Below are 57,671 nucleotides of genomic sequence, written 5' to 3'. Positions count from 1 at the left end.
TACTGTTAAAATTCATAATGCTTTATATTCAAATTCATCACTCTTAATTATATTTAGGTGAGTTTGTCCAATTTAGTTACAAAAATCCTTATTCACGAAAATGGCTCTTAAAAGGAAAAAGCGCATCCCTTATTCCCTGAATGCGCCAGATTCTGGAATATAAAATAGTGATTACTGTCTTTGCTTGTTCTACTAAAGCATTCATTACTTTAAGTATATTTCTTCACAATCTCACTTAAACTTTAACATAAACATCCATATATCTTATTTAGTGTTATGCCATAAAATGGCCCAATCGTATTATAAGGTCAGCCAGAGAAATCTGGTTGACTATTTTTTATTCAATTTATAGATTGATAGTAGCCGGGGTAGAACGTTCTGGCCCGTGGGACTTGATCCCGTCCACAAAACTGTTCGCCCTCTACTTGTTAACACATGATTAGGCTGGTTGGGACTATAGCGATCCCGTATAACAAGCGAAGATATGAATGACAAGATAGATGGAGGTTACCGGTCAATTCACTACATAAGGAGGAGATTTAAATGAATCCAGTTGTCGGTCTGGATGTCGCAAAAGGTGAAAGTCAGATTCAAATGTTCTTGGATAAAAAAATGCCCTATAAAAACAGTGTGAAGGTTGAACATACGGTAGAAGGATTAGAAGAGTTACACTCTTATTTACTAGATTTAGAGCGTCAAACAGGGATGAAACCACCTGTGGTTTTGGAATCAACTGGCCATTATCATGCCCCAGTTGTTCAGTTTTTAGAAGCAAGAGAGTATATTGTGATTATCGTAAATCCGTTGGTATCTTACCGAGCGAAAAGCTCTAGCTTACGGAAAACGAAAACAGATGCCATTGATGCTTATCACTTAGGTGAACTATATTACAAAGAGGATTTAGAACCTCAGAAGAAACGTGGTATTCAGTTATTAAACCTTCGGCATCTGACAAGGCAACATGAAAACATGACAGGAATTATGATTCAAACTAAGCTCCAATTCCAAGCAGTATTAGATCAAGTATTCCCTGAATACAAAGGAGTTTTTGGGAATTTATATGCCGAAATTTCATTAAAAACTTTACAAACCTTCCCTACCTCCGAGTCTGTCTTAAAAGCAGGTGTAGAAGAAATTGCCCAGTTTATTAATATGCATTGTAAAGCACGTTCATTTGATTGGGCGCATGAAAAAGCAGAGGAATTAATCGCTGCTGGAGAACGCAATCCATTTCAGTCAACCCTTTATCATAGTCTTCTTGTCAGTCTGAATATGTATATAGATTTACTTCAAGCGTACCACCAACAGCTTTCTACGTTAGAACGAGAGATTGATGATTTAGCGGTACAACTTGAAGAATATGAACTACTCCAAACAATTCCCGGTGTAGGTGAAAAAATCGCTGCAACGATTATTTCTGAAATCGGTGAAATTGATCGGTTTAGTCATCCAAAAAAGTTAGTTGCCTTTGCAGGACTTGATCCAAGTGTGTTTGAATCAGGACGCTTTAAAGGTACAAAAAATCATATTACCAAACGTGGCTCAGCTCGGCTTCGCCGTATGCTTTACACAGCGGTTCGCTGCTCTATTCGTGATAGCCGTAAAAAGAAAACAACTGACGAAACTATAGCACGAAATAAAAGATTACGAGCCTTCTACGACTTGAAACGCGAAGAAGGTAAACCATACAGAGTAGCTATTATCGCTTGCGCTAATAAGCTTTTACACTGGATTTATGCGATGTTAAAATCAAAAACACCATTCCAAGAAACTAATTAGTAACATTATTTGAAAATAAAACAAAAACCTTCCAAATTAGATTCGGAGGGTTACTTGAGTTGTGCATTTTTAGTATAGCATGAAGCGATTTTTAATTTAAAAGATTTTTATTGACAATCTATTAGCTGGTTTTGTTGAATAGAATGAATTACATTTTTCACCGTTTTAAATACTGAAATAAAATAATTACTTCAAGTTAGATTAAATAATGTTTAAGCCGCAAAAAAGGGGTTAGATGACTAGAAAACATCATCTACCCCCTTAATTTTCAGGCACTTTTTAATTTACCCAATAATAACACGCTCTTTAGGATATCGATATGGAGGTTTATCGGCTTTACCTCCGAGTGTATATAGAAATGAAATTAACCCAACACGTCCGATAAACATTAATGCCATTACAACAAATTTTCCTTCGGTAGATAAATCACTAGTAATTCCGAGAGACATTCCTGATGTTCCGAATGCGGAAGTAATTTCAAAAATAATTTGTGTAGTTGTGGCATATGGTTCAGTTATTAATAAAATCATTGTTGCAATCATGACCATAAAGAAAGCTAATATAATGACAACGTATGAACGAAAAATATCAATTAAGTATATTTCTCGACCAAACAATTGAATTTCCGTTCTTCCATTTGCGAAATTATATAAAAATAAAATAGCTAATGCAAATGTAGTCGTTCGTATACCGCCACCAACAGAACTAGGTGAAGAACCGATAAACATAAGAAAGCTTAAAAAGATATCTGTCGCTTCACTAAAAGAAGAAACATCATAGGTCGTTAAGCCTCCAGATCGTGCAGAAACAGAATGAAACATGGCAGTAAAAAGCTTTTCATGCCAAGGCATCCCGCGAAATGATTGAAAAGATTCTATTAGCAAAATGACAACCGTTCCAACTACCATTAAAATACCATAGGTTGAAGTTGTTATTTTAGTAAATAGGCTAAATCTAAATGCTTGATCTTTTCGAAGTAGAAAATTTTTTATTTCAATTAATACTGGGAAACCAATTGCCCCAAGCATGATAAGTATCATCGTGATAAATTGAACAAAATAATCACCATGAAACGGCTTCAAGCTTTCCCCCGTTATATCAAAGCCTCCATTTGTTGTAGCAGATATGGAAGCAAATACTCCATGTTCTATCGCTTTTCCCCATGTTTCGAAATATTGATGAAAATGAATTGAAAGAATAAGTGCACCAACAGCTTCAATCATAAATAGAATTTTAACAATTTCTTTTAATAATTGTACTACTCCAGATATGCTGTATTGATTATGATCAATCATTATTAGCTGTCTTTCTCGCATACCTATTTTTTTCCCGGTAATAATCCATAAAAAAGTTCCCAGTGACATAATTCCAATAGCACCAAGCTGTAAAATAACAAGTAATACAACAATGCCAAAAGGGGTAAACGTTGCATTAATATCAAATACCGTTAATCCAGTAACACTAACAGCACTTACTGCAGTAAATAAACTATCAACTAGTGATACTTCTTTCCCTTCTTGATATACAGCGGGAATTCTTAACAATAAAAAGGATGTAGCGATTGCTATAAAATAATAAGATACAAGAAGTTGAAATGGTGTTATTACTCTTTTCCCTCTTGTCTTGGTGGTAGTCATCTTCTCGCCTCTTTTATATAAAATATTGAACTTTTATTAGTATAAGGAAAATAGACATAAAAATAAAGAGGGCCAGTTTCCTGTCCCTCTTAGTTTATCTTTATTGTTCTGTAACATGTTTTTTCTTTTTCACAACACTAAAGAAATATCCACCTAGAGCGATTGCAAGTAATACTCCCCAGAAGATAATCTCCCAAGTAGTTGAATGTGGGAAATCATGCGGAAGAACGCCAACTCTATCATGAGATAATGTTAAAACGACTAACTTCACTCCTACCCATCCAACAATTAAAAATGCTGCTGTTTCTAATTCCGGGAAGTCGTTTAGTATTTTTACAAACCATTGTGCGGCAAAACGCATTAGAATCATTCCAATAATACCACCGAAGAACATAACACCAAACTGACCTGCATTAATTCCACCTATATGGAAATTTCCAATCTCAGGTAATGTAACAGCAATTGCAACCGCCGCTAACATTGAGTCAACAGCAAAGGCAATATCTGCAAGTTCTACTTTTAACACAGTCGCCCAAAATCCTTTGCCTTTTTGGGGCTGATCTTCAAGCGATTCATCATCTTCCTCAGTCTTTTTAAATTTCTGTTCATATATATTCTTAATCGAAATAAATAATAGGTATGCGGCACCGATCGCTTGAATTTGCCAATAATTCACTAAAACTGTAATTAAGAATAATGCAACAAAACGGAAAATAAATGCACCTACTAAGCCATAAAATAGTGCTTTCTTTTGTTTTTCATGTGGTAAATGCTTTACCATTACTGCCATTACTACCGCATTATCTGCAGCTAATAGGCCTTCTAATACAACGAGCACTACTAGTACCCAAGCGTATTCTAAAATAATTCCTTCCACAAAATTTTCCTCCTTACCTTCTGTATGCCCATTATAAGGACATTTTAAAAAACTAATTTTGTACAGAAACTCTTAGCTTTTAGACAAAAGAAAAGACCTCTGCCTATTTTTAGGCAAAGGTCTTGCTAAGCAATAATAATGGTGTTCAGAACAAAATTGTCTTGAACCCTCGACACCATGCTTCCACATCCGATGGCTATAACCATGTAATGACGAATGTGAAGTAAGTATTTTACAATACTTATAGCTACTCCCCTTTGACAATTGTCAAATGGTTATTCAATTTTCTGTGTTGTAATTATAACATAGAAAATGCCAAAAAAACAGTTTTATTTATAAACGAGTATAATATCCCCTGTTTTAAAACGCCTAAAGTCCTACTTTATTATTTTACAATAAACTATATAGTTTTATATGCTCATTTTTCTCTGCGAACCAACGCATTGCAAATTCATTTTCAAATAAAAATACAAGATTGTCAAAGCGGTCTTTCACTAACATAGATCGTGCTGAAGACATTGACTCCTTAACATCTTCTTCGTTTTCAATCCATCGAGCAATTTTTGATCCGATTGGCTGCATTTGCACTTCTACATTGTACTCATTTTTCATACGGTGCTCAAAAACTTCAAACTGTAATTGACCTACAGCACCGAGAATTACTTCCTCAGTATGCAATGTTTTATAATACTGGATTGCTCCTTCTTGAACTAATTGCAAAATACCTTTATGGAACTGCTTTGATTTCATGACGTTTTTTGCTGTTACTCGAACGAAAATTTCAGGTGTAAATTGGGGTAGTTTTTCAAATTGAAACGACTTCTTGCCGCCTATAACAGTATCTCCAATTTGATAAGTACCAGTGTCATAAAGTCCAATAATATCGCCCGCCACTGCTTCATCTACAGTTTCACGATCATCTGCTAAAAACTGCGTAGATTGTGAAACTTTGAATGATTTTCCTGTACGAGCTAAAGAAATGTTCATACCTCTTTCAAATTTACCAGAAACGATTCGAACAAAGGCAATACGATCTCGGTGTGCCGGGTTCATATTTGCCTGAATTTTAAAGATAAACCCAGAAAAATCATTATGTTCAACTGGATCAATAAACTGCTCATCCTCTGTAAGTCGAGGTTGTGGAGCAGGTGCGAATTGCAAATATGTTTCCAGGAATGTTTGGACGCCAAAGTTTGTTAATGCCGAACCAAAAAATACAGGTGTTAACGCTCCACGGCGAATTTTTTCTTCTGAGAAGTCATTGCCAGCTTCATTTAGAAGCATAATATCGTCCATTGCTTGAGTATAATAAGATGTTACTTTCATTGGATGGTCAATTGCTAGTTCACCATCCTCATCAATCGGTAAAAAGCGTTCAGTTTCATCAGTACGGAATTGTTCGATTCGTTTATTATAGCGGTCATAAATTCCTAAAAACTCTTTTCCCATACCAATAGGCCAGTTCATAGGATATGCATTAATACCAAGTACTTCTTCTAGCTCTTCAATTAATTCCAGCGGCTCTTTCCCTTGACGATCCAATTTATTAATAAAGGTGAAAATTGGGATACCGCGCATACGGCAAACTTTAAATAATTTTAAAGTTTGAGCCTCAATCCCTTTGGCAGCGTCGATTACCATGACTGCACTGTCTACAGCCATTAACGTACGATACGTATCTTCTGAGAAATCTTGGTGTCCAGGTGTATCAAGAATATTTACCCGGAATCCTTGATAATCAAATTGCATAACTGATGATGTTACAGAAATACCACGTTGTTTTTCAATTTCCATCCAGTCTGAAGTAGCAAATTTACCTGTTTTTTTCCCTTTGACAGTACCTGCATCTCGAATAGCACCGCCAAATAATAATAGCTTTTCAGTAATCGTCGTTTTACCAGCATCAGGGTGAGAGATAATGGCGAAAGTACGACGAGATAATATCTCTTTTTCTAAAGTTGATGTCATTTTTTCCGTCTCCTTTTTTCATACCTTTCCTATAATAAAAGAACTTGCGCTATTCACACAACCATTTTATAGAGGTTCATCAAAAATATGAATTGATGAAAAAGTAAATTATGTGTGTCTTACCGTGTTCAACATTTTAGTTAACAGTATAAGTTGAAATAATATTTCTTCTTTTGATACGACTTTTATTTGATAAATAAAGCTTTTCTTTTTTGGCATAGCCGCTAAACTATATGATTGAAATATTTCGCAATTAGACGATCTATTTTTCAATTATCCACTTTTATGAAAATCTATTCAAATAGCAAAAAGAATCCGCTGCACTCCAGTAAAATTGAGCGGATTCTTTTTCATTACCATGTATTTTCGCTATTTAAGCGAATTTTTATTAAACGAATTTTATACGCCCTGCTTCTACAGCGATTTCAGCATCACTATGTGGAAGTTTCTTATTGCCGATAATTTGGTAATCTTCATGTCCCTTACCAGCAAAAATAATAATATCGCCTGGTTCTGCAACAGAAATTGCATGGCGCACGGCTTCTGCACGATCACCAATACATGCATAATTTTCATGCTGCATTCCTTTTGCTAAGTCACCTGTGATACTATCATATTCCTCAAATCTTGGATCGTCTGTTGTTAATATAACATAATCTGCTCGGGAAGCCTTTTCCGCCATTGCTGGACGTTTGGATTTATCTCTGTTACCGCCCGTTCCTATTAAGAAAATTAGTTTATTTTCTGGTTTTTTATATGGCAATGCTGCATTAATTGCTTTTTCAATAGCATCTGGTGTATGTGCATAATCGATGAAAATCTGTAATGGTAAATCCGTTTTCACTCTCTCCATACGTCCTCTTATTGGTGCTAAATCTTCAATAAGCTCAATAATTACGTCTATTGCTATTCCTTTAGCGTAAAATACCGCAGCTGCCGCCAATACATTGTATACATTAAACTCGCCAAGCAATTTCATGGAAATCGGAAACTTTCCTTCTGGCGTTATCATATCAAATGTTGTCAAGCCGTCTTCATAACTGCAATTTTCAGCACGGAAGATTGCATCATTTTTTAATCCATATGTCCATACTGGGTAAGAAGTCATCTTTGCATATCGTTCAGACCAAGGATCATCAGCATTTAATACAACATATTTATTTTTTGTAAAGTCCTGTCCAAGTTGAGAGAATAATAATCCTTTTGCGTTCCCGTATTCTTCCATTGTTCCATGGAAATCGAGGTGATCATGGGTTAAATTAGTGAATACCGCAACGTCATAATCCACACCAGCTAATCGACCTAATGCTAAGCCATGTGAGGAAACCTCCATGACCATTGTACGACAGCCTTCCATTTTTGCACGGAAAATCATTTGTTGCGTACTTAGCGCATCATTTGTTGTATTAGCAGACTCATATAATACACCATTTAGTTCAAATCCAATTGTTCCTGATAAAGCCGATCTTTCACCCATTCCAACAAGCATATGATGAATAATCCCAGAAACACTCGTTTTTCCGTTCGTGCCTGTTACGCCAATCATTGTAAGATCATTTGAAGGGTAGTCAAAAAATTTAGCTGCAAGAAGTCCAAGTGCACGATCTGTATCATTAACTATAACTTGTGCTACTTCTCCATCTAATTGTAATTCATGATCAGCAACAACAACTGTTGCTCCAGCATCGACCGCTTTTTGTGCAAAATCGTGTCCATCTACAGTGTAACCTTTAATACAAATGAATAAGCTCTTTGGTTGAACACTTCTTGAATCAATTGAGATATCTTTTACTGTATTAGGTAACTGCCCAATAACCGTTTTTAATGGAATAACACTTAATAACTCTTCTGTATACATACTAAATTAATCCTCCGAATCCATTGGTGAAGTTACATAAACATATAACAAATGGGCTGTTGCCCTTAATGAGTCAACATGTGTCCGCTCATAAGCGTGTGAAGATTCAATTCCAGGTCCAAATAATGCATGCTTTACATCAAAACCTGCACGAATCGCAGCAGATGCATCTGAACCATAATAAGGATAAATATCAAGCTTATAATCGATATTGTTGCTTTTTGCCAATTCAACAATTTGACGTGTTAACTCATAATGGTAAGGCCCACTTGAGTCTTTTGCACAAATTGACACAGTGTATTCATCCGAGCTTTGACCGTCACCAATTGCCCCCATATCAACAGCTATATATTCTACAACTTGATTAGGTATATTCGAATTGCCGCCATAGCCAATTTCTTCATTGTTTGAAATATAAAAATGAGTTGTATAAGGAAGTTGTATATTCTCTTCTTTTAAATACTTCATTAATTGCAATAGAAGTGCAGTACTTGCTTTATCGTCTAAATGACGTGATTTAATAAATCCTGATTCAGTTTTCTCGAATCGTGGATCGAAGGATACAAAATCTCCTACCTCTATGCCAATTTTTCGAACTCCTTCGGCATTGTTAACTTTTTCATCAATCCGCACTTCGATATGATTTTCGTCTCTCTTCAGCTCTCCAGCTCCGCGATATACATGAACAGTTGTTTCATGCATTAAAATTGTACCGCGAATTTTTTTGCCATATGCCGTATGAACGGTGCAATATTCTCCCTCTACTGCATTCCAATTGAAGCCTCCAACCATCGTCAGCTTTAATCGACCGTTCGCCTTTATTTCTTTTACCATAGCACCCAGCGTATCTGTATGGGCTGTAAGAAGTCTGTGGACGTTGTTATTTTCACCTTGAAACGTGGCTATAATTGCGCCTTTATTAGTTTTTTTATACTCAATTCCTAGGTCATGTAAATAAGTCCCAATAAATTGCATAATTGATTTTGTAAATCCAGATGGACTTGGTATATTTACTATTTGGCCTAATAGATCAACTGTATCTTTTTCATTAAATACATTTTTCATCAGAAAGCCCCCTCAACCTTCTTAATAATATCAAAATTCGTCAATTATCGACAGCCAGTAATTTTTATGTACCATAAAAAATTTCAAACTATATTATCAAATATTTATAAATAATTATATATATTCATTATTATAGCACTCCCTATTAATGGGTTGTAAAAAAATTAAATACGTAAAAAGCCCCGAGCAATTCAAAAAAGAAATACTCGGGCATCTTATTATTTTAACATTTTTCGAACTAATTTCACCTTTTGTTTATAAGGTGGGAAGAGTAGATTATTTGCTAATTTTGAGGATCGCTTCATTATTGATTTTGCATGGGTAAAGTTTTCAAAACTCGCTTTACCGTGGTATGCATTTACTCCAGACGGTCCAACGCCTCCGAATGGTAAATAAGGATTTGCAACATGTGTAACTGTATCATTGATGCAACCTCCACCAAAAGGAAGTTCCTGTAAAAAGAAATCAATTGCTTTTTTATTTTCAGAGAAGAAGTAAGCAGCAAGCGGTTTTGGAAGTTTTCTAATTTGATGAATAGCCATATTTAAATCCTCATAAGAAATAATCGGTAGAATTGGTCCGAAAATTTCATCTTCCATAATAGGGCTATTCCAAGAGATGTTTTCTAAAATAGTTGGTTCAATATACAAATCCTTTTTATCTGTTCTACCGCCAAATGTGATTTGATTCTTTTCTGCTTCCAATAACTCTTGTAGTCGGTTAAATTGACGTTCGTTTATGACACGTCCATAATCCTTGCTTTTTTGGGCATCTTTCCCATAAAATTGTGTAATCGTTTTCTTCATGATTTTCATAAATTTGTTATAAACTGACGCATGTACAAGTACATAGTCAGGTGCTACACAAGTTTGGCCAGTGTTATTAAATTTCCCCCAAACAATGCGTTTTGCAGCTACTTCAAGATCAGCCGTTTGGTCAACAATCGTCGGGCTTTTTCCACCAAGCTCTAAAGTAATCGGCGTTAATTTTTCAGATGCTGCACGCATAATTACTTTCCCAACAGCGACACTACCTGTAAAGAAAATATAATCAAATGAAGCATGGATGAGTGCTGTTACCTCTTCTTTTTCACCTTCAACAACTCGCACATATGAAGTATCGAATGTCTCCTCAATAATTTTTTTGATAATTTTAGCTGTGTGAACTGCGGTTTCAGATGGTTTTACAATCGCTGTATTCCCACCAATTATGGCACCAATGAGAGGTTCCATTACTAATTGAAATGGGTAGTTAAAGGGACCAATAATTAAAGCAACACCATAAGGTTCACGCACAATAAAGCTTTTAGCAGGCTGAAAGTGAAGAGGAGTTTTTACTTCTATAGGTTTAGACCAATCCTCAATATTTTTAATCATATATTGAATGCTATCTAGTACAATACCAACTTCATTCGAATATGCCTCAAATTCACTTTTATGCAAATCCAGGTTTAATGCATGCAGTATTTCATCTTCATAATGTTTTATTTTTTGTTTTAGTTTTAATAGTTGCTTTTTTCGAAAATCAATTTCTCTCGTAAGTCCTGTAAAAAAAAATTTTTTTTGCTCTTCAATCATTGATTCTACTACTTCTACGGTAAAACTAGCCACATGATTCCCTTCTTTCTAATACATAAAATAATTTTATTTGTTAATAATAACTATGTACAATCTACTACAATTTGATCTTTTGTTCCTTCTTTTTAATTTAAAGTGTTTTACATAACACGAAATTGTATACGAAGAATGGAAGTAAGGTCAAAAATTTAAGGGGGCAATTTTTATGATTTCGACTCATACTTGGTGGGAAGCAATTTTTTCAGGACCATTGTCTATTGGATTAAATGAAGAAAAAGTGCATCAACTAGAAGACGAATCTTTTTTATTCTTAACGGAAGAAGAACAATTGCCACAAGAACTTGAAAATCAAAGTGAATAAAGAAAAGAAACTTTAGGAATTTAATATTTTCCTAATCAAAACAACACTCCTTCAAAAGGAGCGTAATGAAAAATTATTAAAAGGACTGTTTATCGAATAATTTCGAAAAACAGTCCTTCTGATTGTCAAAAAAGCAAAGGTTATTAATTTCATCTTCCTGAGATTATCTAAAAATTAAATATAGAATAACTGCCGAGATGATTACTCCACTTGTAATTAATGTTTTGATGTCTGATGGTTTCATAAATTTACCTCTTTTTAGTATTACTCCATTATATTATCACAAAATTAGTGGTCTATATGTTTTTATAGTGAAATCGATTCACTTTCCTCTTCTATATCTCTCATTTTATGAGCGATTCTTGATGCTGCACATGCTGCAATACTGCCAACTAAATCATCTAAAAATGTATGGACACCATTGCCAGCTTTTGAATCGAGCTTTTTAATAATGCCTATTTTTTTCTTATCTAAATGACCATATGTTGTTAAAGCAATACTTCCATATGTTAAAACAGAGCCCAGTGCTAATGTTTCATCCACTCCAAATAGACCTTCATCTGACTCTATAATGGATTGTAAAGGCTGTGACAACATTTTCTTTTCTGCAAGCTCATCTAATTCAATTCCCACTAATATAGAGTGCTGCACTTCCCGTTTTCGAAGCACTCTTTCAACTGAGTGCATACAATGCTCAATTTTTAATCCTTCATTATATGGGGCCTGCATTTCATAAACAATTTCGGCAATATCTTCTATCTTTACGCCACGTCTTTTTAATGCATCCTTTGTTGCTTGTGATACAGCTTCTGATGAAATTCGATTCTTTTTATTATCCATTATCTCAGCCTCTTTTCATCTCTATTATTAATAATAATTTTTTCAATACTACTTCCCATACTACATAGTACACGCTCGCATTTGATTATGATACAATTTCGTTACGTTATACTTAAAAGCGGAGGCGGCTCGTTTAGGCTCGACATGCGCTGGAGACTTCCGCCAAGCGTGTTTACACGCGCAGAAGGAAGTCGAAGCGACACGAGAGCCTAGCCGCCGCAGCTGGATATCTATAAAAGCTGAGAACGCCCGCTTAGCTCCGACCACAACTGATCGACAAAACAGTGGAATGTCGACGCTAGTACATCCATGTACGTCTAACCCTACGACAAAAAGCGGTCTTTACTTTTGTAAAAAAGGTAAGGTATCGAGAGCTGATGTTCCATAAATATATTTAAATAGAGGAGGTCCCTTTAGTGGATAAAGGAACTGTTAAGGATACGATATTTTACAGTAATGCACTACAAGAGGAGATTGAATTATTAATTTATGTGCCTGCAAACTATACTCCACTTAATAAATATAACATTTTAATCGCTTCTGACGGAAAAGATTATTTCCAGTTAGGTGGTATCCCACGTCTTGCTGATAAATTATTGGATGATTATGAAATTGACAATATCATAATTGTTGGGGTCCCATATAAAAGTGTGGAAGATAGAAGAAGAAAATACATTCCGACTGGTGAACAGCATGAAGCATATCTACGTTTCTTAGCTCACGAGCTTGTTCCTTATTTGGATAATGAATATTCAACCTTTCAATTAGGTACATCTAGAGGTCTTATTGGAGATTCGATGGCCGCAACAGCATCGCTACTCGCTGCTTTAAAATATCCAAATATATTTAGTAAAGCAATATTGCAGTCACCATATGTAGACGAACACGTATTAAACATTGTAGATAAATCAAATAATGCAAATTCAATTTCAATATATCACATCGTTGGAAAAGGCGAGGATCAAGTACTGACAACAGATAAAAAAATTAAAGATTTTTTAACACCAAATCGTAAATTGCATGAGTTATTCCTTACTAAAGGGTATAAAACATTCTATGAAGAATTTAATGGAAACCATACATGGAAATATTGGAAGCCTGATTTAAAAAGAGCTTTAATTGAAAATTTCAGTTAATTCCAGAGTGATAAAATGTCCAAATATTTAAAATCTGTTATAATTATTTTTGAAAATTAACAAATCTAGGGGGGCATGAACGATGAAGTACGGTATTGTGGTATTTCCATCAAAAAAATTGCAAGATCTTGCGAACACATATCGCAAACGATATGATTCACATTACTCAAAAATCACTCCACATATTACGTTAAAGGAAGCATTTGAAGCAGATGAAACAGAAATTAATAAAATTTCTGAAACAGTTGCCTCTATTGCAAAAAAATATGCTCCATTAAATATTCATGCATCACGTATTAGTTCGTTCTTCCCAACGACAAATGTTATATTTTTCCGAATTGAACCAACGGAACAATTAACAAGTCTTCATCAAGAACTGCAAAATCAAGTAAATATCGGTAAACCAAAGCATGTGTTTATTCCCCATATTACAATTGCACAAGACTTAACTGCAACTGAGCATGATGATATTTATGGCCAATTAAGAATGATTGGTGTAAATGAACAAGAAACAATTGACCGCATCCACTTAGTATATCAATTAGAAGATGGTTCGTGGACAACATATGAAACATACCGATTTACTGGAGCTGAATAATCGTGTATGAAGTAAAGATTGTTGAAACAGATAAAGAGCTTGAACTAGCGTTTGCAGTTAGAAAAAAAGTTTTTGTTGAAGAACAAGGAGTACCATTGCATCTTGAACTTGATGAACACGATGACAATGCTATTCATTTTATTGTAAAAGATGGTGAACAAACTATTGGAGCAGCCCGTCTTCGCGAATATGAAAGTAAAATTGGGAAAGTTGAGCGCGTTTGTGTGCTGAAGCAGTACCGAGGAAAAAAGCTTGGTTTTTTAATTATGCAAAAGGTTGAAGAGTATGCAAAAGAGCATGGATTTAAAAAATTAAAATTAAATGCTCAAAGCTATGCAATTCCATTTTATGAAAAATTGCAATTTATCGTAACTTCTCCTGAATTTATGGACGCAGGTATTCCTCACCGCTCGATGGAGAAAGAAATTTAACAATTACGCCTTAGTGTAATTTTGACAAATGAAGAACAAGAGCTGACTTGATCAATATCAAGCCAGCTCTTTTAATTTTTTATCCTAACATTTTTTGAATTTTGCCTAAATCTAAGGATTGGCCTTCTTGCAGAATAGAATTTACGATTTGATCTTCTAATTCTTTTGTAACCGGTTTGTTCGCTATTCTGCTTACTTTTTTTACAATTTTCCGTACTTGTTTTTCATTTGTAAAATCAGCATATTGTATCGCATTCGCAAGTGCAAAGATTTCTTCCATATCTACACCAGTTTTGCTTTCTATTTGCTTAAAAAAAGGGTTTTGCATTTATCTCCCTCCTTAAAAATGAGCCTTACCTACGATAATTAATAGGATGAATAATACTACAATTAATACAAAAGTAGAACCTTTAGAATCTCCTCCATTGTAGTACCCCATATCGTATGCAGGGCTTACTTGACTGCCACAATAATCTCCCATATCGTAAGCAGGGCTCACTTGGTTTCCACAGCCACAACTCCCCATATCATATGCAGGACTAACATTATTGTGACCATAATCGTAATAAGGACTTACTTGATTACATTTTTTCCACATTAAAAATCCCCTCCTTTCTACTTTGTATACTATGCAGTAATAAAAAGTAAAAGAGGGGTATTAGTCTAGTTTGCTTTTCCTTTTGGTTTAAAAATTAATGCTGCTATAAAACCAAATACAATGGCAGCACTTATCCCAGAACTAGTTACTTCAAACATTCCTGTTAACACACCAACCCAACCATGCTTCTCTGCTTCAGCTAATGCTCCATGTGTTAGTGAGTTTCCAAAAGAAGTAATCGGGATTGTTGCACCTGCTCCTGCGAAATCAATAAGTGGTTCATAAAAACCTAATCCATCAAGAATTGCACCAGCTACAACTAAAATTGATAGTGTATGTCCTGGTGTCATTTTCCCAACATCCATAATTAACTGCCCTATTACACAAATAAGGCCACCGACAATAAAAGCAATTAAAAAATTTAAAAAAAGCATTCTTCCGCCTCACTCCATTGTAATTTCAATCGCATGTGCAGTACAAGGAATCGTCTCCCCTTGTTGAAAAGACAGTGGAGAGAGAAGAGCACCTGTTGCAACAAGAAGTACTCTGTTAAACCGACCAGTTTTTAGTTGCTGTTCGATATAGCTAAAAAATACCGCAGCCGAGCAACCCGCACCACTTGCACCTGCTTGGAAACTTTCATCCTCTCCATAAAATTCAGCACCTGCATCTCTTAAAAGCTGCAACTCATCCTGCTTTACACCACTTTGAGCAAGCATTGCCTTTAAAATTTTTAAACCGATTTTTCCTAAATCACCTGTCATAATCAAATCGTAATCGCTAATCTTTTGCTTACGTTTTTTTAGGTGAGAGGTAATAGTATCGAATGCAGCTGGTGCCATAGCGCCTCCCATATGAAAAGGGTTTACTTCTCCATAATCTACAACTTTGCCGATTGTTCCAGCTATTACTGATGGATGATCAGGTTTATGCTTCCCTATTAATGCATATCCTGCAGCCGTCACTGTCCATTGAGATGTCGCTGGTTTTTGTGCACCATAATTTATCGGATAACGAAATTGTCGTTCAATTGCATTATGTTGACTTGATGCACCAGCAATTGCAAGCTGTGATGCTCCTAAATCAGTAAGTAAACTTGCTATAATAACTGAGGATACGGAAGTAGCACAGGCAGAAAACAACCCAATAAATGAGCAAGCAAGCTCTCTAGCAGCAAAATTAGTTGGGGTCATTTGATTTACTAAGTCGCCACTTAAAAAGAAATCAATATCTAAATTTTTTATGTTTGCTTTTTTTATAACGATATCACATGCTTCTGAAATCATTTTTGAATGCCCTTGCTCATTCGTCGTCTGATTCCATCTTTCATCTTCTACAATTGAGTCAAAATAAGAATTAAATACACTTTTCCGTTCCAGTGGTCCCGCTACTGCCCCACAAGCAATAATTGAAGGTTTAGATTGAAATAAAATTACCATTCTAACACGCCCACTGACACTAAAATAAGTTTAATTAATGCAATAAAAAATGCGGAACCAACACCAAATAAAATAACGGATCCAGCTAGTTTAAACATATTGCTTCCGACACCAAGAACAAGCCCCTCTGTTCTGTACTCAATCGCAGCAGAAATAACCGCATTCCCAAAACCTGTTACTGGAACGGCGCTACCTGCTCCAGCAAATTGACCAAGTTTTCGATATAATCCAAAACCTGTTAAAAGCATTGAAATAAATACCATTGTTGCGACAGTAGCATTTCCTGCTGTTTTGTCAGTAAAATCAAAAAAAATGATAAAAAAATAAGTTATGGCTTGTCCAATTGTACAAATAATTCCTCCAACTAGGAATGCTTTCAAGACGTTTTTTACATATGGTGTAGGAGGAGTTATTTGTTGTTCTAATTGTTGATATTCTTGTGGATCCAATTTACGTTTCCTCCTTAGCTAATTTTTTTAGTTTATCTACTTTTTCACTAACCTTTTTTTGATCTTCTTCCTCTAAAAGCTTTTGAGTCTCCCAGTGCATTTTATAGTCTGTCGATACAACTACATTTAAATCTGGGTATTTTTCTTCAATTTCTTTTTGCAGTCTTTTTTCAACCTTTCGTTCTTTAAAGCCTAGCCAAGGCTTTACTTGAATTGCTACTAACAATTCATCCTCGACAAAAATGGCTGTTCCTGTATACACTTCCTCTGTATTTTTTATCATCTCTTCGACTTCTGCACGTTTTTCTTCATCTCCACTTTCATTTAATATTTGGATTGTCTGTTCGTTCGAGCATCCTATTAAAAAAAATGGGATGAGGAAAAGAGTAAATGCCATTTTTTTCAAAATTCAACCCCCTTTTCCACCATTATGGTCATCAGAAAGTTAATCTATTCAATTCTGTCACCTTGCTTAGTTTGGGTATTTTTCTCAAAAAAAATGCACCTAAATTAAGCGCCTATAAACTATCGCCCGGTTTTCGATTGCAATTTTACATATTGTAGATTGAAGCTATGATAAAGTGAGGTGAAATGATAATGGGTTGTGGAAGAAAAGATAATATCGGTGGCACATCACATCGTCATGAAGGTTGTGTAAGTGATGTTGTAAAAACAATTTTAGATATACAAAATCAAGCAGTAGATGATGACTGCGACAACTGTGGAACAAGCTGTTACTTAGAGCCACTTGGAGGCCTTGTTAGTCCTACTAGAAGAAATGCAGATACAAGAGTATTCATGCTACTTAATGCAAATGGTTTACCGTTCTTTGCCTTCTTTTCGACTCCTGAAGGAGCAGTATTACCATCAGTATTCTTCCGTGTAGAAGATGTATTTGATAGTTGCGCAACATTACGTGTAGTGGCTCCATGGGATGAAGAAGAACCAGTTAACTTATTAAACGACGATGAAACTGGAATTTCAATGGGACTATTATCTGAAGTTATTTCATTCAGAAAAACTGATACATGTCTAACAGTTGACCTCTCATGCTTCTGCGGTGTGCAATGCGTAAAAGATGTAAACTTACACATCTGCGACTAATCAACGGCAAAATAGAGGGTGATCCAAAATGAATATTTTGGATCACCCTTTTTAATTTGAATACTTTTTTAAAATGTTTTGTTCACTGTTAAAATTGATAGGATATCATTTCCATTGACTTTTTCAACCGCTTGAGAAGTTTTAATTTTTACATTAAAGCCATCAAATTCTTCAATAACACCCATTATTCTCTCGTTATTTTTTAAGTTAAATAATAATGAACGGCCTGCCTTTTTTCTAGCAGGTTGTGAAAAATAGTTTAGTTGTTTTGCTATAACGGGGTTGATTCTCTCTGCTCTTGAAATTTCGTAAACCGAAGTACTTTCTTCTAAAAACGGTTCTTCTTGCTCAGCTTCCACCTCAATATAATATATTGGTGGTGTTGGAATAAAAAGTAATGGCTCTTCCACTTTACACATCCTTTTTTCATATAAATATGCAAAATGAAATATTTCGTGAATCCGAACTTTAAACTTCCAACACTGTCTGCTAAAAGCAAATAATAATGTTTAGCTAAGCTGACCCAAAAATGTCGTAGCTAAGCCTAAATATATTAGAATACTTGTAACATCATTTAATGTTGTAATAAATGGACCTGATGCAACAGCCGGGTCTACCCCAAGTTTATGAATTAGTAAAGGAATAAAAGAGCCTGCAATTGTTGCCACTAGGATGGAACAACAAATTGCTGCACCTACTAATAAACCAACAATAAGAGTATGCTTCCAGAAGAAAATAATCCCGATAACGAAAATACCACAAACAATTCCTGTTATTAAGCCCGTCATAATTTCTCGAAGAATCATCTTCGCTTTGCTTTTTTCATCAATTTCCCCTGTAGCAATACCTCGCACTGCAACAGCAAGCGCCTGTGTCCCACTATTGCCTGAAGTACCTGATATTAACGGGATAAACAATGCAAGCATCGCAACTTTATCTAAAGTAGCTTCAAATTGTGCCATTAAAGATGCAGTTAACATTCCTAAAAATAACAGCATAATAAGCCAAGGTAAACGCTTTTTCGCAGCTTTAAACGGCCCAGCATCAATATCATCAATATCTGAAACCCCGGCAAGTTTTGAATAATCATCTGATGCTTCTTCATCAATTACATCGATAATATCATCGACTGTTATAATACCATGCATTTCACGATTTTGACCGACAACTGGAATAGCTAAGAAATTATAATCCTTCATAATTTGTGCAACTTCTTCTTGATCGTCAGTAACTTTTACTGACACGACACGTTCATTCATAATGTCATGAATTAACGTATCTTCATCCGACACAATTAAATCACGCAGCGAAATAACTCCTGTTAAACGATGATTATCATCAACAACGAAAACATAATAAATCGTTTCTGCATTTGGTGCTTCATTGCGAAGGACTGTCATAGCAGAACGAACTGTCGAATTTTCTAGAATCGACACATACTCAGTTGTCATAATGGCCCCAGCAGTGTATTCTTCATACGCTAACAGCTCATTTATTTCTTCAACTGTTTCACTATCCATCATTTCAAGATAGCTTTCACGATGTTCCTCATCCAGTTCATTTAAAACGTCAACAACATCATCGGTATACATATAAGAAAGCATTTCTGCACCATATGCTGTATCCATTTCATATAAAAACTTCTCGTATTCTTCGTCTTCTAATTCAATTGCTTCAAAGATTAAAGCCATTTCCTGAGGAGACAAGAATTGATAGATTGTTTTCCTTATATCAGGTCCAACCTTCTCATAAAATTGTGCCTGATCATATGGATGAAGTTCTAGGAAGATTTCACGAAATGAATCGATATTTTCATCTATTAAGAGTTGTCGCAAATCATCTTCGTTATACATTACTTCTTTATTATTATTTTGTTCTACCATGCATGTCCCCTCCTCTCAATCTACATCATAAGTTGATTTACAATGCACGTAAATACCTTTTTAAAACTTCATAATACTTTAATAAATGAAAAAATGTTCGAAAAGCTATCTATTCGAACATCTCATCATTATTCATTATTTTTTTCATCGGTTCAAGTATTTTACTTGTAAAGCGCAACTTTACTTTGGTCAATGGATGCTCCATCTCAAGAAGCACACAGTGAAGAGCCTGTCTTTCAAATAATTCACGACTTCCACCATATAGCTCATCGCCAACAAGCGGATGGCCGATATAAGCCATATGTACTCGAATTTGATGTGTTCTTCCAGTATGAAGCTTTAATCGAACATGGGAAACTGGCTCGCCATTTTTCGCATACCCTATTTTCAAGACCTTAACATCTGTATGTGAGAATTGCCCATCGCTTCGTACCTCACGTTCGATAATGCTCGTCTCTTTACGTCCAATCGGAGCAATAATTGATTGTTCGCCCTGCAAAAGATGTCCATGTACAATTGCCTCATATTGTTTATTAATGAGGCCGTTTTTTTGCTGTAATCCCATTAAATGATGAATATGGCTATGTTTTGCAATACAAACTAATCCAGAAGTATCTCGATCTAATCTTGTAACTATATGAACAGTCGAATGAATATCTTTTTCTTCAAAGTATCCACATAGAAAATTTGCAATACTTCCTGTTGGGTGCTCCCTTGATGGAATTGTATTAATAAATGGTGGTTTCTCAAGAATGAGCAACGCATCATCTTCATAGATAATGTTTAATTTTCCATGTTCAACAATAAGCCCTTCACCAAATTCCTCCGGTGGGAATATTAAGGTAATAGTATCTCCTTGTGTTAAAATATATCGAACTGTTCGTTCTTCACCATTGACAAAAATCTTACCGCCATTATACTTTATTGCCGTTAGTCCCTTTTTTGATATACCTTGACGACTAATTGCTTCTCGCAAAAGCTCTCCATTATTTTGTGCTTTAAATTGCAACTTAAATCCTTTTTCCATTTTCCCACCTAATTACTCATTAGAAACGAACGAATCATGTACACGTTCCCAAAATGGGAATGGACGAAAACGTGCAAAGCGTACCTTTTCAGTTGCAACATTAAATGTTACACACTTTAAATCGTTTTGAATAAGGTGGATATGATCGATTGTCATGGTAAATTGTTGGTCCTTCACCGGGATTAGTGCACAATTGTGATGGGCAGGTAATACAAGCGAGGAGCCAACTGTTCTAAATACTCGGTTATTAATTGATGCCATTTCTGTAATTTGGAAAGCCTGTAATGTAGGATGGATAATTGCACCACCTAGAGCTTTGTTATATGCTGTACTCCCCGATGGAGTAGAAACACACAGCCCATCTCCACGAAAACGTTCAAAATGATCACCATTTAATTCGATGTCCATAACGAGAGTGACATCTGGTGATTTAATTGTTGCTTCATTTAGCGCTAAATACCTCTTGGATGGTGCATTATGATAATGCACTTGAACTTCCAATAGCGGGTATTCAACTACATTAAACTCACTTTTAGCGATTGACAAAACCAACTTTTCCAACTCGGAAGGCTTCCAATCAGCATAAAATCCTAAATGTCCAGTATGGATTCCGACAAAAGCTACTTTACTTAAACGATTGGCATGATGGTGAAAAGCATGCAGCAGTGTCCCATCTCCACCAATAGAAATCACGATATCAGGTTCATCATCATCTAAAATAAGTCCAAAATCTTGTAAATATGTTTTTGCGAGATCCTTTAATTCATTTGATTGGGAATCTCTGCGTGATTGAATCGAAAATCTCAAATTACTCACGCTCCTTGTCCTCTGTAGTTGTTCGAATCGTTGGATTAGATGCTTCTTTATTTTCTGTAAAATAAACTTGTGCTTCTTGAATTTCACTTCTAATAGATGACATTTCCTCATCTAACTTAAACGCAGCTTCTGCTGCATTTTGTAGTCGATTTTTTATTTCTTCAGGGAATACACCCTTATATTTATAATTTAATGAATGCTCAATAGATGCCCAGAAATTCATAGCAAGAGTCCGTATTTGAATTTCTGCTAGCACATCTACCTTTCCTTGAATTGTTTCGACCGGATATTCAACAATTATATGATAGGATCGATATCCACTTGGCTTGTTATGAGTAATATAATCTTTTTCTTCGATTACCCGCAAATCATTTCTTTGACGTATTAAATTGGCTACTGTTGCGATATCATCTACAAACTGGCACATAATGCGCAAGCCTGCAATATCTTGTAGTTCAGTAGCTAATTTTTGTGATGGTTCAAATAAAATTCCTTTTTCACGAGCTTTATCATAAATACTTGCAAGAGGTTTTACTCTACCAGTAACAAATTCAATGGGAGAAGTCATTCCAGTATTGCCAAATTGCGAACGCATTCCCTTTAACTTAATTTTCAATTCATCCACTGCTTGTTTATAAGGACTTAAAAAAATATCCCAATGTCCCATATAAATTCCTCCTCCCGACGAAAGGCCAACAACACCACTTACCTACGACGCTTAAAACTTCTACTAATTAATATCCTTCGCCACGTAAAATTTCTGTGAATGCTTTTTCTACTGCTTCTACAAAATCAGTACCGTAATTATCATTGCCTTCAATATTGAATACGAGCATTTGCAATTCATCTGTAAAATTTGTTAATTCTACTGGATTATTATTAATTAGCAAATACGGATTACGGTTAAGCTTCAACAGTTCTACAAGCTGTGGCCATAGCTGCTGAGGAAGATGTAAGTAACTATAGCCCTCTCCTTCCTCAAGAAGGTAAACAAAGGCTAAATTATCTGAATCTGCTAGTAATTGTCCTGCAGGTTGGATTTGTATTCTGTTTTCATTTTCGTTTAAACTAAAGTGTAGATTATTATGTACAAATTGGTAGTTATCAACTATATAAACATTGCGCATTATGTAAACTTCCCTTCAACACTATTCCTTCATATTTTATCATAGCAGCGCACATTTTCGAGCAAAAGAATAAAGGAATTTTATCGTATTCTTTATTGAGAAAGGACTAACAATGACACAGGAACTTGAAATTGAATTTAAAAATGTTTTAACAAAAGAACAATATGATTTTTTATTAAAGGAGTTTAACGTGGATGACATAATGATAGTTCGTCAGACTAATCATTACTTTGATACACCACAAATGGCATTAAAATCTTTGTCAAGCGGACTTCGTATACGAGAAACTAATGACAAAATCGTGTGTACTTTAAAAGAGAAAGCATCTGAAAATATACATATAGAAACAACAGATGTATTAACAAAGGAGCAGGCAGAGCTCATGTTAGCTGGTTTAAATTTTTTTGCTCCAAGAGTAAAAGAAAGATTGATCCAATTAAATATTTCAATTGAACAATTACATGTATTTGGAACCTTAACAACAGATCGAGTAGAACTTCCGTATAAGGGTGGAACAATCGTATTTGATCATTCTTTCTATTTGCAGCGTGATGATTATGAGGTAGAATATGAAACAAGTAACGAAATCGAAGGAAAGAAAATTTTTGATGACTTTTTGAATGAGTACCAAATTGAAAAACAAATCGCAGATAAAAAAATTGCTCGTTTCATGAAAGCATTAAAAGACAAGAAAGGGAGATAGGATTGGATATTACATCAATGAAAACGATGCTTGAACTTCAAGCAATTCAATCTTTAGGAAATTCATCTACAGATGTTCAATCATTAACAGATAATCAATCTATTTTCACACAATTACTTGAAGAAATGCTTACCAATTCATCTTCTGCTTCAGCGAACAATCCAGCAGATTTACTTGGCAGCTTTTCTGAATTGCAAAATTTTATTTCAACAAATGATTCTACAACAATTAATAATGATTATTTATCAAACTTCCTTTTTAAAAGCAATTCCTCATACATACCAAATTCTTATTATGACCAATTATTACAAACAAACAGTGAATCTGTATTCAATAATTATAAAAATAAGGATTATTTAAATAATAACGGTTATGAAAATGTATTAGCAGGAGCGGGCATCTATTCAGACATTATTTCAAATGCTTCAGAAAAATATGGAGTGCCAGAAAAATTAATTGCAGCAGTAATTAAGCAAGAATCAAATTTCAATGAAAATGCAGTAAGCTCTGCTGGTGCAATAGGTTTAATGCAGCTAATGCCTAGTACGGCAAGATTTTTAGGTGTACAGGATGCAAAAAATCCTGTGCAAAATATAATGGGCGGTACAAAATATTTAAGTCAAATGCTTGAAAAATTTGATAATAATATCGAACTAGCTCTTGCAGCATATAATGCGGGCCCTGGTAATGTTTCTAAATATAATGGAGTTCCGCCATTTAAGGAAACAATTAACTATGTTCAAAAAGTAATAAATTACTATAAAGCATAGTATAGCTTACATATACAGTCATTAATCTCTATTGAACTTATTAACCAAGTTTTAACGGTTAATTTTTCAATATGCGATTTGTTTGAGAAAAAAGTAATACGTTGATAGAATGAAGATATCAATAAGAAAAGCTCAACCACTCTACTTAACCCGCGTCGATGGAAACACAGCGACCCCGAGGGTTTTGGTGGCTTACGCTAAACGCTGTTAGATAAATTAATACTTTCTTATTGAGATAGTAATAATCAATTGTGATAACAAAGATACGGTATGCAATACACGGATATTTCATTACGTATACTTATAAAAGAAGTAAAGGAGTAACACCTATGAATCGAAAATACACGATTCCTTACGAGGAAATTGGTGCTGAAAAACTTTCTGAGCTCCTTCGCGCTTTTTATAAACGTGTTGCGAAGCATCCACTGTTAATTCCTATTTTTCCGGAAGATTTAACTGAAACATTAAGAAAGCAAATTCAATTTCAAACCCAGTATTTAGGTGGGCCAAATTTATATACTGAAGAACATGGACATCCAATGTTAAAAATGCGACACATGCCATTTAAAATAACACCTGATCGTGCACAAGCTTGGCTTGAATGTATGAAGGAGGCAATGGATGAAGTAGGTCTTGATGGGAAATTTCGTGAAGTATATTATCAACGCCTTGTCTTAACTGCTCATCACATGATTAATTCACCAAACGAAGATGAGGAGGAGTTAGAGTGAATAATGTCCAATTATTATCGAAACCTGCCGCACCTTCTAGTATTACAAAGCCGATAGAGTTATATATTTTTATAGATCCTCTTTGTCACAAAGCGTTAAAAATGCAAACAATGTTGCGAAAGCTTCTAGTCGAATACGAGCATTATTTTACTTGGCGTTATGTTTTGAGTACAAAGCTTGCCTCATTAAATAGCTTAAGTAGACGTACAAAAGGTTGCCTTTCAGGTGTTGAACTGGATATTGCACACCCTGCACTCCCTTCCATTGCTATTAAAGCAGCCGAATTACAGGGAAAACGAGCAGCTTCTAGGTATATGTTAAAACTTCAGGAGCATGCACTTTTGAATACGAAAAATATAACTTCTTATTGCGCTTTAATCGATATTGCAAAAGAGTCAAAAATTGATGTCGATGAGTTTATTACAGATTTCGGTTCAAAGGAAGCAGGCCGCGCCTTTCAATGTGATTTACACATAACACGAGAGATGGAAGTCGATGAAGTTCCAAGTATTGTTTTCTTTAGTGAACGTATTGAAGACGAAGGATTAAAAGTAAGTGGTATGTATAGTTATGAGGTATATGTACAAATTTTACAAGAAATGCTGAATGAAGAAATTACATGCCAACCATTGCCTACTTTTGATGAATTGTTTGATAAGTTTATTACTTTAACAACACAAGATGTTGCCGAAATTTATTCAATTTCTGAACATCAAGCAGAACGGGAATTAAAGAAGCGAATGCTGCAGCAAAAAATCGAACGCATCACAAACGATGATGTTACCCTATGGCGTAAAAAATAATTTTCTAAGCACTTATTCACTAAATTAAACTATTATCAACTTAATAAATTTATAGTCTTATAAATCGGAATTATCCGGTTAAAAAGTGCAATTTAGTTATGCTGAATTGTACTCAGAGTGCAGACAAGTCAATAACGACTCTGTCTGCACTCTTTTTTATTAGATGATCATTTATACGGATCCACACTGTTTTAAGAATATGCTGCTTATGGTTTACTCTATTTTCAAAATAAAACTAACTGATGCAGAGATGTTCGACAGGCTGTGCATTTTTTTCTGCTTTTTTCATTAGACAATTATCCTCTTTGTTTTTTAACACGATATAAAAATAAAAAAAGAGCCGCCTCTTTCCTATTAGGAATATCGGCGACTCTTTTCACAAAGGGGATGGGAGAAATGTTCACGTTCAAACAAAGGGGTGTATGTTTGTTATGTGATTTATTTCACGTATTTAATTTATCATGGAATAATAATCTATGCAACGAAACTTCATTAGTTTCACAAAATCGCCATATAGTAAACGTTTTCAATATTATAGCGGTACATCAAAAATAGAAAAGATGTTTTGAAGTATCCTTATTTATCAAAAAAGCGCAGCTAATTAGTTTTTTAAAACCTTCAATCACTAATTCATTCTTTTTGTATTTCATCATGTTCTTCTATTACTCAAAATTTATTAACCCTCCAACTTTAAACTTCATGTTTTTCAAAAAAAGAGACATCCTAAATAGAAAGCGATGCATCCAAGTTCCTTATTAAAATTTTTACTCTATCTATTATTGAAGGGAGAATTAGTTGTGAAACTGTTTCAAGTTAGAAAAGGGCAATTTGTATACTATAACAATGAGTTACACAAAGTATATGCTATAAAACCAATGTATAAACTTTCTGTTCATCTTATTAAACTGAGGGATTTAACTCAGCATATAACAAATGCTGCAAGTGTAGAAAGATACATTCCAAAAGAAAATGATAGTTTTATTTTTGATCATAAGGTATACACGCTTAGCAAAAATCAAAAACCTGTGGCAGGAAATTTAATTTTAATTAACAATCCATCCCCAGATACCCTTGATCACTATTCCTTAAACGAAATTGAAGTAGTCGAAACTGTTGATAACAAAGGTGTAGTAACAAGTGATTTAAACGGAATCAAGCATACTGAGTATTTATTGATGATTCCCGGCCGTGCCCCTGATAGCCATCCTATTGACTATAAAAACATGGTAAATGTTGAAGAGGACATTGGTGGTGATTACCCTCAAACCATCCAACCATACAGTGAACTATCCGTACAGTTAGGAGACATTTTTAAAAAGAGGAATAGTGATGTGTTATTTGAAGCTATGGTAGTTGCGATGAAAGGGCAAACCATTTATCTCGGTGGTGGTCATGAAGTTCCATATGAGGAGTTAATGGATACCGAAAAGTGGGAATTCCAATATAATCCCTTCAATCATTAACAACACTATTTAACGCAATAACTACAAAAGGCATTCTTCCATCATTAGGAGGTTTCTATGGATAATAATAAATTTAAGGAAAATAGTGTTTTTATTCTCTCCATATTAATTACCCTAATTTTTATTATATGGGGAGTTTTTTTTACTGAAAATCTTACTAATGTTACAGATGCTGTTTATAACGGCTCCATTGATTATCTTGGGTGGGTTTATATAGGAGCTACTCTATTTTTTGTTATTTTTTCAATCTACTTGCTGTTCTCCAAATATGGAAATATCCGGCTAGGCAGAAAAAATGATAAACCTGATTTCAATACTGGATCTTGGCTAGCCATGTTGTTTGGCGCAGGTATGGGAATCGGGATTGTCTATTGGAGTGTTGCAGAACCTATTACCCACTATACAGCTCCTCCATACGGTAATGGTTATACTATTGATGCAGCTAACACCGCCATGAAATATACCTTTTTCCATTGGGGTCTACATCCGTGGGCAGTATACACTGTTATTGGACTAGCCCTTGCTTTTTTTCAATACAATAAAAGGCTCCCCGCGGCCATCAGCTCAGCCTTCTATCCAATTTTGGGCGACAGAATTCATGGACCTATAGGAAAAACGATTGATATTCTTTCCATCTTTGCAACAGTCTTTGGTATTGCAACCTCTTTAGGCCTTGGAGCAATGCAAATTACAGCAGGAATGCATGATATTTTCGGTATTCCCAATACATTATTTATACAGCTGCTCGTTATTTTAATCGCAACAGTCCTTTTTATTATCTCTATTAATACAGGTTTGGAAAGAGGAATAAAGTACTTATCCAACGCAGCTATCATCCTATCAATTGCGATTATGGTGCTAATTTTGCTCGTCGGTCCTGCCTTGACAGTTATAAAAGTTTTCTTTAATACGATAGGTCTCTATATTAGTGACTTTCTTCATATGAGTTTAAGGTTAAATCCATTTAGTGAAGGAGAATGGATAGCAACGTGGACCTTATTTTATTGGGCATGGTGGATTGCCTGGGCTCCATTTGTCGGCATGTTTATTGCTCGAGTTTCAAAAGGAAGAACCGTAAAAGAGTTTGTAATTGGCGTACTGATTGTTCCCACCCTCGGAACCTGTCTTTGGATGTCCGTATTTGGCGGTTCTGCACTTGAGCTGGTTCAAAGTACCGGAAACCGTGATTTAGCAAATTATATTGCCGAAAATGTATCTCTTTCGATTTTTACATTCTTTAATTATCTTCCATTAAGCTCTTTTTTAGGAATTTTGGGGTTCGCAGTTGTAGCTATTTATTATATTACGGTTGCAGATACCGCTACTTTTGTATTAGGAATGTTAAGTGAAGGCGGAACACTTAATCCTTCAAACAAAATAAAAATGACATGGGGAATCATACAATCAGCGGTAGCTGCTGTATTGCTTTTAGATGGAGGTTTAAATGTATTACAAACTGCATCTATTTTAGCTGCCCTCCCCTTTGCATTTATTATGATCATAATGTGTTACTCATTACAGAAGGGTTTAAAAAATGAATTGGAGTTACAAAGAGGCATAAGAAAAAGAGAGTAGCATGCTTAAAAGAGATAAAAACAAAAACCCTATCAATAAGATCTCTAGAACTAGAAAATGAAGAAGCGCATTAATAAGCATCAATTCCATATAAAAACAGTTGAAAGTCCATTAATTGAAATATGTATAAAATAAGTAAAAACAATTTTAAACAGCTTTTATTTGTAAAAGCTGTTTTTTGTATAAAAAGGTATAGATTTTTCTTTTTAGAACAATTTAAAAATACAGTTTCCCTGTTCTAAGATTAAAAGGATTAAATATTAGTGATCCAACACATTGATACCATTATTTTAATATAGGAAGGTTTTGGAGCATGGACATACTATTAGCGATTTTACCTGCTGTATTCTGGGGAAGCATTGTGCTATTTAACGTAAAACTAGGTGGAGGCCCCTACAGTCAAACACTTGGAACAACGTTAGGAGCTTTAATTTTCTCCATTGGTATTTATATTTTCACACAACCAGCCATTACTCCTTTAATCTTTGGCGTCGGAGTAGTTTCGGGATTATTTTGGGCACTTGGTCAAGCTAATCAGCTGAAAAGTATTGATTTAATTGGAGTTTCTAAAACGATGCCTATTTCAACTGGGCTTCAATTAGTATCCACTACATTATTCGGAGTTATAGTTTTTCGGGAATGGTCTACAACCACATCAATTATTCTTGGTGTGCTTGCCATTATTTTTATCATCATTGGGATTGTTTTAACATCACTGCAAAGCAAGGAAGAGAAAGCAACTGAAGAAGGAAAAGGAAACTTTAAAAAAGGAATTGTTATTTTATTAATTTCAACTTTGGGTTATTTAGTTTATGTAGTTGTAATCCGACTATTTAATGTAGACGGTTGGACTGCTTTATTACCTCAAGCCATTGGTATGGTTATAGGGGGACTATTGCTGACATTTAAACATAAACCATTTAATAAATATGCAATTCGCAACATCATCCCTGGTTTAATTTGGGCAGCTGGTAATATGTTTTTATTTATTTCACAACCTAGAGTCGGTGTTGCAACAAGTTTCTCGCTTTCGCAAATGGGGATAGTTATTTCAACATTAGGCGGTATCATCATTTTAGGTGAGAAGAAAACAAAGCGCCAAATAATTGGAATTATTATTGGAATTATCCTTATCGTCATAGCAGGAATCTTGTTAGGGCTCACTAAAAGTTAACTAGGAGGTCATTTAAGAAATGTATAAAGATTTAGAAGGAAAAGTAGTTGTCATTACAGGTTCGTCTACAGGTTTAGGAAAGGCAATGGCGATTCGTTTTGCAACTGAAAAAGCAAAAGTAGTAGTGAATTACCGTTCCAAAGAAGAAGAAGCCAACAGCGTGTTAGAAGAAATTAAAAATGTAGGCGGTGAAGCAATTGCAGTAAAAGCTGATGTCACTGTTGAATCTGAGGTGGTTGATTTAGTTCAGTCCGCTATCAAACACTTCGGAAAGCTTGACGTAATGATTAACAATGCTGGATTAGAAAACCCAGTTCCCTCTCATGAAATGACTTTAAGTGACTGGAATAGAGTAATTGATACGAATTTAACTGGTGCATTTATTGGTAGCCGAGAAGCGATTAAATATTTTGTTGAAAACAACATTAAAGGTAATGTTATTAACATGTCGAGTGTTCACGAGAAGATTCCATGGCCTTTATTTGTTCATTACGCTGCAAGTAAAGGTGGTATAAAATTAATGACTCAAACACTGGCGATGGAATACGCACCGAAAGGTATTCGTGTAAATAACATTGGACCTGGAGCAATTAATACACCGATTAATGCAGAAAAATTTGCTGACCCCGTGCAGCGTGCGGATGTTGAAAGTATGATTCCAATGGGGTACATTGGAAAGCCGGAAGAAATTGCAGCGGTGGCGGCGTGGCTTGCATCCTCAGAATCAAGCTATGTAACAGGAATTACTCTTTTTGCTGATGGTGGTATGACATTGTACCCTTCATTCCAAGCTGGACGTGGATAAAACGAATAGGATATCTAAAAAATTCCTCATATAAAAACTGGCAGAGAAAACGTCTAGTTTTCACTGCCAGTTTCAATTTAACCCCGATAAACTCCTTCACATGTGCCAGCTGCCGGCTCATAATAACAATGATTTTTAAATTGACCAGCAAAAGGTTGATCATACCATGTTGAAGGACAAGGAGCATATGGATTGAAATACCAAAGGGCATATTTTCCTGGATGATCTCTCCAATAGTCCAAAACTTGTCTTGCTAATCTTTGTTCATTAGGTCTAGCTCTATTATAAAATAAATTACCCTTTTGAACAGCCTCAAAGGAATAATTTCCCCCTTGCACCTGATAAATGACATCTTCAATTGATCTTAAATCAATAAAGTCTAAACAATTCGCTACAAGGCGATTTACAATAACGTTTCCAACATATAACATTCCTTGATTTCCTTCACCTTCAGCTTCCGCTCTCATCATCCTAGCAATTAAATCAACATCAGCATCTCGATATTTTACTCTCGGCATTTTTTCACCCCAAAGATATAGTATGAAAAGATGCCTACAATGATGATTATTTCTAAAATAACACAGCTTTTCGTTCGTATGAAAATTAAGTATAAAAAGATCTATTCTAAAAACAGAAAAACCCCGAATAGAGTCACTTATTAAATAGTGAGACTATTCGGAGTTAGGTAAGAATAAACACGGCTTTAAAAAACAACGCCTAGTTCCTTCAATAAATTAATTTTTAAGTAATAACAACTCAAGCTCGTTAAGTTTTTCCTCGAATACTTTGCAAGCTTCTTGAATAGGTGTCGGCGACTCCATATCCACTCCTGCAGCCTTTAATACATTAATCGGGAAATCAGAACATCCTGCTTTTAAGAAATTATTAATATAACGCTCAACAGCAGGCTGACCCTCCTCTAAAATTTGCTTGCTTAATGCAGTTGCTGCACTTTGGCCTGTTGCATATTGATATACATAATAATTGTAATAGAAGTGAGGTATACGTGCCCACTCAAGGCCAATTTCCTCATCAACCGTCATCGCATCTCCGAAATATTGTTTGTTTAAATCATAATATATTTCAGTCAAACGCTCAGCCGTAATTGCTTCTCCGTTACGATCTATCTCATGAACAATATGCTCAAATTCCGCGAACATTGTTTGACGGAAAACAGTACTTCTAAATCCGTCTAACCAATGATTTAGTAGATAAATTTTATGCTCTGGATCTTCAGTTGTTTTTAATAAATAATCGAATAATAGTTCTTCATTACATGTTGAAGCTACTTCTGCTACAAAAATTGAATAATCTGCATATGGATATGGTTGATTTAGACGTGTGTAATAGCTATGCATACTATGACCAAATTCATGTGCTAAAGTAAATAAATTATTTAAGTTATTTTGCCAGTTCATTAACACAAAAGGATTTGTACCATACGTACCAGAAGAATACGCCCCGCTGCGTTTTCCCTTATTTTCAAGAACATCCACCCAGCGGCTCTCTAATCCTTTTTGTACGATGGATTGATATTCTTCTCCTAACGGTTCAAAACTTTTTACCATCATATCTTTTGCTTTTTCATAAGGCATGTCTATTTTTACTTCCTTTACGAGAGGAGTAAATAAATCATACATATGGAGCTCATCTACTCCTAGTATTTGCTTGCGAAGTGCTACATAACGGTGAAGCACAGGCAAATATTCATGGATTGTTGAAATAAGCTGATCGTATACTTTTTCAGGGATATAGTTATTGCTCATAGCTGCGTGGCGAGCTGAGTTATACTTGCGAATTCGAGCACTTACATTATGAGCCTTTACATTACCAGCCAACGTCGAAGCAAATGTATTTTTAAACTTTCCGTAAGTTTCATACATTGCCTTAAATGCACCTTCGCGCACATCACGTTTATCGCTCTCTAAAAACGTAATATAATTACCATGTGTTAACGGTACTTCTTCACCTTCATCATTTTTTACATGTGGAAATTCAAGATCTGCGTTATTTAATGCACTAAAAGTACTTCCTGATGCACCTGTTACTTCTGAAAACTGAGCTAATAATTCTTCTTTATCAGCAGTTAATACATGAGGACGTTGTAAATTTAGTTCTTTTAACATTTGATTATATAATTTTAATGGCTCGTACTCATCTAGATAATTTTGAATTTTTTCTTCTTCAATGGATAAAATTTCTGGAGTAATAAACGACCAAGCTGCAGAAAGCTTTGCACCCAAAGAACGTACTCTGCCTTCCATTCCTTGATATTTTGCATTTGTAGTATCTTGGTCATGTTTTAAATGGCTGTAAACATAAAGTTTCCCAAAACGCTCTGACACCATATCGCTAAATTGAAGTGTATCATATAAAGTTTTCGCACTTTCAGCAACTTTTCCTTTATATTTTTCTGCCTCAGGTAGTAGAGATTCAATTGCTTTAAACTCTTCTTCCCATGCTGCATCTGACGGGAAAATTCCTTCTAAATCCCATGTTAATTCTACAGGTACTTCTTCACGAGTTAATACTTTTTTCGCCATTGGAAAAGCCTCCGATACGTATTTATTTCTGAATTCAAATCATATTCCCATTTTCTCAATATTTATAGTTGATTGCAAGAAAATGGCTATACAGTTGATTAGTTAACTCCATCTCAAGGCAAGGCTGATGTGGATGATTTATGGAGAGTGATTGCAAAATACAACAATAGTTTTTAACAGCACAAACTGTACGTTTTGTTTCAGGTAAACTTGCCCATTTTAAAAAATAATTAATGGCTTGATTGTTCATATTTGAAAGCTGCAATTGCTGAATGTGCAAAAAATAAAATAATGCTGCCTGCCATTCTACTGTATATAAACTTATTGCATCACTCTCTTGAACTGGAACTCCAATAAATTTTGGCAACGTTTGGATGTTTAGACGAAGCTCATAAATACTCCTTAAAAATAAGTCATTCACACCTTTTCTACTTAATAATACTCTTGATTTTAAATAGTTATGTGTATAAGCATGGTATAGCCATACATATTGAGAAAATTCTTTTCTTGTAATCACTTTAGGCAGATAAAATGGGAATTTTTGATTAGTTATCGGCAAAGCTTGTACTTTTGATATAAAATAATTTCCACGAAGGAACATTAAGTTTGATAAATAAATAAATTGTCGCATAGTTGGATCGTACAACATAATATATTGTTGTTGATTAGATGATAAGATAAATTGCTGAAGCTGCTTAGGCAAGGAAATTTTCATAATGCCCTCTTGGAATTCTTTATTAACAGGTTGAGCAGGAATCCATATGGGACTAATAAAATCTCTTTCATAGCCTGTATTCCTTTGTTCTTTTTTCTCTAACGATATCGGGCTACATTGAAACTCGACTGCAAAGCGATGACCACCCTCTTTTATAAGTAAATCCGGCCGTTGTTTTAAATTTTGCAAGTAAGGTTCTAATTGTACATCAATATGTTGCGAGTGGAAAAATTGATACAGTTGCTCTTTTCCTAATAAATGGCGCTCCGTTTCACGTTCTGAAAAGTACTTATCACAAAGACTATTGGAATTATGTGCAAAATGGGGAATTTTAAATGTACCAATTTTAAATTGAAGTTGTTGCTTACATTGTGGGCAATAGAATTTTGTCGTTTGTCGAAGTTGTTTTAAGGCTGTCTTTGGTATGCTTGAGTTCAAAATAACTTGCTCGTGTCGATCAGTAAGAGCTACAAGCATAAAAAACCTCCTTCTCTTTTATTCTAAAAAGAAGAAGAAATGTATTCAAGCAACAAATTTAAAATTTTTATATTGTAGCAACTGCCTTTAAAAAAAGATATCAGCGAAAAACTTGATTTTTTAATTAAAAAAAGAGACGCCTCATCTTTGGACAAGACATCTCTCAAAATTATGCGAAGTATTCGATAACAGTTTCGAAACAATTTTCAGCCATGATTGTTTCACCATATTCTTGAAGACGATAAATTGTAATTTTAGAACTGTTTAAGTATTCATTAATAATAGATCGAATATTTAAGCGTTCTTCTTTTTCAACATCCGAGAAATCTATCGCTGCATAATAATATTTTTCGTATTTATACAATGATGAGTGTAGTCCGTATGAAACAAGTCGATTTGCCACAGGAATAATTTCATCAATGTCTTTAAATTTATAAATTGAAATATTTGTGATTCCTTGATGTTCTTGATTTGCTTCTTCATCAAATGAATCAAAAATAGATTCGTCTAATTTATTATGAGCAGCTTCTCGATGTTCCTCAAAACTCGAAAGCAAAGAGTTGGACTCTCCATCAGCATTAAGGTTTGCACGAGTCACAATGACTTCTAGACCATGTTCAGAAGCGTTCACGTGAATCCAAATTGGGCCATCTAAATCAAAGTAATCTTCAGTGTTTATTTCGCCAATCATATCCCAGAAAAGTTCTTCCCCTTTTGCTCTGTTATACCAAATTTCTTCGCGACTATAGCCACGATCCTCTATATCACGATAAGTAATAAAGAGCTTAATTGTGTTTTCGTTTACGCGTTCGATGTCCATTAGACTTCAACTCCCTTCACAGTCATTCGTTGAAAAACAAAGAAAGCGTTCTTAGTATGTTTTGATTGCATAGTTTTAGTCTTGCAATTCAAATTATTACAACGATATAGAACAAAACAGTATTTATTTATATTAATATGCTTTATTCTATAATTCTATTGTATGATTACCTAAATAAAATGAAAAGGGAAAAACATCATCCAAACAAAATAATTTGAATATTGAAATTGTAGTAGACTATACATTCGAAATCAAGTGTAAAATTTTGAAAAGATTTAATAATTATATGTGATTTTTATTCGAATGTATTCCCTGCAAATTATCTTATCTGTACTAATAAAATAAAACAAAAATCGATAAAATAAAACAAAAATCGATAAAATCCAACTAAAATGGATTTTATCGACGTTTCTCTAATTCCTAATTTACCATTCGTTGAGCTTCAAGCAATTGGAATGCTCTTACTTTTCTTGGCAAGAATCGACGAATCTCATCTTCATTATATCCAACTTGTAATCGTTTTTCGTCTAAAATAATAGGGCGACGCAACAAGCCAGGATATTCTTGAATTAATTCATATAGTTGTTGTAAAGGAAGGCTTTCAACATCTACATTTAATTTTTGGAAAATTTTAGAACGTGTTGAGATAATTTCATCCGTACCATCTTCAGTCATTCGCAATATTTCTTTAATTTCACTAATTGTTAAAGGCTCTGAAAAAATATTGCGTTCTCTATATGGAATGTCATGTTCTTCTAACCATGCTTTAGCTTTTCTACATGATGTACAGCTTGGAGAGGTAAATAATGTTACAATCATTATTACACTTCCTTTCTTAGTGGTTTAATCTATTTTCAAGCTCTTATTAATTTAGAATTAATTTAATTTAAGATTATGTTTTTATTATACATCATTCTTTCCCATTTGGATATAGTCTACCAATAAAAAAGATGTAACAGATAATATTTATTGTGAACAAATATTCTCTATAATACAGACATTTTCATTATCAATAGCTATAGCTATAATTTATATTCCCTCTATATTCCAAGTTCAAACATATCCTAAAAAAATTCTTACACTACTTATCCCATTCTCAATTAGTCGACATTAATCGAGAAATAATCATAACTTTCTGTTAATTGCAACGCTTTTTTACAGAAAATTATTTTGTTAAAATATTTTTTATTAATACAATGTTAGCCAAACTCATACTTTTTCATTCCAATTTTAGAAAGAAAATATCATTTGCTTTTATACCTGTTTTTTTATATAATTTTTAAACAAATTGGAAAAACTATGACAAAGAGTAGTACATTTGATTTCCGTGCATAGAGAATCTGTGGTTGGTGCAAACAGAAGACGGAACAAATGGAATGGACTTTCGAGTTGGCTTTATGAACCTTAGTAGTAAAGCTCGTACACTTCACGTTACGAAGATCAAGTGGTCGAACTTTTTTCGACAAGCTGGGTGGTACCGCGGATTCAACATCATTCGTCCCTATACGTTAATCGTATGGACGCATGATGTTTTTTTATTTGGTGGTAAAAAGCACTCGCCTGCTTTGCCAAACTAAATTGATTTTTCATATAGGAGGATTTTTTATGAAAACTATCTTTTCAGGAGTTCAACCAACAGGAGTTATTACATTGGGAAATTATATCGGAGCATTTATGCAATTTCCTTTACTTCAAGATGAAGGCAATGCAATATATTGTATTGTTGACCAACACGCAATTACTGTTCCACAAGATCCGAAAGAATTACAGCAAAACATTCGTACACTCGCTGCAACATATTTAGCTACAGGAATTGATCCAAATAAAGCAACTCTATTCATTCAATCTGAAGTACCGGCGCACGCACAAGCAGGATGGATGTTACAATGTGTTGCAACAATTGGTGAATTAGAACGTATGACACAATTTAAAGACAAATCTGAAGGAAAAGAATCTGTAACAGCAGGTCTTTTAACGTACCCACCATTAATGGCTGGCGATATCCTTTTATATAATACAAACATTGTACCAGTTGGTGATGATCAAAAGCAGCATATCGAATTAACACGTGATCTTGCAGAACGATTTAATAAACGTTATGGAGAAGTATTTGTTATTCCTGAAATTCAATTGCCAAAAGCAGGCGCACGTATTAAATCATTACAAGAACCAACTAAGAAAATGAGTAAATCTGATCCAAATACTAAGGCAACAATTCGATTCTTAGATACACCAAAACAAATTGAAAAGAAAATTAAATCCGCTGTTACGGATTCTGATGGTTATGTAGCTTTTGATGAAGAAAATAAGCCAGGTGTTTCAAACTTATTAACAATCGAGTCCGCTGTAACAGGCATCGATATCGAAACACTTGTTAAAAAATATGAAGGCTTGGGCTATGGTGCATTTAAAGAGGGTGTAGCAACAAGTCTAATCGAGCACCTATCCCCTATACAGGAAAGATTCAATGAATTAATTAACTCAGATGAACTAGACAAAATTTTAGATGAAGGCGCCCAAAAAGCAAATGCAATCGCTTCTAAAACGATTAGCAGAATGGAGAGCGCGATGGGATTAGGTCGAAAATTAAAATAAATAATACAATTAACGACCCGATCCCTAAGTATAATTCATAAGTTCCAAGTATGAATGCCCAAACAGCAGACCATGAATAACCGAGTGTTCTATAATTTAAATATAGTAAAAGATTGCCAAAAGACATAACACAAATGCCATAGTTAAATAAAAAAAGAATAAAACGAAACATGTCCACCTTCCTTTATTAAGTTAATATTCATTTTGCCATATAAAAATGCCTTTAGCTTTTCGCTAAAGGCATTTTTGTTATCGACAAAGTTCTATTTTCTATTATTGAACTTAATCTATTTTTCTTAATAATAAACTTGCATTATGTCCACCAAAGCCTAATGAATTACTCATTGCATATTCAACATATTGTTGTCGCGCTTTGTTTGGAACATAATCTAAATCACATTCAGGATCTGGAGTTGTTAAGTTAATTGTTGGAGGTAAAATACCTTCTTTTAAGGCAAGAGCAGTAAAGATTGCCTCTACACCGCCAGCTGCCCCCAATAAATGTCCTGTCATTGATTTTGTTGAGCTCATTGCTAATTTATAAGCATGCTCACCAAATACTGATTTAACAGCCATTGTCTCGAATAAATCGTTATATGGCGTACTTGTTCCGTGTGCGTTAATATATCCAACTTGTGTTGGATCAATTCCACCATCATCTATTGCTTGTTGAATTGCGCGGGCAGCTCCCTCTCCATTTGGAGCAGGCGCTGTAATATGATGAGCATCCCCTGTTGAACCATAGCCAACAATTTCTGCATAAATTTTGGCACCGCGAGCTTTCGCAAATTCATAGTCTTCAAGTACTAGAACTCCTGCTCCTTCTGCGATAACGAATCCATCGCGATTTGCATCAAACGGACGAGAAGCAGTTTCTGGATCAGGGTTTAGTGATAATGCTGTACTTGAGCAGAAACCAGCAACTGCCATGTTAACAATAGGAGCCTCAGCACCGCCAGTTATCATCACGTCTGCATCACCGCGTTGAATAACTTTAAATGCATCACCAATCGAGTTTGTACCTGATGCACAAGCAGTTACTGAACAAGAATTAATGCCCTTTGCACCTAAGTGTATTGAAACTTGACCAGAAGCCATATTTGGAATCATCATTGGTACGAAGAATGGGCTTACTCGACGTACACCTCGTTGCTGGAACATTTCAAATTGATTTTCAAACGTTTCCATACCACCAATACCAGATCCAATCCAAACACCAACTTTATGTGCAATATCGTCTGTAATTGTTAAATTAGCATCTTTTACTGCCATAATTGATGAAGCAAGTGCATAATGAGTGAAACGGTCCATTTTTCTTGCTTCTTTTTTTTCAACGTATTGTTCAATATCAAAATCTTTAACTTCCGCTGCTACTTTTGCAGGGAATTTTTCAGTGTCTAATCTTGTTAATGGGCCTACACCTGATTTACCAGCGATTAACGCTTGCCACGTTTCTTCTGCTGTATTCCCTAGAGGTGTAACAGCTCCAATACCTGTAATCACTACTCTTCTCTTCATAGTATTCTTTATCCCCCTTAGGTTATAAACTATTTTTAAGTTACTATAAATGATTTTACAATTCCATTATTTACCCCATTTAATGACAGCTGCTCCCCATGTTAAACCACCGCCAAAACCAACTAATACTATTATATCATCATCTTTAATATTACCATCGTCTAATTCATCTTTTAATGCAATTCCAATTGATGCCGATGATGTATTTCCATATTTATGGATTCTTTTAGATAGTTTTTCTTCTGGCAGTTCTAAACGTTCTCTGGATGCTTCCATAATGCGGATATTCGCTTGATGTGGGATTAAAAAGTCAACATCTTCCTTGGATAACCCTGCTTTTTCTAATACAGATACTGCAGATTCTCCCATTTGTCTTACTGCAAATTTAAATACTTCTCGGCCATTCATTGATATCGCATCACGTTCATTTAAAAATAGATGTTTCCCACCTGTACCATCAGCACCTAATTCAAATGCTAAAATGCCTCGACCATCACTTACTTCTCCGACCACAGCTGCACAAGCACCATCACCAAATAATACTGCCGTATTTCTGTCTGTCCAATCAGTAATTTTTGATAATTTTTCTGCGCCTACTACTAATACATATTGATAGCTTTTACTTTCAACAAATTGTTTAGCCGTTGCTAATCCATAAATAAAGCCAGAACAAGCTGCTGAAACGTCCATTGCTGAAGCATTAACTGCACCTAAATATTCTTGCAGCTGACATGCAACACTAGGAAATGATTGATCTGGAGTTACAGTTGCAACTAATATTAAGCCGATTTGATCAGCTGTAATATTCGCATCTTCAAGAGCTTTCTTGGCAGCTTCTAAAGCAAGTTTAGATGTATTTTCATCATCTCCAGCAATTCTTCTTTCTTGGATTCCTGTTCTTGTTCTAATCCATTCATCATTTGTATCTAAAATTTGTTCTAAATCAAAATTCGTAACTATTTTTTCGGGAACGTATTTCCCTAACCCAATAATCCCTGCATTCATTTTGAATCCCCCAATCTTTAAGACTAACATTTAGTACTTGGTCATAATTATAGCTCATAAATTTTCTTTCCTCAACCTTTAATTCATGAATTGTTCTAAAAGTTTATTGTCCTTTTTTATAGTCCTATGTTATGATAAGTAAGATGAATATAGGTATACTATTGAAAAACGTTCAGTAGAGGTGAAATTAATGCAATATTTAATGACTTTAGTATGGTCTTTCCTATTAGTTACAATGTTAAACTATGTAGTTAGCTCAGTTTTAGATGCTGATTTTAACTTTGCAACTGGCGCTATTATTTCAGTGATTTTTACTGTCTTAGTATTTATTATTAGTGCAATTATTCCAAACGAGCCTACACCAGACGCAGAGCATCATTAATATTTAACTACCAAAGCACTTCAGAATAGGCGAAGTGCTTTTTTATTTTTATAATAGATGAATGATTAAAACAAAAATTCCAGCCTCCAATGAAGCTGGAATCGTAGTATGAAGATTATAATAATTTTGTCAATCTCGCTTTCTTGTAGCTGTACAAACTATGTACAACAGGCTCATTCGAGAATGACAATTAATTATACTTTTCTTAAATAAATCTAGATCATTTTATATAAATCTTTCCGCTGCTATAAAAACTCTATTTCGAAACAACTAATTCTCCATCTTCCATAATTACTTGCAATGAATCACCTGGAAGCACTTGACCTTTTAACAGCTCTTTTGCAACTGCTGTTTCAACATAGCGTTGAATAAAGCGTTTTAAAGGCCTTGCACCAAACTGTGGATCAATCCCATTTTCTACTATCCATGAAATAACATTATCTTTTACCTTTAACTCAATCTCTTGTTCAGCAACACGCTGTTGCAATTGTTGTACATATTTCCAAGCAATTGCATTAAAGTGTTCGGAAGTTAATGCATGGAATATAATAATATCATCAACTCGGTTTAACAATTCTGGTTTAAAATGCCCTCTTAGCTCAGCCATCACTAATTGTTCTACAGAGTCATTCTCATTTGCCTCTAATAAGTAATGCGAACCAATATTTGATGTCATAATAACAACCGTATTCGTAAAGTTCACTAAACGACCTTGACTGTCCGTAATTCGACCATCATCTAAAATTTGCAATAATATATTTGCGACATCTGGATGTGCTTTTTCAATTTCATCCAATAATACGACTGAATATGGATTTCTGCGAACAGCCTCTGTTAATTGTCCACCCTCTTCATAACCGATATATCCTGGTGGGGCTCCTACAAGGCGTGAAACACTATGCTTTTCCATATATTCGCTCATATCGATGCGAATAAAATGTTCCTCCGAATCAAAAAGTTGTGCAGCAAGCGCTTTTGCAAGCTCTGTTTTACCTACACCGGTTGGACCTAGGAATATAAATGAACCGATTGGCCGATTTGGATCGTTTATTCCAGAACGTGCACGCCAAACAGCTTCTGTTACAAGATTTACTGCCATGTCTTGTCCAACGACCCTTTCATGAAGAGTATCCTTTAAACGGAGCAATTTTTCACGTTCACCTTCAACAAGCTTTGTAACAGGGATTCCTGTCCATCTTGAAACAATCGCTGCAATTTCCTCAGCAGTTACTTCTTCTCGTAAAATTCTTGCTTCTGATTCTTTCTTTAATTCTTCTTCAAGACTTGCCAATTCTTTCTCCAATGCAGGAATTTTACCATGACGAAGCTCCGCCGCTTTATTTAGGTCATATTTACTTTCAGCTTCTTCTAAGTCTCGACGGTAGCGATCCAACTGTTCTCGTTTTTTCTGGATTGTCTGCAAGCTTTGTTTTTCTTGCTCCCATTTTTTGCGCATATCTTCAGCAGCTTGCTTTAAAGTTGCTAATTCTGAACGTAGCACATCTAAACGTTTCTTGCTAGCTTCATCCTTTTCTTTAGTTAAAGCCTGTTCTTCAATTTCTAATTGCATAACACGACGAGTAACCGCATCTAGTTCTTGCGGCATTGAATCAATTTCTGTACGAATCATAGCACATGCTTCATCGATCAAATCAATTGCTTTATCAGGTAAAAATCTGTCCGTAATGTAACGATTTGAAAGCTCTGCTGCCGCCAAATTTGCGCGGTCATGAATACGAACTCCATGATGCAATTCAAAGCGCTCTTTCAATCCTCGTAAAATGGATACCGTATCTTCTATAGAAGGTTCCCGTACCATGACCTGTTGGAAGCGTCGTTCAAGAGCCGGATCCTTTTCAATATACATACGATATTCATCTAAAGTAGTAGCACCAATACAGTGCAATTCACCACGGGCAAGCATTGGTTTTAGCATATTTCCTGCATCCATTGCTCCGTCAGTTTTTCCCGCCCCAACAATCGTATGAATTTCATCGATAAACAATATTATACGACCGTCCGAGTCCTTTACTTCTTTTAATACACCTTTTAAACGTTCTTCAAATTGTCCACGATAGCTTGCTCCTGCAATTAAAGCACTCATATCAAGCTCATATAGGATACAATCCTTCAACCCTTCTGGTACATCTTTTCGAACAATTCTTTGTGCTAACCCTTCAACAATTGCAGTCTTACCTACACCAGGCTCACCAATTAAAATAGGGTTGTTTTTCGTTTTTCTTGATAGGATACGAATTACATTTCGAATTTCTTCATCACGACCAATAACAGGATCCATTTTGCCATTTTTTACTTGTTCAATTAAATTGCGACCAAATTGCTCTAATGGACTACGATTATCTTGCTGCTGAAATTGCATCCTTTAACACCCTTTCAAAATGGAAATTACACTTTGACCTTTTTTGACTATTTTGATTATAAGCTGTTTAAAAAGTAAATGCAAAAATTATCACTATAAAGTTTTTTCGATATTTTAAAGAGTTATGCTATTCTATATTTGGATACATATTTTTGAATTTTATTTAATTATCCTTAAAAATTGCATTAGTTTTCACTATTTAAAGGATGTGATGAGACGATGACATTGATAAATTCATTACCTGTAGATTTTTATCGGTTATTTGAGGAACATGGCTTATTACTGAAAGTTGATAAAGGCAGTCGTATCTTTCAAGAGGGTGAAAGTGCCGGCGATATTTTTTTAATTAAAAACGGCTCAGTACAAATTAGTAAAGAAACTGAAAGTGGAAAAGAACTAACTTTTCGAATTTGTGGAAAAAAAAATATTATTGGAGAATGTACTTTATTTAGTCCATTAACAATGCATTCAACATCTGCAAAAGCAATCGTTCAAACTGAACTTCTTACAATTAGCAAGGATTCCCTTGAAATGATGTTGACTCAACAGCCTTCACTAATGATTGATTATTTAAGATGGCTACAAAATGAAAATCTTAAAAATCAAAGCTTATTGCGCGACTTAATTTTACACGGAAAAAAGGGTGCATTATACTCAACACTAATTCGATTATCAAATACTTATGGTGAAGTAATTGATGAAAAAAAGGTGTTTATTAATTACAGTTTGACAAATACAGATATAGCAAATCTCTGCTCAACTAGTCGAGAAATGATTAATCGTATGTTAAATGATTTAAAAAAGCAAAAAATTATTTCTTTTGATAAAGGATACATTACAGTATTAGATTTACCTTATTTAAAAAATGAAATATGCTGCGAAAATTGTCCGGCATCTGTTTGCAGAATTGATTAGGAGTTGTAGCCTTGGAATAAAGTTTGACTAAAAACACCTCAAAAACTAAATTCAACGGTAAATAGTTTAATAGGAATTTCATAAACACAACTCGACCAAATTAGGCCGAGTTAATATCTTTTCTTATAATTCCAATTAACTTATCTTTCTCATCCGCTAAAAAAAGCATCCATTTTAGATGATTTACTTTGGAAATTTCGATATATTATCCCATAAATAGGTTTTAACTTTATAATGTGAATTTTTAAAACGGTTAAAAAATCTATTTTATTATTACTTTGGAATTAAGGGGGAATCAATAGCCCTTAACCATTGCGCTCAATCGTGGAATAATAAAGCGAAACAATCTATTCTGTCCTTCTTAAAGCGGTCCACCCTCAAAACCAATAGGCCATCCATTTTCTTTGAATTTTACTTTAAACTGAAATGCGTAAGGATAATCTCCATAAATAAAAGCAATCGTAAAGCCTTTAAATAAATAGTCATCAAAATTAATCAACTTTCCAAATGATATTGCAGATAAATCATAATTCTCTACTTCTTGAGTAGGAAAGAATTCCTTTAAATACTTTAATGCACGGCTAAGATGTTGCTGGAAATTGTCGAGTATTTTACCCGCCATTTCAATAAATTTTTCATTTGGCTTTTCCATATTTCCTTGTACAAATATTTCTACATCTTTCCAATCCTCTATATCAATACTACAAAACCATTGTTTTGGAAGGGAGTTTTCTTCTTCATCTCCGAAATATGTATTTGTCAGGTTCAATTTTTCTGCTTCATTTTTACTTAACGGCCTAGAAAGAACAAGTCTTTTATGCAAAATATCTTCAAAATTGATCATTTATTCACCTCTAATACAATACTTCATAAACCCATCTACACTTTAACATGATTATCCAGCCAACTTTAAAGCTTTCGTTCAAAAAGTGGCCATTAAATGGAAATAAACGCTTCTCTTAGTCAAAGATAGCGCCCTATTATAGCAGATCATTATGTAAGATAAAGGATTCTTAAGTTGAGGAAAGAATTTTTTTTAACAATAAAGTAATTATTTATTTCTAAGTTAAGGTATTTCGTTACTTTTCTCTTTGGTCAACTTTTATTTATATTTCTAAAAACAAACTAAACTCCAAACTGTTTTAAATGATGGTCAAGGTGCTTGTATATTCCTTTTCCCCATTGCGCGGAAGTGAGTTTACCGAAAAAAGGATGGGGATGAGTCGTACACTTCTCTGGACCATTATTTTGGAAGGTTATAATTTTTTGTTTCAGTTTTTCCTTCTCTGTTTCAAATTCTTTTTCATCTACAATCAAAATGGTCGGAATTGTGGACATATTTTTGGCTAGTGGCTTGTCATTATAAAAAATCGGTTTCACAAAGTTTCCTATTAATATTCCTAACCAACCTCTCTCTGGAAAAGAGTATCCCATTGCAATGTCTTGAAAGGATGAACAATGTGCCAGCATTTGGGCAACATCCATTTTACCCCATTGAGATTTTGAATTAGGGCTTAGTTTGTCGATACGGTTTAAAATTTCCTCTAAATGCAATTGATTAAAAATATTTTTCATCTGTATATCCCCCTTTACCAATCCACTCTACATCACTACAAAAAATCTTTTTATTTTGGCACTTTAATCAAAACAGCACTTTTCTTATACTAAGAAAGCGTCCGATAATTCAATAATAATTAGTTAGCCTTACTATTAAAGCAATCTTCGCAAATTAATTTTCCTTCATTTTGCAAATAGGCTTTAATTTCAGTCATACCCTTTCCTTCTGGATAACGCATTTTTACAAATACCACTATAAATGTCAACACCAATATGTACATTTTTGCTCGTTTAAGGATGTACAAAATTACTCGTTTTCCGGGGCTAAATAATGCTTTAATCGGTATGATTCGCCGACGATTGTGACAACGCTAGCGTGATGTAAAATGCGATCTAAAATCGCATTTGCTAGCTTTGGTTCAGGAAAGATTTCATCCCATGATTTGAAGTTCACATTCGTTGTAAAAATCGTGCTACGTTTCTCATAACGAGCATCAATTAGTTGGAAAAACAACTTCGCATCCTCTGGATCGATTGGTAAATAACCAATCTCATCAATGATTAATAATTTATATTTCGTATAATGCTTCAAACGGCTCTCTAAGCGGTTTTCTAACCATGCTTTCTTTAAATTCTGGATTAAGTCATGGCACTTAATAAAATACGTACTTGTTCGTTTTTTTGCTGCAGTAATGCCAATTGCTGTGGCCAGGTGGGTCTTGCCGACACCACTTGGACCTAGAAATACGATATTTTCGTTTGCTTCGATAAAACGAAGACTTTGAAAATCAAGTAATTGTTGCTGATTTATGCTTGGCTGGAAGTCAAAATCAAAATCCTTCATTTCCTTTAAATGTGGAAACGCAGCCACTTTGACCATCGCATGAATCATATTTTGCTCACGCACATCAATTTCATAGTTTGTCAATTTAATGAGTGTATCAATAAATGAGAGCTCATTCTTTATACCGAAGTCGATGACTTCATTCAAATGGAGACCCATTTGCTTTAATTTTAAATACTCCAGGTTTTGTTGTAGCTGCTGATAGTTTGTGTTCATTATTGAATTCATTTATACATATCTCCAATCGCTGCTAAATTTCGCTTTGCTAAATCATTAATGTCAGGGTATTCCGGCATCGCTTTTATGATAATTTCACGGTAATGCGCCTCTTGATAATTCAATTTTGCTTCACTAATTTTATGCTGTGCGATTAGTTCCATGTTATAATAAATCCATAATTGATCATCGTATACTTGTAGACCTACTTTTTTTCCTTGATACCCCGCTGGTACGGAGTATTGATTGGATTTGTAGGAAATCATGTTAGATACATTAACTTTTACAAACGTATGGTTGATTCTGTAGGAATCTCTTACTCGTTCAGTTGGTAGCTGGAGTAAGTGATTCTTTTCTTTTTGAAATTCTAAAATAGGTATTTTATTGGTTCCTTGATGAACCTCATGATTGATTCTATTACATAAATTTTGAATATAATTATGTAATTCTGCCATATTAAATTTCCCTTGATAAGCATGAATTTCATCTAGTAATTTCATTGTTGTCTCTACTTTTCCTTTTGTACGAGGACGACCTGCTATACAAGGTTTAACCTTAAATCCAAAGTCCTTCGCAAATTGCGCAAATTTCGCATTTACTTTTCCAACAAAACGTTCTGTTCTTGCCTCATCCATTACGGTTTTCATATTATCAGTGATGAGTTCTTCAGGTACTCCACCCATTTTTTCAAACGTCTCTGTTAAGAACGAGCATAAAACAGCCTGGGATTTTGAAACACTCATATAAAAGAAGCGCATTCGTGAGTGGCTCAGTACTAATACTGCTACATTAATTTCAACTTGTTCCCCATCACTTGTTTCATAAAGAATACTTTCTTTCCAATCTAGTTGTGCTTGTTTACCTTTACGGGTTTCAAACCGAATACCGTTATTAATAGAAGCAACACGCTCGTCTTTCTCAAAATATGCTTTAAATTCTGGTATATTGGCAATATATGTACGGAATGTCGACTGCCCACATTTCAGACCGTGATTATCCTTTAAATACTGCCAAAGATTACGTCGATAATAAAAAACTTGCTTAGAATCTTCCGATAGAAGACTTGCAATAATCGGATAAAACTCATCGATTTTAGAAGGTTTATTACGTTTTATTTTTGGAACAAAGCCATTTAAGTACTTATCGATTGTTCGTCGATCTACACCCATGTCTCTCGCTAATTTACTTTTATTAATTTTCATCTTTAATTGCTCCATTACTTGTTTAAAATTTGCTAAGTCTGAAAGACTGTTGATTGTAAATTCCGTCTCTATATCTAGTTGAATATGCATACTAACACCTCAGTATTAGTATGAAATGAAGGAGCATTTTTGTACATATTTATTCAAGCGAGAGTGTACATATTTAAATTAGCATTTATAACCACATCATTACCTTTAATTTCTTTATCACATTGATTACATTTAGGTACAATTTTAAACAATGTAAATCTGCCCCCCTCCATTATGTTAATTATTACTACGTATATCACATAACAAGAGTTTCTTAAGTGCTACTTATTAAAGAAATACGCCTAATGTAGAGTAAAAAGTTTGTATTACAAAAGCTTATTTTCCACTTAGATTACTATAAATATTTTGAACGAAATTCGTCATTTTCTCATCATACTCGGGGTATTTATAACCTAATGCAGATGCAACTTTTTTGGAATAGGTTCTAAATAATTTGCAACATAACTCAAAGGATTCCCAAGATTCTTTATACCCGAATTGAGAAAAGGTATTAATTAATTTTTTCAACTCTGCTTCAGGAAGATAATTGCCAATAAATTTATAGTTCTTCCCTACACTAAAATCAAATCCTTCTCTTATACCAACTTCCCATGATATCATTCGTAAAAGTTCAGGGCGAAGAATCTGATTAAAGTGATCCATTGCATAGAAAAACTCTTTTCTGAATAAGCCTTTTGCAACATAAGTTGATACACTCCAAAACTCATTACAGCAATCATCGAACTGTCGCTCAGATGGTTTTTTAATCCAATACTTCTCGTCACTTGGAATAATTTTTTTACTGATCATGTTATCTTTATCAATCAATACTTCTACTAAGCCATCTGAATCTGATAAATAATAGTCTATTTCATTTAAGGGAATCAAAGTCAAATCAATCTTAATACCATCATTGAAATACATTATATAGCTGAACCAATTTCCTAAGTCTGATGGGAATAACTCCATATCTTCTGGTTTTTGCATAAAAATTAGGTCACCAAACACATCAAGCCAATGATCATCTTTCTTATAACTTTCTATATCTGTTACAAAAAAGGAAATGTCATAGTCCTGAAAATCATCTTTCGGAATATTTTTGTTTGTTCTAGAACCCTCAAGTACAAATAATCTAATCCTATCATCATTCATAACAATATTTTTAAAAAGGTTTATCATCTCATTTTCTTTACGCATTTTAATCACCCTTCCCAATACCTATTAACTATCGTTATTTTCACAATAATTTATTCCCTCAACTAACCCTTAATGAAAAAACACTTTCCTAATTGGAGGAAAGCGTCCTTTAGTGAAATACTTAAAAATAATCTCATTAGTTTAACAACATAAAAATAATAGTCAAATCAATCTTAATTAAGTAATTCAATTTATAACGGAACATCATATAGATTTTCATTTTGTTTTTTTATCTTTCTTTTCTTAATACCTCCTATACAGCCAATAATAAACATAAGGATTGCAATTATTTCAAGAGGTATGAATAAAAATAGAAATCCAATTCCTGCAAATCCATCATGTGTTATGTCTCTATAAGTGAATGAACCAGCGGCAGTGAATATAGGTATGAAAATTATCGCTAAGTACATGCTCCATATCATAAAATTAAGTATCCAAGAACGTTTAAAAGTAAGAATGAAAGCCATTATAAAAAAAATTATAAGAACTACGGATAAGGAAGCTATAATTTTAACCACGCTCCTTCACTATCTCACCCATTTATTGAACAAAAGCCCCTATTTGTTCAATAAAAAGCAGCAACAACATTATTCCTATTCCTTTACCTGCTATTACTAAGCAGCTATTTTCCTTTTCCCTACTAATACATAAATCAAATAACCTATAACATTTAACAAAGTAAAGGCAATTATCCAACCAATATTTAATCGTCTATGATGATACGAATTAATTGTTGCCCAAATAGTGAACAAGGTTATATAAATTGCAATGCCTGAAAACAAAATTATTGCCATCCAATCACTAATTTGTCTCGTTTCCATTCCAACGTACCATTTTTTATCCCAGTTTGCATAAGGGAAAAAATCGGCTTGGAGCCATTTAGGATTCCACACTTTTTGTTCATATCGATAATCTGGCTTTGTATCACTAACATAATCAATTACCTGATTAACATTATCCACATCGCTTACATTGTAAATTTCAATCTTCGAGATTTGGTCAGTATCTTTTATTAAACTACTTATTTCTTTTTCCATTTCTTCAGTAATATTGTTTTTATCATTTAATATCTCTGAAATCTGTGTAGCCACAATGGAATTTTCATTGGCATTTTCTTCTTCATATGACCATATAAACCCAAATGCAAATACAGTAAAAAGAATTATAGCCATTGAAAGGTAAAGTACCCATTTAGCGAATGTTTTTTGTGCTTTAAACAGTTGGCCTACAATCGAACGTATTTCTTGTTCTCCACCGAAACGCTCAATAGCAATATTAATAGCTTCTTGTTCATTTTTTCCTTCTGCTTTTAGCTCGTGAACAGCCTCTATCAAATGACTTTTCATCTCTGCCTTTAATTCTTCAATTTCTTTCTTATTCCCACCGACACTACTATAAACCCCATCAACATATGATTCTATTTTCTTCACTCTTTTTCTCCCCCTTCTAAAAAAGAATCAATAATTTTTTTTACAAACTGCCATTCCGAACGTTTTTCTTCAAAACCAACTTCTCCTAAAGGTGTAAGTTTATAATATTTTCTTCTTCCTCCTGGGCCTTGTTCGTCACCCCAGTAAGATGAGATCCATTTATTTTTTTCTAACCTCTTTAATGATAAGTAAAGTGTACCTTCTTTTAATTCGAATTGTTCTTCGCTTTTTTCCCGAACTAATTTTGCTAACTCATATCCGTACATATCCCTACTATGTAAAAGCGAAAGGATTATCGTATCAATATGACCTTTTAAAACCTCTTTATTTACTTCCAAATTTTACACCTCCTATATATGTTATAATTTATATTACTTAATAATGCAAGGTATTCATTTATAAAAATAAATTAACTGCTTTTATAACAGTTTTTTATCTTCCACTAAATGGTCGTTAAAATTTGACCCTTGTAGAATAGGAAAAACTCCTGCTTAAACAGGAGTTTTAATCGATCTTTTTTATAAACGACAAGAGAAATAATAAAAGGAAGCTTTTCAAGATTCCGAAAAGCTTCCTTTTTTAAGCTATATTTAAATGCTCTGTAGTGGTCACACAAACTTCATGATTTCTCTTAAAAGTGGTGGTTTCCAAAACATTTTTAGACATACGATTTTTTATCGAATGCCTAATGCCATTTTTGCATAGCGTGACATCATATCTTTTGACCAAGCAGGCTGCCAAACGATATTTACTTCTACATCTTTAACCTCTGGCAGTTCACTTAGTGCTGTCTTCACCTGATCAACTATGACTGGGCCAAGTGGACAGCCTAATGAAGTTAACGTCATTGTAATTGTAGCTAAGCCCTCTTCATTTAAATCAACATCATATACTAAACCTAAGTTTACAATATCAATACCTAACTCAGGATCAATTACATTTTCTAAGGCACCTAAAATACTTTCTTTCATTTCTTCACTAATTGCCATTTTTGTTTCCCCTTTCTTTATGTTGTTAACCATATCATATCAAACGAAATAACTTATGCCAAATGTTGAGAAATCCACTCTGTTATTGCAAGCACACCTTCTCTCGGAACTTTATGCCCATCTTTTGGCGATTCGATAAATTTCAAACGCTCTGGTTTTTGCTCATAGTATGAACTCAATTGCTGATAAAAATGATATGTATTTTTAAATGGTACAGTCTCATCTTTATGTCCATGCCAAAATAGAACAGGTCGATTGTTAAAGCGATTTGGATCTTTTGTTATATCAAATTCGGCTAAAGTGCTCTCAATTTGTTGCTTTTGTTCATTTGTTATCGGAAGCTCTACTCCCAACGATTTAAATTGATCAATTTGATAATTTGCCAGCTCAATATAACCTGGTGCACCCATACAAATTACAGCAGCCTGGATCCAATCATATTTTTTCAAACAGCCAGAAGTGGCGATTCCACCCATAGAGGTTCCTGCTACACCAATATTATTTGAAGCTAACATGCCTCTCAGTTGCAATTCTTCATATATTTTCTGCACTTCTTTAATCGTTTTCACAACAATTTCCCAAAAATGCATATTCATTTTCATTTCAGAAAGGTTTTCCGTTCGGCTTCCGTGTAGGTGTGCATCCGGCATAATGACACGAACACCTTTTTTAATTAGTTGATATGCATAATGCAAATTATGCTCTTTTGCACTTAAAAAACCATGTAGAAAAATAATAACAGGCGTATGTTCATCCATGTCATTATCATAAACATGTAATAACGGAATACCTTGCCACATATCATCTTGAACATGCATTTTCATCCACTCCTCTAGTTTACCTAGTTATAACTGAATAATTTTTGTTGAAAAGTTCTTTTAGCTAATATTTTCATCTATTGTAGAAAAGACTAATCATAGTATATCTTATCACTGGTTAAAATTTTTTGCTGAATGGAGAAATGCAAAATACAAAATTTTGACTAAATTTATCCAGAAGGATAAAATCAGAAAGATAGAGAAAGGAGAATTCCTTAATGAAACAACATTTAATCGTATTAGATTTAGACGGCACTTTATTAACAGATGATCAAAAAATTTCTGAAAAGACAAAAACAACATTATTCAAAGCAAAAGAAGCTGGACATCAGGTGATGATTGCGACTGGCCGCCCATATCGAGCTAGTCAGTTGTATTACAACGAATTGATGTTATCAACTCCTATCGTAAACTTTAATGGTGCACTTGTTCACCATCCAAAAAGTAAAACGTGGGAAACAGTGCATACTCCAATTGATTTAAGCGTTGTATACGATGTTGTAGACTCCGTAGATAAATATCAATACGAAAACTTAATTGCAGAAGTTATGGATGATGTATTTATACATGTTGAGGATAAAGCAATGATGGACATTTTTAAAATGGGCGATCCTAAGGTGACAATCGGAAATTTAAGAAATAACCTAAATGAAGATCCTACAAGCTTGCTTATTCACGCTGAAGAATCTAATGTCCCCCTGATTCGTGATCATTTAGAAAATGTTCACGCAGAACTTATTGAACATCGTCGCTGGGGTGCACCATTCCATATTATTGAAATTGTTCGCAAAGGGTTGAACAAAGCTGTAGGTATTTCTCTTGTTGCAAAGGATATGAATATACCTCGTGAACGAATTATCGCTTTTGGTGATGAAGATAACGATTTGGAAATGATTGACTATGCTGGAATCGGCGTAGCAATGTCAAATGGAATTGCTGATTTAAAAAACATTGCCAATGAAGTAACTTTGAGCAACAATGAAGATGGTATAGCCAAAATTTTAATAGAAAGACTAAAATTATAAGGACGATATGATTGGAAGTACTCGTATTTCCTCATAACCTCACCATAGAATGAACTGCATAATCGTTCAAAAGGAGGTATTGAAAGTGAAATTATTTACAGACAGTGGCTGTGACTTGCCAAAAGAATTTTTTGATGAGGAGGATGTGCAATTATTTTCGCTAAGGGTTGATTTTAATAATAAAAATTACAACGATATTATAGATATTGACCCAAAATCCGTTTATGACGGAATGCGTCAAGGAGCTGTCCCGAAAACTTCGCAAGTCTCTCCAGAAGTGTTTTTAACACATTTTGAGGAATTAGCAAAAAATAACGAGGAAGGGTTATATATTGCCTTTTCATCTAATTTGTCGGGTACATATAACACGGCAGTAATGATTGCTTCACAAGTACGCGAGCAATATCCTCAATTTAAACTAAAAATTATCGATTCAAAATGCGCTTCATTAGGTCATGGCCTCCTTGTAAAAGAAGCAGTTAGACTTCGCAATGAAGGGCTGTCGCTTGATGATTTGGCTTCCCACATCAGCAATATGGCAGAACATATGACTCATCTATTCACAGTAGAAAATCTGGATTATTTAGCCCGCGGAGGTAGACTTTCTAAGTCAAGTGCATTTATCGGTGGATTATTAAGTATTAAACCAATTTTACATGTAGAGGACGGAAAATTAATTCCTCTAGAAAAAATACGAGGCCGTAAAAAAGCCATAAATAGAATGATTGAAATTATGGCAGAACGTGGTGGAGACTTTTCAGCCAAAACGGTTGGAATTAGCCATGGAGATGATTTAGAGTTTGTACAGGAAGTTCAATCATTAATACAACAACATCTACATCCAAAGGCTTTTGTCATTACTACAATTGGTGCGGCTATCGGAGCTCATTCAGGGCCCGGTACAATCGCAATTTTCTTTACGGATAAAGATTATTAAAAAACTTCAAGTTGCTCCTTTTTAGAGCGACTTGAAGTTTTTTTGTTTGGCAGATAAATTTTTAAAATTTATTCAAATTAATAGGATTTTGGCATCCCCAAAACATTTTGACCTAAGAAGGCAAGAATCATATTGTTGTTTACAGGGGCTACTTGATACATACGAGTTTCACGGAATTTACGCTCAATATGGTATTCATCTACAAAACCATAACCACCAAATGTATTAATACAAACATTCGCTGCCTCCCAGCTTGCCTCTGAAGTAAGAAGCTTCGCCATATTTGCTTCTTCCCCACATTTCTCATTCGCATCAAATTTACGAGCTGCCTCATAACGCAGTGCATCCGCCGCTTTTACAGACGCATATGCACGGGCGATTGGGAATTGAACCCCTTGATTTTGACCAATTGGACGATTAAATACTATCCGTTCATTCGCATAACGTACAGCTTGATCAATAAAGAAGTACGCGTCTCCAATTGCTTCAGCGGATAATAAAATACGCTCTGCATTCATCCCATCTAATACATATTTGAAGCCTTTTCCCTCTTCTCCAATTAAGCTATCAAAAGGAACTTTCATTTTTTCATACCATACTTGATTTGTCGCGTAGTTAAACATTGTACGTACTTTTTCCGATTTGAATGCACTAGGCTGTTTTTCGCGAATTTCACGTAGGTCAATTAAAAATAAACTTAATCCCTGTGATTTCTTTTCACCTACTTGGTCAATTGGAGTTGTACGTGCTAATAACATTAATAAATCTGTTTGTAATACCCGACTAGTCCAGTTTTTATGTCCGTTGATGATATAACCATCTTTAGTTTTTTCTGCAAATGTTTCAATTGCAGATGTATTGGAACCTGCCTGTGGCTCTGTTACTGAAAACGCTTGAAATCTGATTTCACCAGCAGCAATACCAGGCAAATATTTTTGTTTTTGCTCTTTTGAACCGTGTTTTAATAATGCACCCATTGTATACATCTGTGCATGGCATGCAGCTGCGTGCCCTCCTGAACGATGTATTTCCTCTAGAATAATGCTCGCCTCTGTAATGCCATAACCTTTACCGCCGTACTCTTCAGGAATAAGTACTGACAAATAGCCCGCTTTTGTTAAAGCGTTTACAAATTCATATGGATATTCTCGCTCTATATCAAGTTGCTTCCAATAGTCGTTAGTAAATGTCGAACATAATTCTCTCACTTCATTACGTAAAGATTCGGTATCCACTTTAACCTTAGTTGTCATATTTACCATCCCCCACCATTAAATATTTAATATTGTATCCAATTTTAGTTTTTAGAATCTTTGTCTAATACCTTCTGCAATAGTTCATTTGCAGCATCAGGTGCATGATCTCGCTTATAAACCATCATCGTTCTTAAAAACTCTATAACTATTTTACCCTCTTGATTATATCCATAGGTTTTAACTTTAATAATCCCTACATTTGGGCGAGATTTTGATTCACGCTTTTCTAATAACTCGCTGTAAGAATAAATTGTATCCCCTTCAAATACCGGATTTGGTAAACGAATTTCATCCCAGCCAAGGTTAGCCATAACATTTTGAGAAATATCAGTTACTGATTGTCCTGTTACCAACGCAACTGTAAACGTTGAGTCAACTAAAGGTCTACCGAATTCTGTTTGAGCTGAGTAAAATTCGTCAAAATGAATTGGATTTGTATTTTGAGTTAATAATGTAAACCAGATGTTATCAACTTGTGTAACTGTTCTGCCAAGTGGATGCGGATAAATGTCACCTACTTCAAAATCTTCATAAAAACGACCTTTCCAACCTGATTTAATTTGCTTATTGTTATTCATTTAAATACACCCCTTTAATATTTATTGGTTTATAGTTATGTTTAACTCTTCTAATATTTTTTCCGTATGCTCTCCAACCCTCGGTATAGCCCCCATTACCGGCTCTATCCCACTAATTGTTGCTGGAGGTAGAAGTGCTTTAATCGGACCATTAGGTGTGTCTACCTCTCTCCATCTATTACGAGAATTTAATTGAGGATGATTGAAGAATGAACTCATATCATTTAAACGAGCATTTGCTATTTGAGCATGATCTAAACGTGAAGTTAATATTTCTGTGGTGATGTTATTAAATTCATTTTCTATTAACTTTTTCAATTCTTCTTTATGCTGATTGCGTTTAAAATTACTATCATATTTTTCATCGTTGGCTAATGTAGGATTTTCTAATACTTCGCAACAAAATCTTTTCCATTCTCTTTCATTTTGTATTCCCAAGAAAACTGATTTTCCGTCACCACATCGGAAGGGACCATAAGGATAGATGGTTGCATGACTCGCACCTGTACGAGGTGGTTCTTCTCCACCGTATGCTGCGTAATACATTGGATACCCCATCCACTCTCCCAGCGCTTCCAGCATAGAAATATTTAAAATGGAGCCCTTGCCTGTATGTTGACGTTGTATTAATGCTGTTAAAATTCCACTATATGCATACATTCCTGCGCTAATATCAGCAATGGATATACCAGCTTTAGAGGGAGTGTCTTCAGTCCCCGTAATTGACACTAATCCTGCCTCACACTGAATTAATAAATCATATGCCTTTTTATCTCGATAAGGCCCACTATTTCCATAACCAGAAATACTACAAATAACTAATTGAGGAAACTTCTTTGTTAACTCTTCGGGGTCAAATCCTAATCGTTCAATAGCCCCTGGTGCTAAGTTTTGAATAAAAACATCAGCTTTCTTTAATAATTTTTTTAATATCTCTTTCCCTTGTTCGGTTTTTAAATCAATTGCAATTGATTCTTTTGATCGATTAGTCCAAACAAAATGGCTTGATTGTCCATGAACAGTCGTATCATAATTTCTCGCAAAATCACCAACTTCGGGTCTCTCTACTTTTATCACTCTTGCACCTAAATCTGCTAATTGCCTGCTTGCAAAAGGTGCAGCGACTGCCTGCTCTAAACTAATTACTGTGATTCCCTCTAACGGTAACATACGCACCCCTCCACTCCTCTATTTAGAATCGATAAAAAATGTTCCAAAAGCTTTTGCCACTAAGTTATTATTCTCGTTGTATATTGAGCATTCCGCGACTGCCGTCCTACTCCCTAGGTGCAAAATTTCAGATTTCCCAACAACATAATTTCCTTTTGCCTTACGAATATAATTCATTTTCAGTTCAAGGGTAAATACATCCAGATTATCACCTAACCGATGCATGATATCTTCAGCAATTACTACATCTGCAAGTGTGTACAGGGCACCTCCATGGGCATTTCCATAACGATTGCTATTGTTCGTTCCTAATAACATTTTTGCGCTAGTCTGGTCCAACCAGCTAATATTTAAAAAGTGTCCTAATAAATGATACGGTCTTGTTTTAATCTTTTTATAGGCTTCTAGCCAGCTTGCTAGATTTGCATAGTCTAAATCATTAAAGGAATCGGTAATCTCATCTATAATTCTTTCATTT

60 protein-coding genes and 1 other annotated feature (1 of these 61 only partly in view) are annotated in these 57,671 nt (G+C 34.5%); of the genes, 19 read left to right on the top strand and 41 right to left on the bottom strand.

Features of this window, described 5'->3' with window-relative positions; translation table 11 throughout:
* Positions 1 to 543: 543 nt before the first annotated feature.
* Entirely contained in the window at positions 544 to 1,779 is a 1,236-nt protein-coding gene (locus MKY04_RS05710; protein WP_346234646.1) for an IS110 family transposase, read from the top strand.
* Between the two features lie 284 nt (positions 1,780 to 2,063).
* Here the strand turns inward: MKY04_RS05710 and MKY04_RS05705 are convergent, their stop codons facing one another.
* The 6 genes from MKY04_RS05705 to MKY04_RS05680 all read right to left on the bottom strand — a co-directional run bounded on the left by MKY04_RS05705 (position 2,064) and on the right by MKY04_RS05680 (position 10,794).
* Complete coding sequence (locus MKY04_RS05705) at positions 2,064 to 3,440, bottom strand: TrkH family potassium uptake protein (RefSeq protein ID WP_281274642.1); 1,377 nt, start codon at positions 3,438 to 3,440, stop codon at positions 2,064 to 2,066.
* A 76-nt stretch (positions 3,441 to 3,516) separates the two neighbouring features.
* Complete coding sequence (locus MKY04_RS05700) at positions 3,517 to 4,293, bottom strand: TerC family protein (protein WP_346235500.1); 777 nt, start codon at positions 4,291 to 4,293, stop codon at positions 3,517 to 3,519.
* 390 nt (positions 4,294 to 4,683) lie between these two features.
* Complete coding sequence (locus MKY04_RS05695; RefSeq protein WP_126296088.1) at positions 4,684 to 6,261, bottom strand: peptide chain release factor 3; 1,578 nt, start codon at positions 6,259 to 6,261, stop codon at positions 4,684 to 4,686.
* A gap of 388 nt (positions 6,262 to 6,649) precedes the next feature.
* On the bottom strand, positions 6,650 to 8,119 hold the full coding sequence (locus MKY04_RS05690; RefSeq protein ID WP_126296089.1) for a UDP-N-acetylmuramoyl-L-alanyl-D-glutamate--2,6-diaminopimelate ligase: 1,470 nt from the start codon (positions 8,117 to 8,119) through the stop codon (positions 6,650 to 6,652).
* Positions 8,120 to 8,125: 6 nt separating this feature from the next.
* Positions 8,126 to 9,184: a M42 family metallopeptidase gene (locus MKY04_RS05685; protein WP_126296090.1), complete on the bottom strand. Its 1,059-nt coding sequence runs from the start codon at positions 9,182 to 9,184 to the stop codon at positions 8,126 to 8,128.
* 218 nt (positions 9,185 to 9,402) lie between these two features.
* Positions 9,403 to 10,794, bottom strand: a complete 1,392-nt coding sequence (locus MKY04_RS05680; RefSeq protein WP_346235499.1) for an aldehyde dehydrogenase — start codon at positions 10,792 to 10,794, stop codon at positions 9,403 to 9,405.
* 172 nt (positions 10,795 to 10,966) lie between these two features.
* Here MKY04_RS05680 and MKY04_RS05675 point away from each other — a divergent pair, with 172 nt between their 5' ends.
* A complete protein-coding gene (locus tag MKY04_RS05675; protein ID WP_185807824.1) occupies positions 10,967 to 11,122 on the top strand; it encodes a hypothetical protein in 156 nt (51 codons plus the stop codon).
* Positions 11,123 to 11,428: 306 nt separating this feature from the next.
* Here MKY04_RS05675 and MKY04_RS05670 read toward each other — a convergent pair whose 3' ends face one another.
* Entirely contained in the window at positions 11,429 to 11,962 is a 534-nt protein-coding gene (locus tag MKY04_RS05670) for a phosphatidylglycerophosphatase A family protein (protein WP_126295524.1), read from the bottom strand.
* Positions 11,963 to 12,378: 416 nt separating this feature from the next.
* On the opposite strand from MKY04_RS05670, the gene MKY04_RS05665 reads away from it, so the two are divergent.
* The 3 genes from MKY04_RS05665 (at position 12,379) to MKY04_RS05655 (ending at position 14,127) form a co-directional block, all read left to right on the top strand.
* On the top strand, positions 12,379 to 13,098 hold the full coding sequence (locus MKY04_RS05665; protein ID WP_126295523.1) for an alpha/beta hydrolase: 720 nt from the start codon (positions 12,379 to 12,381) through the stop codon (positions 13,096 to 13,098).
* An 82-nt stretch (positions 13,099 to 13,180) separates the two neighbouring features.
* Positions 13,181 to 13,696 carry a YjcG family protein gene (locus MKY04_RS05660; protein WP_126295522.1) on the top strand — a complete coding sequence of 172 codons (516 nt, stop codon included), beginning with the start codon at positions 13,181 to 13,183 and terminating at the stop codon, positions 13,694 to 13,696.
* 2 nt (positions 13,697 to 13,698) lie between these two features.
* Positions 13,699 to 14,127, top strand: coding sequence for a GNAT family N-acetyltransferase (locus MKY04_RS05655; protein WP_126295521.1), 429 nt, complete (start codon positions 13,699 to 13,701; stop codon positions 14,125 to 14,127).
* 79 nt (positions 14,128 to 14,206) lie between these two features.
* Here the strand turns inward: MKY04_RS05655 and MKY04_RS05650 are convergent, their stop codons facing one another.
* The 6 genes from MKY04_RS05650 to MKY04_RS05625 all read right to left on the bottom strand — a co-directional run bounded on the left by MKY04_RS05650 (position 14,207) and on the right by MKY04_RS05625 (position 17,019).
* Complete coding sequence (locus MKY04_RS05650; protein WP_126295520.1) at positions 14,207 to 14,455, bottom strand: stage VI sporulation protein F; 249 nt, start codon at positions 14,453 to 14,455, stop codon at positions 14,207 to 14,209.
* A 12-nt stretch (positions 14,456 to 14,467) separates the two neighbouring features.
* Positions 14,468 to 14,608 (bottom strand): YjcZ family sporulation protein, encoded by a 141-nt coding sequence (locus tag MKY04_RS22260; protein ID WP_410798736.1) that lies wholly within the window; start codon positions 14,606 to 14,608, stop codon positions 14,468 to 14,470.
* Between the two features lie 182 nt (positions 14,609 to 14,790).
* The gene (gene spoVAE / locus MKY04_RS05640) at positions 14,791 to 15,159 is read right to left on the bottom strand and encodes a stage V sporulation protein AE (RefSeq protein WP_126295519.1); all 369 of its coding nucleotides are present in this window, start codon (positions 15,157 to 15,159) and stop codon (positions 14,791 to 14,793) included.
* A gap of 9 nt (positions 15,160 to 15,168) precedes the next feature.
* Positions 15,169 to 16,164: a stage V sporulation protein AD gene (locus tag MKY04_RS05635; protein WP_126295518.1), complete on the bottom strand. Its 996-nt coding sequence runs from the start codon at positions 16,162 to 16,164 to the stop codon at positions 15,169 to 15,171.
* Complete coding sequence (gene spoVAC / locus MKY04_RS05630; protein ID WP_126295517.1) at positions 16,158 to 16,613, bottom strand: stage V sporulation protein AC; 456 nt, start codon at positions 16,611 to 16,613, stop codon at positions 16,158 to 16,160. The genes MKY04_RS05635 and spoVAC overlap by 7 nt, the downstream gene beginning before the upstream one ends.
* A gap of 1 nt (position 16,614) precedes the next feature.
* The gene (locus MKY04_RS05625; RefSeq protein WP_126295516.1) at positions 16,615 to 17,019 is read right to left on the bottom strand and encodes a hypothetical protein; all 405 of its coding nucleotides are present in this window, start codon (positions 17,017 to 17,019) and stop codon (positions 16,615 to 16,617) included.
* A gap of 191 nt (positions 17,020 to 17,210) precedes the next feature.
* On the opposite strand from MKY04_RS05625, the gene MKY04_RS05620 reads away from it, so the two are divergent.
* Positions 17,211 to 17,717, top strand: a complete 507-nt coding sequence (locus MKY04_RS05620; protein WP_126295515.1) for a CotY/CotZ family spore coat protein — start codon at positions 17,211 to 17,213, stop codon at positions 17,715 to 17,717.
* Positions 17,718 to 17,785: 68 nt separating this feature from the next.
* Here MKY04_RS05620 and MKY04_RS05615 read toward each other — a convergent pair whose 3' ends face one another.
* From MKY04_RS05615 to MKY04_RS05590, 6 genes are all read right to left on the bottom strand, one after another.
* Complete coding sequence (locus MKY04_RS05615; protein WP_126295514.1) at positions 17,786 to 18,127, bottom strand: 4-diphosphocytidyl-2C-methyl-D-erythritol kinase; 342 nt, start codon at positions 18,125 to 18,127, stop codon at positions 17,786 to 17,788.
* Positions 18,128 to 18,226: 99 nt separating this feature from the next.
* Positions 18,227 to 19,600 (bottom strand): magnesium transporter, encoded by a 1,374-nt coding sequence (gene mgtE / locus MKY04_RS05610; protein WP_126295513.1) that lies wholly within the window; start codon positions 19,598 to 19,600, stop codon positions 18,227 to 18,229.
* A gap of 109 nt (positions 19,601 to 19,709) precedes the next feature.
* A complete protein-coding gene (locus MKY04_RS05605) occupies positions 19,710 to 20,627 on the bottom strand; it encodes an RluA family pseudouridine synthase (RefSeq protein WP_126295512.1) in 918 nt (305 codons plus the stop codon).
* Positions 20,628 to 20,639: 12 nt separating this feature from the next.
* Positions 20,640 to 21,434, bottom strand: a complete 795-nt coding sequence (locus tag MKY04_RS05600; RefSeq protein ID WP_126295511.1) for an NAD kinase — start codon at positions 21,432 to 21,434, stop codon at positions 20,640 to 20,642.
* A gap of 1 nt (position 21,435) precedes the next feature.
* A complete protein-coding gene (locus tag MKY04_RS05595) occupies positions 21,436 to 22,110 on the bottom strand; it encodes a GTP pyrophosphokinase (protein WP_126295510.1) in 675 nt (224 codons plus the stop codon).
* A 67-nt stretch (positions 22,111 to 22,177) separates the two neighbouring features.
* Positions 22,178 to 22,570: a hypothetical protein gene (locus MKY04_RS05590; RefSeq protein ID WP_126295509.1), complete on the bottom strand. Its 393-nt coding sequence runs from the start codon at positions 22,568 to 22,570 to the stop codon at positions 22,178 to 22,180.
* A 112-nt stretch (positions 22,571 to 22,682) separates the two neighbouring features.
* On the opposite strand from MKY04_RS05590, the gene MKY04_RS05585 reads away from it, so the two are divergent.
* From MKY04_RS05585 to gdh, 8 genes are all read left to right on the top strand, one after another.
* Entirely contained in the window at positions 22,683 to 23,273 is a 591-nt protein-coding gene (locus MKY04_RS05585) for a CYTH domain-containing protein (RefSeq protein ID WP_346235498.1), read from the top strand.
* 2 nt (positions 23,274 to 23,275) lie between these two features.
* A complete protein-coding gene (locus MKY04_RS05580) occupies positions 23,276 to 24,043 on the top strand; it encodes a lytic transglycosylase domain-containing protein (protein ID WP_346235497.1) in 768 nt (255 codons plus the stop codon).
* Between the two features lie 329 nt (positions 24,044 to 24,372).
* Entirely contained in the window at positions 24,373 to 24,774 is a 402-nt protein-coding gene (locus MKY04_RS05575) for a globin (protein ID WP_126295506.1), read from the top strand.
* Positions 24,771 to 25,577 carry a DsbA family protein gene (locus tag MKY04_RS05570; protein ID WP_346235496.1) on the top strand — a complete coding sequence of 269 codons (807 nt, stop codon included), beginning with the start codon at positions 24,771 to 24,773 and terminating at the stop codon, positions 25,575 to 25,577. Before MKY04_RS05575 ends, MKY04_RS05570 begins: the two co-directional genes overlap by 4 nt.
* Positions 25,578 to 26,374: 797 nt before the next feature.
* Positions 26,375 to 27,040: a hypothetical protein gene (locus MKY04_RS05565; protein ID WP_126295504.1), complete on the top strand. Its 666-nt coding sequence runs from the start codon at positions 26,375 to 26,377 to the stop codon at positions 27,038 to 27,040.
* A gap of 57 nt (positions 27,041 to 27,097) precedes the next feature.
* Positions 27,098 to 28,615 carry a glycine betaine uptake BCCT transporter gene (locus MKY04_RS05560; protein WP_346235495.1) on the top strand — a complete coding sequence of 506 codons (1,518 nt, stop codon included), beginning with the start codon at positions 27,098 to 27,100 and terminating at the stop codon, positions 28,613 to 28,615.
* Positions 28,616 to 28,928: 313 nt separating this feature from the next.
* On the top strand, positions 28,929 to 29,789 hold the full coding sequence (locus tag MKY04_RS05555) for a RhaT/GlcU family sugar-proton symporter (RefSeq protein WP_126295502.1): 861 nt from the start codon (positions 28,929 to 28,931) through the stop codon (positions 29,787 to 29,789).
* Between the two features lie 19 nt (positions 29,790 to 29,808).
* Positions 29,809 to 30,594: a glucose 1-dehydrogenase gene (gene gdh, locus MKY04_RS05550; RefSeq protein ID WP_126295501.1), complete on the top strand. Its 786-nt coding sequence runs from the start codon at positions 29,809 to 29,811 to the stop codon at positions 30,592 to 30,594.
* A gap of 77 nt (positions 30,595 to 30,671) precedes the next feature.
* Here gdh and MKY04_RS05545 read toward each other — a convergent pair whose 3' ends face one another.
* From MKY04_RS05545 to spxA, 5 genes are all read right to left on the bottom strand, one after another.
* Positions 30,672 to 31,112, bottom strand: a complete 441-nt coding sequence (locus tag MKY04_RS05545) for a cell wall hydrolase (protein WP_126295500.1) — start codon at positions 31,110 to 31,112, stop codon at positions 30,672 to 30,674.
* A gap of 216 nt (positions 31,113 to 31,328) precedes the next feature.
* Positions 31,329 to 33,137: an oligoendopeptidase F gene (gene pepF, locus MKY04_RS05540; RefSeq protein WP_126295499.1), complete on the bottom strand. Its 1,809-nt coding sequence runs from the start codon at positions 33,135 to 33,137 to the stop codon at positions 31,329 to 31,331.
* A gap of 55 nt (positions 33,138 to 33,192) precedes the next feature.
* Positions 33,193 to 34,329: a competence protein CoiA gene (locus MKY04_RS05535; RefSeq protein ID WP_246020431.1), complete on the bottom strand. Its 1,137-nt coding sequence runs from the start codon at positions 34,327 to 34,329 to the stop codon at positions 33,193 to 33,195.
* 169 nt (positions 34,330 to 34,498) lie between these two features.
* Positions 34,499 to 35,149, bottom strand: a complete 651-nt coding sequence (mecA, locus tag MKY04_RS05530) for an adaptor protein MecA (RefSeq protein WP_126296159.1) — start codon at positions 35,147 to 35,149, stop codon at positions 34,499 to 34,501.
* A gap of 420 nt (positions 35,150 to 35,569) precedes the next feature.
* Positions 35,570 to 35,965, bottom strand: a complete 396-nt coding sequence (gene spxA / locus MKY04_RS05525) for a transcriptional regulator SpxA (RefSeq protein WP_185807827.1) — start codon at positions 35,963 to 35,965, stop codon at positions 35,570 to 35,572.
* A 474-nt stretch (positions 35,966 to 36,439) separates the two neighbouring features.
* Positions 36,440 to 36,655 (top strand) — a binding site (T-box leader).
* Between the two features lie 99 nt (positions 36,656 to 36,754).
* Here spxA and trpS point away from each other — a divergent pair.
* A complete protein-coding gene (gene trpS / locus MKY04_RS05520; RefSeq protein ID WP_126296157.1) occupies positions 36,755 to 37,744 on the top strand; it encodes a tryptophan--tRNA ligase in 990 nt (329 codons plus the stop codon).
* Between the two features lie 282 nt (positions 37,745 to 38,026).
* On the opposite strand, the gene fabF is transcribed toward trpS, so the two are convergent.
* Both fabF and MKY04_RS05510 read right to left on the bottom strand, forming a co-directional pair.
* A complete protein-coding gene (gene fabF, locus MKY04_RS05515) occupies positions 38,027 to 39,262 on the bottom strand; it encodes a beta-ketoacyl-ACP synthase II (protein WP_126296155.1) in 1,236 nt (411 codons plus the stop codon).
* Positions 39,263 to 39,328: 66 nt separating this feature from the next.
* Entirely contained in the window at positions 39,329 to 40,267 is a 939-nt protein-coding gene (locus MKY04_RS05510; protein WP_126296154.1) for a beta-ketoacyl-ACP synthase III, read from the bottom strand.
* Between the two features lie 190 nt (positions 40,268 to 40,457).
* Here MKY04_RS05510 and MKY04_RS05505 point away from each other — a divergent pair, with 190 nt between their 5' ends.
* Entirely contained in the window at positions 40,458 to 40,649 is a 192-nt protein-coding gene (locus MKY04_RS05505; RefSeq protein WP_126296153.1) for a YjzD family protein, read from the top strand.
* Positions 40,650 to 40,905: 256 nt separating this feature from the next.
* Here MKY04_RS05505 and MKY04_RS05500 read toward each other — a convergent pair whose 3' ends face one another.
* The gene (locus MKY04_RS05500) at positions 40,906 to 43,029 is read right to left on the bottom strand and encodes an ATP-dependent Clp protease ATP-binding subunit (protein WP_346235494.1); all 2,124 of its coding nucleotides are present in this window, start codon (positions 43,027 to 43,029) and stop codon (positions 40,906 to 40,908) included.
* Positions 43,030 to 43,248: 219 nt separating this feature from the next.
* Here MKY04_RS05500 and MKY04_RS05495 point away from each other — a divergent pair, with 219 nt between their 5' ends.
* Positions 43,249 to 43,944 (top strand): Crp/Fnr family transcriptional regulator, encoded by a 696-nt coding sequence (locus MKY04_RS05495; protein ID WP_126296151.1) that lies wholly within the window; start codon positions 43,249 to 43,251, stop codon positions 43,942 to 43,944.
* A 361-nt stretch (positions 43,945 to 44,305) separates the two neighbouring features.
* On the opposite strand, the gene MKY04_RS05490 is transcribed toward MKY04_RS05495, so the two are convergent.
* The 10 genes from MKY04_RS05490 to MKY04_RS05440 all read right to left on the bottom strand — a co-directional run bounded on the left by MKY04_RS05490 (position 44,306) and on the right by MKY04_RS05440 (position 52,227).
* Positions 44,306 to 44,788, bottom strand: a complete 483-nt coding sequence (locus MKY04_RS05490; RefSeq protein WP_126296150.1) for a hypothetical protein — start codon at positions 44,786 to 44,788, stop codon at positions 44,306 to 44,308.
* Positions 44,789 to 45,069: 281 nt separating this feature from the next.
* On the bottom strand, positions 45,070 to 45,519 hold the full coding sequence (locus MKY04_RS05485) for a DUF1569 domain-containing protein (protein WP_346235493.1): 450 nt from the start codon (positions 45,517 to 45,519) through the stop codon (positions 45,070 to 45,072).
* Between the two features lie 289 nt (positions 45,520 to 45,808).
* A complete protein-coding gene (gene istB, locus MKY04_RS05475) occupies positions 45,809 to 46,561 on the bottom strand; it encodes an IS21-like element helper ATPase IstB (RefSeq protein ID WP_346235865.1) in 753 nt (250 codons plus the stop codon).
* Positions 46,562 to 46,569: 8 nt separating this feature from the next.
* Complete coding sequence (istA, locus tag MKY04_RS05470; protein WP_346235252.1) at positions 46,570 to 47,853, bottom strand: IS21 family transposase; 1,284 nt, start codon at positions 47,851 to 47,853, stop codon at positions 46,570 to 46,572.
* 276 nt (positions 47,854 to 48,129) lie between these two features.
* The gene (gene ant(6) / locus MKY04_RS05465; protein WP_126296387.1) at positions 48,130 to 48,990 is read right to left on the bottom strand and encodes an aminoglycoside 6-adenylyltransferase; all 861 of its coding nucleotides are present in this window, start codon (positions 48,988 to 48,990) and stop codon (positions 48,130 to 48,132) included.
* Positions 48,991 to 49,181: 191 nt separating this feature from the next.
* A complete protein-coding gene (locus MKY04_RS05460) occupies positions 49,182 to 49,412 on the bottom strand; it encodes a hypothetical protein (RefSeq protein ID WP_126296386.1) in 231 nt (76 codons plus the stop codon).
* Between the two features lie 192 nt (positions 49,413 to 49,604).
* Positions 49,605 to 50,420, bottom strand: coding sequence for a permease prefix domain 1-containing protein (locus tag MKY04_RS05455; protein WP_346235492.1), 816 nt, complete (start codon positions 50,418 to 50,420; stop codon positions 49,605 to 49,607).
* Positions 50,417 to 50,758 carry a PadR family transcriptional regulator gene (locus MKY04_RS05450; protein ID WP_126296181.1) on the bottom strand — a complete coding sequence of 114 codons (342 nt, stop codon included), beginning with the start codon at positions 50,756 to 50,758 and terminating at the stop codon, positions 50,417 to 50,419. Before MKY04_RS05450 ends, MKY04_RS05455 begins: the two co-directional genes overlap by 4 nt.
* 336 nt (positions 50,759 to 51,094) lie before the next feature.
* Positions 51,095 to 51,409, bottom strand: a complete 315-nt coding sequence (locus MKY04_RS05445; RefSeq protein WP_126296182.1) for a metal-sulfur cluster assembly factor — start codon at positions 51,407 to 51,409, stop codon at positions 51,095 to 51,097.
* 53 nt (positions 51,410 to 51,462) lie between these two features.
* Positions 51,463 to 52,227, bottom strand: a complete 765-nt coding sequence (locus MKY04_RS05440) for a prolyl oligopeptidase family serine peptidase (protein WP_126296183.1) — start codon at positions 52,225 to 52,227, stop codon at positions 51,463 to 51,465.
* Positions 52,228 to 52,445: 218 nt separating this feature from the next.
* On the opposite strand from MKY04_RS05440, the gene MKY04_RS05435 reads away from it, so the two are divergent.
* Together MKY04_RS05435 and MKY04_RS05430 are read left to right on the top strand one after the other, a co-directional pair.
* Positions 52,446 to 53,252, top strand: a complete 807-nt coding sequence (locus MKY04_RS05435; protein WP_346235491.1) for a Cof-type HAD-IIB family hydrolase — start codon at positions 52,446 to 52,448, stop codon at positions 53,250 to 53,252.
* Between the two features lie 85 nt (positions 53,253 to 53,337).
* Positions 53,338 to 54,189 (top strand): DegV family protein, encoded by an 852-nt coding sequence (locus MKY04_RS05430; RefSeq protein WP_126296185.1) that lies wholly within the window; start codon positions 53,338 to 53,340, stop codon positions 54,187 to 54,189.
* A 77-nt stretch (positions 54,190 to 54,266) separates the two neighbouring features.
* On the opposite strand, the gene MKY04_RS05425 is transcribed toward MKY04_RS05430, so the two are convergent.
* The 4 genes in view from MKY04_RS05425 to MKY04_RS05410 are tightly spaced (at most 44 nt apart) and all read right to left on the bottom strand, a layout consistent with a single transcriptional unit that may run on beyond the window.
* Positions 54,267 to 55,442, bottom strand: coding sequence for an acyl-CoA dehydrogenase family protein (locus tag MKY04_RS05425; RefSeq protein ID WP_221766343.1), 1,176 nt, complete (start codon positions 55,440 to 55,442; stop codon positions 54,267 to 54,269).
* Between the two features lie 44 nt (positions 55,443 to 55,486).
* Positions 55,487 to 56,023, bottom strand: a complete 537-nt coding sequence (locus MKY04_RS05420) for a MaoC family dehydratase (protein WP_126296187.1) — start codon at positions 56,021 to 56,023, stop codon at positions 55,487 to 55,489.
* A 21-nt stretch (positions 56,024 to 56,044) separates the two neighbouring features.
* On the bottom strand, positions 56,045 to 57,193 hold the full coding sequence (locus MKY04_RS05415) for a CaiB/BaiF CoA-transferase family protein (protein WP_346235490.1): 1,149 nt from the start codon (positions 57,191 to 57,193) through the stop codon (positions 56,045 to 56,047).
* 18 nt (positions 57,194 to 57,211) lie between these two features.
* Positions 57,212 to 57,671, bottom strand: the 3' portion of a protein-coding gene (locus MKY04_RS05410) for a PaaI family thioesterase (RefSeq protein ID WP_126296189.1). The gene runs 20 nt beyond the window's last position; the window shows 460 of its 480 coding nt (coding positions 21-480); its start codon lies beyond the right edge, outside the window; it ends in the stop codon at positions 57,212 to 57,214.

Source organism: Lysinibacillus telephonicus, assembly GCF_039654155.1.
Taxonomy (GTDB): Bacteria; Bacillota; Bacilli; order Bacillales_A; family Planococcaceae; genus Ureibacillus; species Ureibacillus telephonicus.
Note: the sequence above shows the minus strand (reverse complement) of the source record. Positions and strands in the feature narration are given on the sequence as shown.

Bases quoted from the DNA above. Each gene is read 5' to 3' on its own strand.
- MKY04_RS05560 (WP_346235495.1), top strand. From the start codon at position 27,098: ATGGATAATAATAAATTTAAGGAAAATAGTGTTTTTATTCTCTCCATA.
- MKY04_RS05435 (WP_346235491.1), top strand. From the start codon at position 52,446: ATGAAACAACATTTAATCGTATTAGATTTAGACGGCACTTTATTAACA.
- fabF (WP_126296155.1), bottom strand. From the start codon at position 39,262: ATGAAGAGAAGAGTAGTGATTACAGGTATTGGAGCTGTTACACCTCTA.
- mgtE (WP_126295513.1), bottom strand. From the start codon at position 19,600: ATGGTAGAACAAAATAATAATAAAGAAGTAATGTATAACGAAGATGAT.
- MKY04_RS05620 (WP_126295515.1), top strand. From the start codon at position 17,211: ATGGGTTGTGGAAGAAAAGATAATATCGGTGGCACATCACATCGTCAT.
- MKY04_RS05445 (WP_126296182.1), bottom strand. From the start codon at position 51,409: ATGGCAATTAGTGAAGAAATGAAAGAAAGTATTTTAGGTGCCTTAGAA.
- MKY04_RS05485 (WP_346235493.1), bottom strand. From the start codon at position 45,519: ATGAAAAATATTTTTAATCAATTGCATTTAGAGGAAATTTTAAACCGT.
- MKY04_RS05500 (WP_346235494.1), bottom strand. From the start codon at position 43,029: ATGCAATTTCAGCAGCAAGATAATCGTAGTCCATTAGAGCAATTTGGT.
- MKY04_RS05575 (WP_126295506.1), top strand. From the start codon at position 24,373: ATGAATCGAAAATACACGATTCCTTACGAGGAAATTGGTGCTGAAAAA.
- MKY04_RS05495 (WP_126296151.1), top strand. From the start codon at position 43,249: ATGACATTGATAAATTCATTACCTGTAGATTTTTATCGGTTATTTGAG.
- trpS (WP_126296157.1), top strand. From the start codon at position 36,755: ATGAAAACTATCTTTTCAGGAGTTCAACCAACAGGAGTTATTACATTG.
- MKY04_RS05420 (WP_126296187.1), bottom strand. From the start codon at position 56,023: ATGAATAACAATAAGCAAATTAAATCAGGTTGGAAAGGTCGTTTTTAT.
- MKY04_RS05555 (WP_126295502.1), top strand. From the start codon at position 28,929: ATGGACATACTATTAGCGATTTTACCTGCTGTATTCTGGGGAAGCATT.
- pepF (WP_126295499.1), bottom strand. From the start codon at position 33,137: ATGGCGAAAAAAGTATTAACTCGTGAAGAAGTACCTGTAGAATTAACA.
- MKY04_RS05695 (WP_126296088.1), bottom strand. From the start codon at position 6,261: ATGACATCAACTTTAGAAAAAGAGATATTATCTCGTCGTACTTTCGCC.
- MKY04_RS05510 (WP_126296154.1), bottom strand. From the start codon at position 40,267: ATGAATGCAGGGATTATTGGGTTAGGGAAATACGTTCCCGAAAAAATA.
- MKY04_RS22260 (WP_410798736.1), bottom strand. From the start codon at position 14,608: ATGGGAGATTATTGTGGCAGTCAAGTAAGCCCTGCATACGATATGGGG.
- MKY04_RS05440 (WP_126296183.1), bottom strand. From the start codon at position 52,227: ATGCATGTTCAAGATGATATGTGGCAAGGTATTCCGTTATTACATGTT.
- MKY04_RS05415 (WP_346235490.1), bottom strand. From the start codon at position 57,193: ATGTTACCGTTAGAGGGAATCACAGTAATTAGTTTAGAGCAGGCAGTC.
- MKY04_RS05660 (WP_126295522.1), top strand. From the start codon at position 13,181: ATGAAGTACGGTATTGTGGTATTTCCATCAAAAAAATTGCAAGATCTT.
- MKY04_RS05650 (WP_126295520.1), bottom strand. From the start codon at position 14,455: ATGCAAAACCCTTTTTTTAAGCAAATAGAAAGCAAAACTGGTGTAGAT.
- MKY04_RS05545 (WP_126295500.1), bottom strand. From the start codon at position 31,112: ATGCCGAGAGTAAAATATCGAGATGCTGATGTTGATTTAATTGCTAGG.
- mecA (WP_126296159.1), bottom strand. From the start codon at position 35,149: ATGGACATCGAACGCGTAAACGAAAACACAATTAAGCTCTTTATTACT.
- MKY04_RS05605 (WP_126295512.1), bottom strand. From the start codon at position 20,627: ATGGAAAAAGGATTTAAGTTGCAATTTAAAGCACAAAATAATGGAGAG.
- MKY04_RS05535 (WP_246020431.1), bottom strand. From the start codon at position 34,329: ATGCTTGTAGCTCTTACTGATCGACACGAGCAAGTTATTTTGAACTCA.
- istB (WP_346235865.1), bottom strand. From the start codon at position 46,561: ATGAACACAAACTATCAGCAGCTACAACAAAACCTGGAGTATTTAAAA.
- MKY04_RS05710 (WP_346234646.1), top strand. From the start codon at position 544: ATGAATCCAGTTGTCGGTCTGGATGTCGCAAAAGGTGAAAGTCAGATT.
- MKY04_RS05490 (WP_126296150.1), bottom strand. From the start codon at position 44,788: ATGATCAATTTTGAAGATATTTTGCATAAAAGACTTGTTCTTTCTAGG.
- MKY04_RS05590 (WP_126295509.1), bottom strand. From the start codon at position 22,570: ATGCGCAATGTTTATATAGTTGATAACTACCAATTTGTACATAATAAT.
- MKY04_RS05690 (WP_126296089.1), bottom strand. From the start codon at position 8,119: ATGTATACAGAAGAGTTATTAAGTGTTATTCCATTAAAAACGGTTATT.
- MKY04_RS05635 (WP_126295518.1), bottom strand. From the start codon at position 16,164: ATGGTAATTTTATTTCAATCTAAACCTTCAATTATTGCTTGTGGGGCA.
- spoVAE (WP_126295519.1), bottom strand. From the start codon at position 15,159: ATGCTTTTTTTAAATTTTTTAATTGCTTTTATTGTCGGTGGCCTTATT.
- MKY04_RS05585 (WP_346235498.1), top strand. From the start codon at position 22,683: ATGACACAGGAACTTGAAATTGAATTTAAAAATGTTTTAACAAAAGAA.
- MKY04_RS05675 (WP_185807824.1), top strand. From the start codon at position 10,967: ATGATTTCGACTCATACTTGGTGGGAAGCAATTTTTTCAGGACCATTG.
- gdh (WP_126295501.1), top strand. From the start codon at position 29,809: ATGTATAAAGATTTAGAAGGAAAAGTAGTTGTCATTACAGGTTCGTCT.
- istA (WP_346235252.1), bottom strand. From the start codon at position 47,853: ATGCATATTCAACTAGATATAGAGACGGAATTTACAATCAACAGTCTT.
- MKY04_RS05460 (WP_126296386.1), bottom strand. From the start codon at position 49,412: ATGATATGGAGCATGTACTTAGCGATAATTTTCATACCTATATTCACT.
- MKY04_RS05685 (WP_126296090.1), bottom strand. From the start codon at position 9,184: ATGAAAAATGTATTTAATGAAAAAGATACAGTTGATCTATTAGGCCAA.
- MKY04_RS05505 (WP_126296153.1), top strand. From the start codon at position 40,458: ATGCAATATTTAATGACTTTAGTATGGTCTTTCCTATTAGTTACAATG.
- MKY04_RS05425 (WP_221766343.1), bottom strand. From the start codon at position 55,442: ATGACAACTAAGGTTAAAGTGGATACCGAATCTTTACGTAATGAAGTG.
- MKY04_RS05670 (WP_126295524.1), bottom strand. From the start codon at position 11,962: ATGGATAATAAAAAGAATCGAATTTCATCAGAAGCTGTATCACAAGCA.
- MKY04_RS05595 (WP_126295510.1), bottom strand. From the start codon at position 22,110: ATGGGACATTGGGATATTTTTTTAAGTCCTTATAAACAAGCAGTGGAT.